Source organism: Nonomuraea sp. NPDC049158, assembly GCF_040648335.1.
Classification (GTDB): domain Bacteria; phylum Actinomycetota; class Actinomycetes; order Streptosporangiales; family Streptosporangiaceae; genus Nonomuraea.
On the sequence record NZ_JBEZDM010000045.1, the window covers coordinates 1 to 55,959 of the forward strand.

General features: G+C 70.1%; 53 protein-coding genes and 1 tRNA gene (1 of these 54 only partly in view). 26 read left to right on the forward strand and 28 right to left on the reverse strand.

Going from position 1 to position 55,959, the window contains the following annotated elements; translation table 11 throughout:
• The 3 genes from AB0B61_RS50020 to AB0B61_RS50030 form a co-directional block, all read right to left on the reverse strand.
• Positions 1-1,289, reverse strand: a 1,289-nt coding sequence (locus AB0B61_RS50020; RefSeq protein WP_358448184.1) for an ALF repeat-containing protein, incomplete at its 3' end; no start/stop codon positions are given.
• Between the two features lie 89 nt (positions 1,290-1,378).
• A complete protein-coding gene (locus AB0B61_RS50025; RefSeq protein WP_358448185.1) occupies positions 1,379-3,751 on the reverse strand; it encodes a trypsin-like serine protease in 2,373 nt (790 codons plus the stop codon).
• 117 nt (positions 3,752-3,868) lie between these two features.
• Positions 3,869-4,930 (reverse strand): DUF6461 domain-containing protein, encoded by a 1,062-nt coding sequence (locus AB0B61_RS50030; protein WP_358448186.1) that lies wholly within the window; start codon positions 4,928-4,930, stop codon positions 3,869-3,871.
• A gap of 261 nt (positions 4,931-5,191) precedes the next feature.
• Here AB0B61_RS50030 and AB0B61_RS50035 point away from each other — a divergent pair, with 261 nt between their 5' ends.
• Positions 5,192-6,445: a hypothetical protein gene (locus AB0B61_RS50035; protein ID WP_358448187.1), complete on the forward strand. Its 1,254-nt coding sequence runs from the start codon at positions 5,192-5,194 to the stop codon at positions 6,443-6,445.
• Positions 6,446-7,065: 620 nt separating this feature from the next.
• Here the strand turns inward: AB0B61_RS50035 and AB0B61_RS50040 are convergent.
• Entirely contained in the window at positions 7,066-8,601 is a 1,536-nt protein-coding gene (locus AB0B61_RS50040; protein WP_358448189.1) for an FAD-dependent monooxygenase, read from the reverse strand.
• Positions 8,602-8,702: 101 nt separating this feature from the next.
• Here AB0B61_RS50040 and AB0B61_RS50045 point away from each other — a divergent pair, with 101 nt between their 5' ends.
• Positions 8,703-9,332, forward strand: coding sequence for a TetR/AcrR family transcriptional regulator (locus AB0B61_RS50045; protein ID WP_358448191.1), 630 nt, complete (start codon positions 8,703-8,705; stop codon positions 9,330-9,332).
• A 525-nt stretch (positions 9,333-9,857) separates the two neighbouring features.
• Positions 9,858-10,112, forward strand: a complete 255-nt coding sequence (locus AB0B61_RS50050) for a hypothetical protein (protein ID WP_358448193.1) — start codon at positions 9,858-9,860, stop codon at positions 10,110-10,112.
• A 252-nt stretch (positions 10,113-10,364) separates the two neighbouring features.
• On the opposite strand, the gene AB0B61_RS50055 is transcribed toward AB0B61_RS50050, so the two are convergent.
• Both AB0B61_RS50055 and AB0B61_RS50060 read right to left on the reverse strand, forming a co-directional pair.
• Positions 10,365-11,873 carry an OmpA family protein gene (locus tag AB0B61_RS50055; protein WP_358448195.1) on the reverse strand — a complete coding sequence of 503 codons (1,509 nt, stop codon included), beginning with the start codon at positions 11,871-11,873 and terminating at the stop codon, positions 10,365-10,367.
• A 589-nt stretch (positions 11,874-12,462) separates the two neighbouring features.
• Positions 12,463-13,083, reverse strand: a complete 621-nt coding sequence (locus AB0B61_RS50060) for a hypothetical protein (RefSeq protein ID WP_358448196.1) — start codon at positions 13,081-13,083, stop codon at positions 12,463-12,465.
• 428 nt (positions 13,084-13,511) lie between these two features.
• Between AB0B61_RS50060 and AB0B61_RS50065 the strand changes: the two genes are divergently transcribed.
• Together AB0B61_RS50065 and AB0B61_RS50070 are read left to right on the forward strand one after the other, a co-directional pair.
• Positions 13,512-14,042 carry a pyridoxamine 5'-phosphate oxidase family protein gene (locus AB0B61_RS50065; protein WP_358448198.1) on the forward strand — a complete coding sequence of 177 codons (531 nt, stop codon included), beginning with the start codon at positions 13,512-13,514 and terminating at the stop codon, positions 14,040-14,042.
• A 177-nt stretch (positions 14,043-14,219) separates the two neighbouring features.
• Complete coding sequence (locus tag AB0B61_RS50070; protein ID WP_358448200.1) at positions 14,220-16,739, forward strand: excinuclease ABC subunit UvrA; 2,520 nt, start codon at positions 14,220-14,222, stop codon at positions 16,737-16,739.
• A gap of 183 nt (positions 16,740-16,922) precedes the next feature.
• Here AB0B61_RS50070 and AB0B61_RS50075 read toward each other — a convergent pair.
• Positions 16,923-16,996: transfer RNA gene (locus tag AB0B61_RS50075), tRNA-Ile, on the reverse strand.
• 106 nt (positions 16,997-17,102) lie between these two features.
• Here AB0B61_RS50075 and AB0B61_RS50080 point away from each other — a divergent pair.
• A complete protein-coding gene (locus AB0B61_RS50080; protein WP_358448201.1) occupies positions 17,103-17,630 on the forward strand; it encodes a histidine phosphatase family protein in 528 nt (175 codons plus the stop codon).
• Positions 17,631-17,789: 159 nt separating this feature from the next.
• On the opposite strand, the gene AB0B61_RS50085 is transcribed toward AB0B61_RS50080, so the two are convergent.
• Positions 17,790-18,722: a LysR family transcriptional regulator gene (locus AB0B61_RS50085; RefSeq protein WP_358448203.1), complete on the reverse strand. Its 933-nt coding sequence runs from the start codon at positions 18,720-18,722 to the stop codon at positions 17,790-17,792.
• Between the two features lie 97 nt (positions 18,723-18,819).
• On the opposite strand from AB0B61_RS50085, the gene AB0B61_RS50090 reads away from it, so the two are divergent.
• Positions 18,820-19,044, forward strand: a complete 225-nt coding sequence (locus tag AB0B61_RS50090) for a DUF6158 family protein (RefSeq protein ID WP_357959988.1) — start codon at positions 18,820-18,822, stop codon at positions 19,042-19,044.
• The gene (locus AB0B61_RS50095) at positions 19,044-19,280 is read left to right on the forward strand and encodes a hypothetical protein (RefSeq protein ID WP_358448204.1); all 237 of its coding nucleotides are present in this window, start codon (positions 19,044-19,046) and stop codon (positions 19,278-19,280) included. Before AB0B61_RS50090 ends, AB0B61_RS50095 begins: the two co-directional genes overlap by 1 nt.
• 48 nt (positions 19,281-19,328) lie before the next feature.
• On the opposite strand, the gene AB0B61_RS50100 is transcribed toward AB0B61_RS50095, so the two are convergent.
• Positions 19,329-19,490 carry a hypothetical protein gene (locus tag AB0B61_RS50100; RefSeq protein WP_357640525.1) on the reverse strand — a complete coding sequence of 54 codons (162 nt, stop codon included), beginning with the start codon at positions 19,488-19,490 and terminating at the stop codon, positions 19,329-19,331.
• Positions 19,487-21,118: a sodium:solute symporter family protein gene (locus AB0B61_RS50105; RefSeq protein ID WP_358448206.1), complete on the reverse strand. Its 1,632-nt coding sequence runs from the start codon at positions 21,116-21,118 to the stop codon at positions 19,487-19,489. The genes AB0B61_RS50100 and AB0B61_RS50105 overlap by 4 nt, the downstream gene beginning before the upstream one ends.
• Before the next feature lie 75 nt (positions 21,119-21,193).
• Here AB0B61_RS50105 and AB0B61_RS50110 point away from each other — a divergent pair, with 75 nt between their 5' ends.
• A complete protein-coding gene (locus AB0B61_RS50110; protein ID WP_358448208.1) occupies positions 21,194-21,973 on the forward strand; it encodes a putative hydro-lyase in 780 nt (259 codons plus the stop codon).
• 31 nt (positions 21,974-22,004) lie between these two features.
• On the opposite strand, the gene AB0B61_RS50115 is transcribed toward AB0B61_RS50110, so the two are convergent.
• The gene (locus tag AB0B61_RS50115; protein ID WP_358448210.1) at positions 22,005-22,586 is read right to left on the reverse strand and encodes an ATP-binding protein; all 582 of its coding nucleotides are present in this window, start codon (positions 22,584-22,586) and stop codon (positions 22,005-22,007) included.
• 88 nt (positions 22,587-22,674) lie between these two features.
• Here AB0B61_RS50115 and secY point away from each other — a divergent pair, with 88 nt between their 5' ends.
• Positions 22,675-23,964, forward strand: coding sequence for a preprotein translocase subunit SecY (secY, locus tag AB0B61_RS50120; protein WP_358448211.1), 1,290 nt, complete (start codon positions 22,675-22,677; stop codon positions 23,962-23,964).
• A gap of 19 nt (positions 23,965-23,983) precedes the next feature.
• On the opposite strand, the gene AB0B61_RS50125 is transcribed toward secY, so the two are convergent.
• The 3 genes from AB0B61_RS50125 to AB0B61_RS50135 all read right to left on the reverse strand — a co-directional run bounded on the left by AB0B61_RS50125 (position 23,984) and on the right by AB0B61_RS50135 (position 27,245).
• A complete protein-coding gene (locus tag AB0B61_RS50125; protein WP_358448213.1) occupies positions 23,984-24,691 on the reverse strand; it encodes a response regulator transcription factor in 708 nt (235 codons plus the stop codon).
• A complete protein-coding gene (locus tag AB0B61_RS50130) occupies positions 24,688-26,160 on the reverse strand; it encodes a histidine kinase (protein WP_358448214.1) in 1,473 nt (490 codons plus the stop codon). Before AB0B61_RS50130 ends, AB0B61_RS50125 begins: the two co-directional genes overlap by 4 nt.
• 188 nt (positions 26,161-26,348) lie before the next feature.
• Entirely contained in the window at positions 26,349-27,245 is an 897-nt protein-coding gene (locus tag AB0B61_RS50135; RefSeq protein ID WP_358448216.1) for an aryldialkylphosphatase, read from the reverse strand.
• Between the two features lie 175 nt (positions 27,246-27,420).
• Between AB0B61_RS50135 and AB0B61_RS50140 the strand changes: the two genes are divergently transcribed.
• Together AB0B61_RS50140 and AB0B61_RS50145 are read left to right on the forward strand one after the other, a co-directional pair.
• Positions 27,421-27,876 (forward strand): TIGR02611 family protein, encoded by a 456-nt coding sequence (locus AB0B61_RS50140; protein ID WP_358448218.1) that lies wholly within the window; start codon positions 27,421-27,423, stop codon positions 27,874-27,876.
• Positions 27,877-27,931: 55 nt separating this feature from the next.
• Positions 27,932-28,915 carry a hypothetical protein gene (locus AB0B61_RS50145; RefSeq protein WP_358448220.1) on the forward strand — a complete coding sequence of 328 codons (984 nt, stop codon included), beginning with the start codon at positions 27,932-27,934 and terminating at the stop codon, positions 28,913-28,915.
• A 3-nt stretch (positions 28,916-28,918) separates the two neighbouring features.
• Here AB0B61_RS50145 and AB0B61_RS50150 read toward each other — a convergent pair whose 3' ends face one another.
• Together AB0B61_RS50150 and AB0B61_RS50155 are read right to left on the reverse strand one after the other, a co-directional pair.
• A complete protein-coding gene (locus AB0B61_RS50150) occupies positions 28,919-29,239 on the reverse strand; it encodes a co-chaperone GroES (RefSeq protein WP_219533268.1) in 321 nt (106 codons plus the stop codon).
• A 50-nt stretch (positions 29,240-29,289) separates the two neighbouring features.
• Entirely contained in the window at positions 29,290-30,243 is a 954-nt protein-coding gene (locus AB0B61_RS50155; RefSeq protein ID WP_358448222.1) for an endonuclease/exonuclease/phosphatase family protein, read from the reverse strand.
• A 66-nt stretch (positions 30,244-30,309) separates the two neighbouring features.
• Between AB0B61_RS50155 and AB0B61_RS50160 the strand changes: the two genes are divergently transcribed.
• Entirely contained in the window at positions 30,310-31,563 is a 1,254-nt protein-coding gene (locus tag AB0B61_RS50160; RefSeq protein ID WP_358448224.1) for an ArgE/DapE family deacylase, read from the forward strand.
• Here the strand turns inward: AB0B61_RS50160 and AB0B61_RS50165 are convergent.
• On the reverse strand, positions 31,514-32,809 hold the full coding sequence (locus AB0B61_RS50165) for an FAD-dependent monooxygenase (protein ID WP_358448226.1): 1,296 nt from the start codon (positions 32,807-32,809) through the stop codon (positions 31,514-31,516). The genes AB0B61_RS50160 and AB0B61_RS50165 overlap by 50 nt on opposite strands.
• Positions 32,810-32,902: 93 nt before the next feature.
• The gene (locus AB0B61_RS50170) at positions 32,903-33,217 is read right to left on the reverse strand and encodes a rhodanese-like domain-containing protein (protein WP_358448229.1); all 315 of its coding nucleotides are present in this window, start codon (positions 33,215-33,217) and stop codon (positions 32,903-32,905) included.
• Between the two features lie 36 nt (positions 33,218-33,253).
• Here AB0B61_RS50170 and AB0B61_RS50175 point away from each other — a divergent pair, with 36 nt between their 5' ends.
• The gene (locus AB0B61_RS50175; RefSeq protein WP_358448231.1) at positions 33,254-33,886 is read left to right on the forward strand and encodes a helix-turn-helix domain-containing protein; all 633 of its coding nucleotides are present in this window, start codon (positions 33,254-33,256) and stop codon (positions 33,884-33,886) included.
• A 53-nt stretch (positions 33,887-33,939) separates the two neighbouring features.
• Here AB0B61_RS50175 and AB0B61_RS50180 read toward each other — a convergent pair whose 3' ends face one another.
• The 4 genes from AB0B61_RS50180 to AB0B61_RS50195 are packed head-to-tail and all read right to left on the reverse strand — an operon-like array spanning position 33,940 to position 37,373.
• Positions 33,940-34,413, reverse strand: a complete 474-nt coding sequence (locus AB0B61_RS50180) for a hypothetical protein (RefSeq protein WP_358448233.1) — start codon at positions 34,411-34,413, stop codon at positions 33,940-33,942.
• A gap of 45 nt (positions 34,414-34,458) precedes the next feature.
• Complete coding sequence (locus tag AB0B61_RS50185) at positions 34,459-35,277, reverse strand: ABC transporter ATP-binding protein (protein WP_358448235.1); 819 nt, start codon at positions 35,275-35,277, stop codon at positions 34,459-34,461.
• A 51-nt stretch (positions 35,278-35,328) separates the two neighbouring features.
• A complete protein-coding gene (locus AB0B61_RS50190) occupies positions 35,329-36,336 on the reverse strand; it encodes an iron chelate uptake ABC transporter family permease subunit (RefSeq protein ID WP_358448237.1) in 1,008 nt (335 codons plus the stop codon).
• Complete coding sequence (locus AB0B61_RS50195; protein ID WP_358448309.1) at positions 36,333-37,373, reverse strand: iron chelate uptake ABC transporter family permease subunit; 1,041 nt, start codon at positions 37,371-37,373, stop codon at positions 36,333-36,335. The genes AB0B61_RS50190 and AB0B61_RS50195 overlap by 4 nt, the downstream gene beginning before the upstream one ends.
• A gap of 95 nt (positions 37,374-37,468) precedes the next feature.
• Between AB0B61_RS50195 and AB0B61_RS50200 the strand changes: the two genes are divergently transcribed.
• Positions 37,469-38,467 carry an ABC transporter substrate-binding protein gene (locus AB0B61_RS50200; protein ID WP_358448239.1) on the forward strand — a complete coding sequence of 333 codons (999 nt, stop codon included), beginning with the start codon at positions 37,469-37,471 and terminating at the stop codon, positions 38,465-38,467.
• Here the strand turns inward: AB0B61_RS50200 and AB0B61_RS50205 are convergent.
• Positions 38,451-40,871, reverse strand: a complete 2,421-nt coding sequence (locus AB0B61_RS50205; RefSeq protein ID WP_358448241.1) for a helicase-associated domain-containing protein — start codon at positions 40,869-40,871, stop codon at positions 38,451-38,453. The two genes, AB0B61_RS50200 and AB0B61_RS50205, sit on opposite strands and share 17 nt — an antisense overlap.
• Before the next feature lie 79 nt (positions 40,872-40,950).
• Positions 40,951-41,457, reverse strand: a complete 507-nt coding sequence (locus tag AB0B61_RS50210; RefSeq protein ID WP_358448243.1) for an ATP-binding protein — start codon at positions 41,455-41,457, stop codon at positions 40,951-40,953.
• A gap of 221 nt (positions 41,458-41,678) precedes the next feature.
• Between AB0B61_RS50210 and AB0B61_RS50215 the strand changes: the two genes are divergently transcribed.
• The 6 genes from AB0B61_RS50215 (at position 41,679) to AB0B61_RS50240 (ending at position 45,051) form a co-directional block, all read left to right on the forward strand.
• Positions 41,679-42,500: a helix-turn-helix transcriptional regulator gene (locus AB0B61_RS50215; protein WP_225299863.1), complete on the forward strand. Its 822-nt coding sequence runs from the start codon at positions 41,679-41,681 to the stop codon at positions 42,498-42,500.
• The gene (locus tag AB0B61_RS50220) at positions 42,501-42,737 is read left to right on the forward strand and encodes a DUF397 domain-containing protein (RefSeq protein WP_225299640.1); all 237 of its coding nucleotides are present in this window, start codon (positions 42,501-42,503) and stop codon (positions 42,735-42,737) included. It begins immediately after the preceding gene.
• A gap of 87 nt (positions 42,738-42,824) precedes the next feature.
• Entirely contained in the window at positions 42,825-43,076 is a 252-nt protein-coding gene (locus tag AB0B61_RS50225; protein WP_358448245.1) for a hypothetical protein, read from the forward strand.
• A gap of 47 nt (positions 43,077-43,123) precedes the next feature.
• The gene (locus AB0B61_RS50230) at positions 43,124-43,882 is read left to right on the forward strand and encodes a hypothetical protein (protein WP_358448247.1); all 759 of its coding nucleotides are present in this window, start codon (positions 43,124-43,126) and stop codon (positions 43,880-43,882) included.
• Positions 43,883-43,903: 21 nt separating this feature from the next.
• Positions 43,904-44,785, forward strand: coding sequence for a hypothetical protein (locus AB0B61_RS50235; RefSeq protein ID WP_358448249.1), 882 nt, complete (start codon positions 43,904-43,906; stop codon positions 44,783-44,785).
• Positions 44,785-45,051 carry a sigma factor gene (locus tag AB0B61_RS50240; RefSeq protein ID WP_358448251.1) on the forward strand — a complete coding sequence of 89 codons (267 nt, stop codon included), beginning with the start codon at positions 44,785-44,787 and terminating at the stop codon, positions 45,049-45,051. The genes AB0B61_RS50235 and AB0B61_RS50240 overlap by 1 nt, the downstream gene beginning before the upstream one ends.
• Positions 45,052-45,067: 16 nt before the next feature.
• On the opposite strand, the gene AB0B61_RS50245 is transcribed toward AB0B61_RS50240, so the two are convergent.
• Positions 45,068-45,652: a histidine phosphatase family protein gene (locus tag AB0B61_RS50245; protein WP_358448253.1), complete on the reverse strand. Its 585-nt coding sequence runs from the start codon at positions 45,650-45,652 to the stop codon at positions 45,068-45,070.
• A 59-nt stretch (positions 45,653-45,711) separates the two neighbouring features.
• Between AB0B61_RS50245 and AB0B61_RS50250 the strand changes: the two genes are divergently transcribed.
• Positions 45,712-46,677 (forward strand): zinc-binding dehydrogenase, encoded by a 966-nt coding sequence (locus tag AB0B61_RS50250; protein ID WP_358448255.1) that lies wholly within the window; start codon positions 45,712-45,714, stop codon positions 46,675-46,677.
• Here AB0B61_RS50250 and AB0B61_RS50255 read toward each other — a convergent pair.
• The 3 genes from AB0B61_RS50255 to AB0B61_RS50265 all read right to left on the reverse strand — a co-directional run bounded on the left by AB0B61_RS50255 (position 46,667) and on the right by AB0B61_RS50265 (position 52,420).
• The gene (locus AB0B61_RS50255) at positions 46,667-47,578 is read right to left on the reverse strand and encodes a TIGR03621 family F420-dependent LLM class oxidoreductase (protein ID WP_358448257.1); all 912 of its coding nucleotides are present in this window, start codon (positions 47,576-47,578) and stop codon (positions 46,667-46,669) included. The two genes, AB0B61_RS50250 and AB0B61_RS50255, sit on opposite strands and share 11 nt — an antisense overlap.
• 232 nt (positions 47,579-47,810) lie before the next feature.
• Positions 47,811-47,936, reverse strand: coding sequence for a hypothetical protein (locus AB0B61_RS50260; RefSeq protein ID WP_358448259.1), 126 nt, complete (start codon positions 47,934-47,936; stop codon positions 47,811-47,813).
• A gap of 71 nt (positions 47,937-48,007) precedes the next feature.
• Positions 48,008-52,420: a cation-translocating P-type ATPase gene (locus AB0B61_RS50265; protein ID WP_358448261.1), complete on the reverse strand. Its 4,413-nt coding sequence runs from the start codon at positions 52,418-52,420 to the stop codon at positions 48,008-48,010.
• Positions 52,421-52,489: 69 nt separating this feature from the next.
• On the opposite strand from AB0B61_RS50265, the gene AB0B61_RS50270 reads away from it, so the two are divergent.
• The 4 genes from AB0B61_RS50270 to AB0B61_RS50285 form a co-directional block, all read left to right on the forward strand.
• Positions 52,490-53,218, forward strand: a complete 729-nt coding sequence (locus AB0B61_RS50270) for a hypothetical protein (RefSeq protein ID WP_358448263.1) — start codon at positions 52,490-52,492, stop codon at positions 53,216-53,218.
• 399 nt (positions 53,219-53,617) lie between these two features.
• Entirely contained in the window at positions 53,618-54,379 is a 762-nt protein-coding gene (locus AB0B61_RS50275) for a phytanoyl-CoA dioxygenase family protein (RefSeq protein WP_358448265.1), read from the forward strand.
• A gap of 30 nt (positions 54,380-54,409) precedes the next feature.
• Positions 54,410-55,366 carry a phosphotriesterase-related protein gene (locus AB0B61_RS50280; protein ID WP_358448267.1) on the forward strand — a complete coding sequence of 319 codons (957 nt, stop codon included), beginning with the start codon at positions 54,410-54,412 and terminating at the stop codon, positions 55,364-55,366.
• On the forward strand, positions 55,363-55,959 hold the 5' portion of the coding sequence (locus tag AB0B61_RS50285; protein ID WP_358448269.1) for a cytochrome P450. The gene runs 642 nt beyond the window's last position; 597 of the gene's 1,239 nt are visible here — the first part of the coding sequence; the start codon lies at positions 55,363-55,365; its stop codon lies off the right edge, out of view. Before AB0B61_RS50280 ends, AB0B61_RS50285 begins: the two co-directional genes overlap by 4 nt.

A 55,959-nucleotide genomic window follows, 5' to 3' on the forward strand; every position in this document is an offset into this window, starting at 1 on the left:
CCTGATGCGGAACAACCCCACTGCCAGGTCGGCGGCGGTTTCGAAACGAACCCGGCCGCGCGTCCGGCGGCCTCGGTGTTCGCCCGCGCCGAATCGGCGGCGGCGACCGCGGCATATGCCTGCTGCGTCACGGCGGTGATCTGGTCGATGGGCGAGATCCAGGCGGAGATCTGTGGACCGATCTGCTGCATGACGCGGTTGTGCGTCTCCGCCGCGGCGGCGGCGGTCGCGTTCATCTCCGCCGCTGACGCGGCCGCCCACGCCTCGCCGGACTTCGTATGCGCCCGCGCCGCCGCGGTCGCCGCGCGTCCGGCGGCTCCGGAGGCCGCGCGCGCGGCGTCCGCCGCCGCCCGCGCGGCTTGCACGGCGACGCTGGATGCCACCGCGGCGCGGTCGGCCGCCTCAGCCGCACGCTGGGCCTGACGCTTGGCCTCCGCCGACTCCTGTCCAGCCAGCGAGGCGAGGCGTTGCGCCTCCAGCGCGTCGTTCTTGGCCGCCAGGGACTCGGCCTTCGCGCGATCCGCCTGCGCGACCGCGGAGATCGACTCGAATGCGGCACGGCGAGTCGCCTCCGTGGCGCTCGCCCGGAGATCGCCCAAGGTCTGGTTCTCGTTGTCCCGGGCCTGGCCCACCCCCCAGTCGATCTGCACGAATCGTTCCTGCATCTCCAGGCTGCCGTCCTGGAGCGCCCGGTTCGCCGCGGCCTGCACCTCCGGGCCGCCGTCAGCCATCGCACGATTGACGATCGCCCGCAGGTCCAGCCGGTACGGCAGCCGCCATCCCGACTCGATGAACTGCCCCAAGGCCGTACGCGACCCGTTGCGCAGCACCGCGTTCGCGGCAGCCTTGACCTCCGGTCCACCGGCCGCCTTCATCTCGTTCACACTGGCGCGCAGGTCGATCTCCCGAGCGGTCTCCCAGCCGCCGTCGAGAAAGGCCACCACGGCACCGGAGTTGTCCGAGACCAGGGCGGCGTTGGCAGCGCCGGACACCTCGGGGCCTCCGTGGGCCTTGATGCGGCCGACCTGCTCACGATCGTCCTGCGTCGCGAGCCGGGGAAGCTGGGCGAGAAAGGCGCAGATCTCCGCTTCGCCTCCGAGCAGCGCGTCCTCCGCGGCCGGACGGACGTTCACACCGCCCGTGACCCAGGCATCCAGGACCACCTGGCGTTCGCATGCCGGCGCGCGAGGTGGGTCCGCCGCCGCCCGTGCTTCGGCAATCGGGCTGCTCACGAGAAGCAGCGAGAGCACGGCGCCGACGGCACCCGTCGTCGAGCGAATCGCCTTCATCGCAGTCATTCCACCTGTTCGGTCGATGCTTCCAAAGGAATGGGCTGACCGGCCGACCGGCTGTCACATGCCGGTCGGCCGTTCCGTTCTCAGCTGACGACCCGCAGTTCCAGGAGGGTCTCTCGGCAGTTGTCCGGATAGTCCGGGTGGCTCTCGTCACAGGTGGTGTCCGTACGCCCGAACTGCTCGCTCTCGTCCCGCTCCACGCGCTTGGTGCGCTCCGCGCCGGACGTCACGTTCACCACAGTCGCGTCCACGTCATGGCCGGCCCCCGGTGAGCGGCTGTCCCCCTGGACCTCATAGACGTTCGGGATCCGGAGCTTCACGTATCCCGCGGGTCCGATGACCTTGAAGCACACCGCCGTCACGCCGAGGTGTGGCTCGCCGACCTCGGTCTGGCCGTTCAACAGACCCGGGAACACCTTGATCACGCCGACCCCGTTCTCCGGCGACGCGGTGCACGAGACCCAGATGATCCCGCCGTTGCCGGAGAGCAGCTGGAAGTGCTTCGCCTCGGCCTCGTCCGTACCCCAGTCGTCCTGACCGGATGTACCTGCGAACTCGTGATGGAAGTCCACGGGATAGGCGAAGTTCTCCACGATGGAGTCAGGGCGGATGACCGGCGACACGGTTTCCAGGACCGGCACCCCAGGCGGATAGGCCCGGCTCACGAGCCACGCGATCCCGTCCATCGGCCGGTAGAGGAACAGATAGCTCTGCCCGCCCGACCCCTGGAGATCGAAGGCGATGATCCGGTCCCTCGTGCTCTTCAGGTCATAGCCACCGATGCCGGTCGAGCTGTGGAACACCGCTCTGAACGTGTTGCCCGTGCCGTGCTGGAGGACCCAGGCCGTCTGCGAGCCCGGACGGTAGAGCAGCAGATGATCCAGCTTCCCCGAATCCTCATAATCGAAGGCGATGATCTGATCCGCCGTGCCCTTCAGGTCGTAACCACCGATCCCGCCAGCGGCTGAGGAGTAGACCGGCGCGTAGGCGCCGTCCGCGCCTCGCTTGAGGATGGAGACCATCCCGGCCCCCGGCCGATACGTCACCAGATGATCGAGCTTCCCCGAGCCCTCGTAGTCGAAGGCGATGATCCGGTCCGCCGCGTTCAGCAGGTCAAAGCCGGCGATGCCGGTCGAGCTGTGGAACACCGCTCTGAACGTGTTGCCCGCGCCGTGCTCGAGGATCCAGGCCGTGTGCCCGCCCGGACGGTAGAGCAGCAGATGATCGAGTTTCCCCGAGCCCTCGTAGTCGAAGGCGATGATCTGATCCGCCGCGTCCTTCAGGTCATAACCACCGATCCCACTGTCGGCCGTGGAATAGACCGGCGTGAATGTGGCACCACTGCCGTGCTTGAGAATGTGCACGATCCCGGTCGCCGGCCGGTACAACACCAGATGATCGAGCTTCCCCGAGCCCTCGTAGTCGAAGGCGATGATCCGGTCCGCCGGGCTCTTCAGGTCATAGCCGCCGATCCCGCCGTCGGCCGAGGCGTAGACCGCCGCGTAGGTGCCGTCCGCGCCTCGCTTGAGGATGGAGACCATCCCAGCTCCCGGCCGGTACAACAGCAGGTGATCCTGCTTCCCCGAATGTGCGTAGTCGAACGCCACCACCTGGTCGCGGGCATCCTTCAGGTCATAGCCGCCGATCCCTGTCGAACTGGGGCCGTACGTCCGGAAGGTGGCGGTGGGCTCGGCCGCGACCAGGTTGATCCAGCTCGCCAGGTCGTCCACTCGCACCGCGTCGGCGCCGCGCGGCCCGTTGGCAGCCGCGCCGAGGCAGCCCCCCTGCCCCGCGCCGATGTTGAGCCCGACGAGCTCCTGACGGCTCCCGCCCGTACGGAACACCGGGGCACCCGCGTCGCCCTGACAGGCGCTCGTGTCGCCGCCACTCGCTGCGGTCCAGCCGAACGAGCCGGCGGCCACGGCCCCGGCGGTGACCGGCGCGGCACGCAGCCGGTTGGGCGCCCACTCCTCAGCGGTCCGGCCATAGCCGGCGACCTGCAGCGCATCCCCCGCGGCGGGAGCCGTGGAGCTGACCGCGACAGGTGTCACGTCGAGTACCCGCAGCGACAACCGGACCAGCACGACATCCCGGTCATGGTGCGGATGGATCCACTCCACGGGCAGCACCCGTCCGCCCGAGCCGAACAGGTCCGTCCTGCCGACCGTCACCGTCGTCGCCTCCGTCGGCGCCCCGCTCTTGACGGGCTGCCCCTCAGCGGCGAAACAACTGGTGGCCGTGATCACCCACTGCGGGCTGACCAGGGCTCCAGTGCATCCGTGTTTCTCACCGACGTTCACCTTCGCCACGAAACCCCACGTACCGTCGGCGACCGGGCTCCCGCCTCGCATCGCATGCGCCGGCGTCGCCTCCACCCAGAGCACGGCCGAGGAGATGACCATCAAGAACGAGAGGGCTGTGATGTGTAATAACCGGATCATTCGCTGGAGGTTCACGGCACGATTGTGAGAGTCACGACCTTGGCGAACCAGGGCATCTACCGGACATTTGCCCCAGCGGAGAGATCCTTTACACGGGCCGGCCCGGCCGCTCGACTCGACCATGCCCCAGGTTCAGGTAGAGACGATGTGCCTGTAGCAGATGTTCAATACTTCGAGACTCAGATGATCGTCGTTGTCCCGGCGTAGCCCGAGGGTCCGGATGAGGCTGGCCACCTGGGGGAAGGCATCCAGGGGGTCGGGGCCCAGCGCGATAGCGGCGGCCGACAGCGCGTTGCGCTTGCGGTGCAGGTCATCCACCTGTGTCTGCGTACCAGCTGTGCCAATCTGGCGGCCGTACTCCTCGGACAGGCTCCGCAGCCGCTGGGCCAGAACTTCGGCCTCCGGAGGCCGGGCGTCGATGGCGGCCAAGGCCGCCTCGGTGAGGGGAGTGCGCACATCGGCGGTGGACAGGCCGATGGTGATGAACATCCGCAGCATCCTGGGCACCTGCTCTGGTCCGGGATGGTCGACGATGTCGCGGATCTGCGGTGCCCGGGTGAGGAGTTCCCGCATGTCCGCGTACGGCAGCCGGACGGCGCCTTGACGTGCGGGACGGGACGGGCGTATCCGGATGGGCGTCCACACCGAGTCCATCCAGGTGTCGTCGGTCTCGATGCCGGTGACCACCTCGGCCAGGGTGAAGGCCGCCGCCTTCCACGAAGCGCGCCACTCCCCGTCATCGATCCCCAGAGACCTGCTCCATCGGCGGGCGTCGTCGAGGCCCTCCTGGTCGTCATGCATGCCGGCGGGGTCGAAGGTCACAGCGATCACCGAACCGGTGGCGTAGGAGAGGCTCGCGTCCGTGCCGGTGCACCAGGTCAGGTTGAGCCCCTCCCCGGAGCCGCAGGCGTCGAGCAGGACGTCGTCGCGCGCGCCGATGGTGCTGTCCGGTTCCAGCACGATGATCCATTCTCCTTGCCTGCGCAGCAGGACCACCGGGTCCGGCTCCTCGGCCAACCGGGATGCCAGTCGGCTGGCGACACTGGTGACCTGGCCTTGGGCCGCGTCGGCAGGCTCGCCGTTGAAGGCCCGCACGACGTCCTCGGGTTCGGCCCCGCGAACCCACGTGACGCAGATGTCCTCGTCCAGTAATTCCCACACGTCATCCGCGGCCACGGCGAAATCGTTGTCCATCTGACCATCTCCCGCATGTGTCGTGAGAAGGCCCGCGAGGCTCAGCCGCCCGGCCGTCCCGGCAACGCCATCAGCCTCGGCGGGCCCTTCCATTGCCCTTGCTACAACGTTGGATTCATCTCATTCACTGCGTACGATGCCGGTGCCTCCTCGGCGGTGAGGATGCTCTTGCCGGAGGCGGGCGTGTTGACGCCGTTGGTGCGGCATGTTGTGATCCACACATGCGTATTTCGTACTTATTTAGTAGGAAATGAGGTGGTTATGAGGTTACTCCAGCGTGCCGCCGCAGTTGTCATGCTCCTTGCGAGCGCGGCGGGCATCCAGGTCGTGCAGAGTGGACCGGCGCAGGCGACTCTGCCCACCGCCGCCGTCGCGCTCGGCGACAGCTTTATCAGCGGGGAGGGCGCGGGGGACTACCAGCCCGTCGTCGACGCCTCCGGTACGGCACAGGCCTTCCCCGGCTGGTCGGCGCCCAACAGCAACGCCTACTTCTGTCACCGGTCGGCGAACGCCTCGGTGTTCACGGCGTCGCTCCCGGGCATTCAGCAACGTTTCAACCTCGCGTGCTCCGGCGCCCAGCCCGCCGACATGGCCACCCCCGCAAGCGCCCGGGCCGAGGGCCGCGACGTCGCCTCGCAACTCGATCAGCTGCGCGCTCTCGCCCAGACGCACGACATCGACGTCGTCCTCGTCGGCCTCGGCTCCAACAACACCCACTTCACCTTCGGCGACGTGGCCACGCTGTGCGCCAACCGCTTCATCGCCGACGCCTGGACAGGCTGGTGGGAGTTCTGGGCCTACCTGAAGGGCGACGTGCCGCAGAAGCCCTGCAGCGCCTCGGACCTGGCCACCGACGCCGAGGTCGCCGCCGCCACCACCGAGACCACCGCGGGCCTGCGCCAGATCCTCGACACCCTCGCCGAGATCGACGCCGACGGCACCCACCAGGTGATTCTGCAGACCTACACCAACCCGCTGCCGCCCGACATCGCTCCGCAGTACTACGACGAGGACGGCCGCACCGACACCCGCGACAAGTTCCGCGCCCTCGGCGCCGAGCGCTACGCCGCCGGGTGCCCGATCCACCGTGCGAGCCTCGCCCCTGGGCACGTGTTCTCCGAGAACCTCGGCTCCCTGGTCAAGAACGCGTATGCCACGCTGGCAGCCGAACGCCCGGCGGCCGACCTGCGCGTACTGGACGTCCAGAGGGCTTTCGACGGGGCCAGGCTCTGCGAGAACCCCGACAGCCCGGCGGGTGCGCTAGCGACGCCGATCCGGGTACAGGACGGGCCGTCCGGCACGTTCATCACCAGCCTGTCCGGCTGGGACAAGATCGGCATCCAGCGGGCGGCGAACACCTGCGTCACCTACTTCCAGACCTGCCAGGAGTCGTGGCACCCCAACGCCGCGGGCCAGATGGTCCTCGGCCAATGCCTGACCGGCGCGTTCGCCGCGGCTCCCCGCGTGATCGTCACGTGCGCCCGTAACGCGAACGGCACGCTCACCATCTCCTGACGTCTCCTCAGCTTCGCGTCCGGCTCCTCTGGAGCCGGACGTGTCGCGGGGGCAAGCGATCGGCCTGGGCAGCGTGGCAGGGACGGCGCCGCCCGGGGATTCCCGTGCCGCTATGCGGCAGCTCGTGCCGCTTGCGCGGCCCGTGCTGTGGAACGGGGTGCTTGACGTTTTGCGGACCCGGGTGGGTCTCCACGCCCTGGACGACCAGCCCGGCTAGCGTGACCATCGCGCGGTTCCGCTTCGGGCCCCCATCGCGAGGCGAACGAGACTACGACGGAGAACCGCGCCACGATGCGTATCGGGCCTCAGCCGGCGCCTCCACCCCAGGCGTGAGCGCACCTTCCAGATCTACCCCGTCCGCGCCAGCCTGCTCGGCTATCAGCATGAGCCGCCTGGTGATGCGGTGCCGCGCGGCAAAACCGGCCACCAGCCCGATGGGTGGCGTTGGTACTGTACGAACTGGTGGACGGCGGCCTGGCCGACCGAGCCGCCCGCGACATCAACCGTTACCCCCTGTTGTGCCTGGGTAGCCGCACTCACGTGACAGAAAAACGACAAAGCTACCTTCCCGGCACGGGAGTATGGTGGGGCACCCGGGGCTCGAACCCGGAACCTACGGATTAATAGGCGACCAAGATTGTCCTCAGGTAGTCGACCACTGCGTCGCCTGACCGGGTTCGTACGGCCACATAACCGTCCGGCCGGACGAGGATGAGAGTGCCCCTGTTGGCGCCATAGCGCTTGCTCGGTGGGCCTGGCTCCAGCTGGTAGACGCGGATGTCGTCGCCGTGGAGTCTGTCCAGGCGCTCGGCCAGACCTGGCACGATCGCGCCGAACTGGAGCAGCGTGAAGTGGGGGCCGCGGAAAAGGTCGAACAACCGCGACTGCTCGCCGGTCACTGGGTGCAGGCACGGCGAGTCGGGCGCCCGGTCGCCGGGCCGGACCTTGCCCTTGTCGCCGACCGACAGCTCGGAGCTGCGGTAGTTCACGCTGAGCTGGGAGGTCTTGCTCACGATCGCCTTGGTCACCGCGGGGCTGCGCATCAGCGGCAGGATGATCCGGTCGCGCAGGAAGGTCATCAGAGGCTTGGTGGAGAACAGCGCGGTCATGCTGGCGCCGCTGGTCTTGAGCACGGATTCGGCCACCGGGCGGCGCTCCTGCTCATAGGTGTCGAGCAGGCTGTCGGGGACTTGGCCGCGTACCGCGAGGGCCAGCTTCCAACCGAGGTTGTAGGCGTCCTGGATGCCGGTGTTCATGCCGAGCCCGCCCGCGATCGGGTGGACGTGAGCGGCGTCTCCGGCGATGAAGACGCGGCCGGCACGGTAGCGGTCGGCGAGCCGTACCTTATAGCTGAAGTGCGACAGCCAGGTGGCGTTGTGCAGGCGCACATCCGTCCGGCCGGTGCGCTGCGCGAACAGGCGCTGGAAAAGCTCGAGTGAGGGCTCCTGGCCGGCACCCTCCTCGCCGGGGCGTACGGTGAGGCCGAACTGCCACGACTGCGTACCGGGCAGCAGTGCGAGGCCCACGGAGGACTCATTCGCTGCGTACCAGACATAGGAGCCGTCGCGGGGCAGTCCGTCCACCTCCACGTCGCCGAGCAGGTAGTGCTCGGTCTCCGACACCAGCCCGGGGAAGGTGATCCCGGCGGCCTCGCGTACGGCGCTACCGCCGCCGTCACAGCCTACGAGGTAGGAGGCGTGGATCACCTCACCCGTGGCGAGCTGCGCGACGACCTGGCTGTCGGACTGTTTGAGGTCGGCCAGTTGCAGACCGCGCTCTACGTGGCCGCCCAGCTCGGTCAGGCGGGCGCGGAGTATCTGCTCGGTGCGCCACTGCGGCAGCAGGACGAGCGTCGGGTACGGCACGTCCGGCCGAGGGTGGGCACCGGCCAGGAGGTGTAGCTCCGCGATGAACCGGCGGTCCATGTAAATCCGCGCCGGCATCTCGGCGGTCCCCGCTTCCAGGAAGTCCTGGACCACGCCGAGATCGTCGAACACCTCCAGGCTGCGTGGCTGTATGCCCTTGCCCCGCGACTGGTGGTGGAATTCGGGAGATCTGTCGATCACTCGGAAGGTGATGCCGCGCCGGGCCAGCTCGCAAGCCAGCGTCAGCCCGGTCGGTCCGCCTCCGACGATGAGCACGTCTACGTCGGTCATGTCTTCCCTCAATTCAGGACGGAACCTATCCGTTCCATTTGCAGGATAAGTGACCCCAAAGTTGGGACGCAACCGTTCCGTCTCGTGTTAATATCGCTGATATGGCCGAGATCCGCCCGCGTGGTCGCGGCGCCGCCGTGCTGCGCCAGACAGTTACCGACACCATCGTCGCGGCGGCGGTCGCCGAGCTGGCTGAGACAGGTTATGCCGGTATGTCTATGGGGGCGGTGGCCCGGCGGGCCGGTACGGGAAAGGCCGCGCTCTACCGGCGGTGGCCGTCGAAAGAGGCGATGGTGGTCGACCTCATCGACGTCGTCGCCTCCCGGGAGGTCCCGACAGACGGGGCCGGTGACCTGAGTGGCGATGTGCGAGCCTACGTCCGAGCGGTGGCGGAGGCGCTGTCGGATCCCCTGGTCATGCGCATCGTGCTCGATCTGACAGCCGAGGCCGCCCGCAACCCCGGGCTCTCCGAGGCATTCGACACCGCGATCCGGCAACCGCGCAGGACCGCATGCGAGCGGTTTCTGAGGAGCGCGGTGGAGCGTGGCCAGTTGCCCCTCGACCTTGACCTTGACCTGGCCCTCGACCTGCTGGTCGGGCTCACGCAGTGGCGTGTCCTCAACACCGGCCGGACCGTCGACGACTCCTCTGTCGAAGCGACGAGCAAGCTGATCATCCAGGCGCTTCCGCTCTGCGTGGGCGCCGGCGACAGGCGTGGTGTGCGGGGATGACGGTCCCTGTGCGTGCCAGAAACTCGGTGCCCGAAGTTCCCGCCGATGATGGAGGCCGACTCCGAGGAAGCGAACGAGACCGGTGCCGTCCTCCTGGAGCAGGTGGGGCACACGGCCATGGTCGTGGAGCCCATGGGGATCCGCTCCCAAGGGGGTGAGGCAGCCTTTCGCCGATGTGCGGCGATGTTTCGCGCGCCCGCAACGGTGCCGCGGAACCAGGCTGCTACTCGTCGATCCAGCCGAGCTCAACTGCCCACCCGTGCGTCATGGCTTCGGCCGCGGGTAGCGTGAGGAATGAAACGGCACACAGAACAACAAGGAGCCCGATCGGAACAGCCCAAGCACGAGGACGGGTTTCCGGCGGACCGGCCCCATCCTGTCCAGCGTCGGCACGGCGCTCGTGCCGGAGCCGCGTCTCCGGGAGCCGACGGTCGGCAGGCCTAAACGCCCACGACGCGATGGCGCCTTGGCTCGCTGTCCGAGGCCGAGGATGTCGTTCAAGAGACCCATGCTCGCTGGTACGCCATGGAACCTCAGACCGGCGGCATCCGCAGGCCCGTCGCCCTCGCCAGGAAGCACCGCCACCGCGCGATCCTGGCAGACGACGCGCACGCCGAGTCGCACTTCCGGAGCGCGCTAGCGGACGGCGGACTCGACCAGCACCCCTTCGACCGGGCGCGGACCGAACTTCTCTACGGGGAATGGCTGCGCCGCAACCACCGCAGGACCGAGGCCCAGCCGATACTGAGGGCCGCAGGCGAGACTGGCTCGCGGCACTGACGGATGCGGCCTGGCCGCCTTGATCTGGACCGCACGCACGCGGTCATGGTCATCGGCGCGTGGCACATCGCGTATGCGTCGGGGCCCGGAGCGGGCATCCTGAACGCCGTAGGTCGTCGTGGCAGCTTCGCCTCGCCTATCTACATCGCATCGTCAAAGATCTCTGATGCCTGGGCAGGCGCTCCCATCGTGAGGCGATCCCTTGAGATGGGCCACTCAACCTCCGCTCCGGGCTGTCATCCCCGGAGGCCGTTACTGGATGGGGACCTGGAGGTCACGGAATGGGCCGATCTTGACTTTGAGGGTGTCGGTGGTGTCGGGCAGGGCGAAGAGGTTCCAGAACGCGCGGGTCTGGCCGGGTGCGAACTTCTCGGTGCTGATGCGGACGCCGGAGACGTCGGTGCACGCGCAGTAGTAGTCCATGCCGTCGTCGGTGGGGACTTCCAGGCGGGCGGGCAGATACTGGCGGCCGGCGGTGATGTCGGTCAGCCGGACGTTGCTTGCGGCCTGGTATTTGTAAGCCTCCCAGTCCTGGGCGTGGTGAAGGTCGTTGAACCAGGTCTCGGCCGATCCCTGGTTGGTGATGTTGTAGGTGAGTAGGCCGAGGCCGCCGGGCAGTCGGCGCAGGCCGGCGATCTGCATGGTGATGGGCTGGCCGTCCGCTTTGGTGGTGGCGGTGAGGCCGGTCGCGCCGGGGGACGTCGTGGTCGCCGGTTGCTGGGCGGGGGGCTGGGGCTTGGGGAAGGTGACGGTGACGCGGCGGTTGCGACGTTTGCCTTCGTCGCTGTCGTTGTCGTACAGGGGGCGGCGTGAGCCGTAGCCCTTGGCCTGGAAGCGGACCCCGTCCTTGGAGAGCTGCGCCGTCAGGGCGCGTTGGACGGCCTGGGCGCGGCGCAGTGACAGGGGGTCGTTGATGGCGTGGTTGCCGGTGGAGTCGGCGTGGCCGGCCACGGTCACCACGGTGGCGGGGGAGGCGTCGATGAGTCTGGCGGTGCGGGTCATGATCGACTTGGCTTGGGTGGTGAGGGTGGCCTTGTCGATGGCGAACAGCACGTCTGAGGAGAGGTTGATCTGGAGGTCTTTGCCGTCGTCGGCGGTCTCCTCGGATTTGTCGAGGGATTCGGAGGGGAGGATGAGGCGGCGGGTGATCGGGGTGACGGGTTGGGCGTCGGGGTCGGGGAAGTCGCCGGTGGGGGGTTGGTCGCTGATGGGCACGTTGAGCATCGGCGGGGCCACGGGGGTGACGACGGTGGTCGAGGCGGGGTTGCCTGATGGTGCGGGCAGTATCGCGTAGAGGGTGATCGATTGGCCGGGGTCGATGAAGTGGTCGAGGCCGTCGCGTTTCTGGTCGGTGCACAGGCAGGGGGAGTCGGCGGGTTGGTAGGGCAGGATCCAGGTGCGGGTTTGCGCGTCGAGGACGCCGATGCCGGAGGCCCACGCCATCGTGCCGAGGGGGCGGGTGCGGTCGCCCATGTCGGCGGCCCAGGACACCTTTTCTGTGCCGGTGTTGGACAGGCGGATCTGGGTGATGAGGTGCTTGGCCTTGACGCGGTTGAGGCCGACGACCTCGACCTTGAGGTTCGGGGTCTCGGTGCCGCGGGTTTCGGCCAGGGCCGGTTGGGCGGCTTGACCAGACGCTGTGGCGGTGGCGGGCGGCCCGCTGGTGGTCGGGGCGTTCGACGGAGGCGTGGTGGTGGCGGGCGGGGGCGCGGCTTCCCTCATCGGCAGCACCCCGCACCCGGCCGTGGCCAGCGTGAGCATGGCGGTCAGGGCCAGGATCCGGTTAGGAATGGGGGAGAACGTATCCCGTCTGAAATGTTGGCGCTCAGGCCGCGTGAGAGCGATGCGCACACCCCGGCCTGAGGTGTCCCGCCCGTCAGTCGCGCGCATGCGACACCACTAGCTTTCTTTGCATTAGGGACTCCTTTTCGGATGGCCTTGGGTGATACGTGCAGAGTGGGGAAGGCGAGCTGCGGTCGTCCGATCGCGGTCCTTACTTACGCGATGGGCTGTCCCAGTCGCACTTGTAGTCGATGACGATTCCGGCACCCGTCTGTCGCGCCCGCGCTGCCTGCGGCCTTCGCGCGCCGCGCACTCTTCCTCTCCTGAACGCGCACAGCCGATCGCGTCACGCACCACTTTTGTCACCCATGGGCACCGGGACCGGCGCGCCGCCCATCCATTGCCTGCCGGCGTTTCGGCACCCACACGCTAAGGACAAGATCGTCCATGCCTGACCCTGACCATACTATACGGTACGGTACGGTATGGTGCATCGTGAGCAATTCATTGCCCGAAGAGAGCGTGTCAGTATTGCCCGATCCGGTTTGGCCGGTTGTCGTCCTAGCGATCATCCAGGCGGGTGACGCCCTGTGCTGCGCTCGTCCTCTACTTCATGACCGGCCATCGCGATGCACATCGCGGCCCGAGACTTTGGCCGCAACCTCTTCCTCAACGCCACCGTCATGCTGCTGATCTGCATCGCAGTCGGCGTCTTCAGCTTCATGGCATGAAACTCGCATGCGCCTCGGCGAGCGCGGACCGCTCCGTACCCGGTGGTACGTTCGCCGGATGAGCACGGCACGAGACCGGTGGCTGAACGAAGGCTTGAAGGTCCTCGCAGAATGAAGGCGCAGCAGGGATTCGAATCGATCGGATCGCCGCTCGGCTCAACCTGTCGAAAGGATCGTTCCACCATCACTTCGATGGCGCCGAAGGATACAAGAAAGCGCTTCTCGCCCATTTCGCGCGCCAATCGATCGAGATGCTCGAGAATGCAATTTCCGAGATCGGTGAATCGGCTGGTGCCCGGGTAATCCTGACGCGGCTGACGAAACTCGTCCGCCCTGGCGGCACAGGACTCTATCGTCCGGAAATCGATGTCGCAGTGCGGGCGTGGGCGACATGGGATGCGGATGTGCGTGCCGTGCAGACCCGCCTTGATGAGGCCAGATTGTCTGCACTCCAGCATGGGCCCTGGTCAGGGCCGAGAGCGTTCTCAACTGGTGGGAGACACCACGGGCTTGACGATGTTCCGCCCTGACCCCGCAGGGGCCGTAAACCCCGGTCATCCCCATCACTCCCGAGCAGGTGCCAGTGTGACCACGGCACCGTCGTCATCGGTCCTGCCCTCCGGCGCCGCTTCACGTCTCGCGCGGTGGTCGCTGCGGGGCCGACGGTCCAGCAGGGGATAGCCGCCGTGGCCAAGGCTGCCCAGCCGGGTCCGGTTACGGACGGTGCCGGGGGCCTTGAGAGAACCGCCTACCGAGCAGCCCCGGTGGGTTCGCACAGTCGATGAAAACCATGACACAAGATGTCGGGTTTTGAGGCGAGCATGGTTCGCTGGTCGGCGCCGATGGAGGACGTGGACCGAGCCCGACGGATAGACAAGGACCCGCGATGCGCGAAACACAAGAAGATCTCAAAAAGCTGCAGGCCCTGCTGGACGCTTCTCTTTCCCGCTCCACCTCGCATCTCCGCTCGCTCATCAATGCCGAGAGCACACTGACCGCAAAGGAGCTCACCGGGGTCCTCACCGGGATGTGCACCCTGGCCCTATCCACCGTGACGGCGAAGGGCGAGCCGCGGATCAGCGGCGTGGACGGGCATTTCCTGCACGGAAAGTGGCACTTCGGCACGGCGCGCGGCGCCGCCAAGGCCCGCCATCTCGCCACCCGGCCCGCCGTCAGTGCCGCGCACATGCGCGGTGAGGATCTGGGCGTGTTCACGCACGGCACGGTGGAGATCCTCAACCCCCAGCACAGCGAGCCAGCCGCGGACTGGCCGGACCTGCTCGCCTACTTCAAGGACTTCTACGGCGACGACCTCTTTGACTGGGACAACGAAGTGGTCTATTACCGGCTGCATCCGCACTGGATGAGCGTCTACGCCCCCGACATCGCCAAGCTCACTGCGGCGTCCCGTTCCTGATCCGCCTGCAGCACGTGCCGCATCGGGATCGGCCACGTGCTGGAAGACCTGGTGAAGCGGCCCCTCAGCGCCATTTGGCGATGAGCGGCCACCGCGTAGTGGCGTTATCGGTTCGTTCGGTATGGGTGGGGATCTGTCCGCCCATGTTCTGCTGTGTTGCGAGAGGGTGGACGAAGGTTGACGGAATTCGTACGGGACGTCGCGAGTATGGGTCGCGAGACCATCGAGGTGGTGGGGGCTCGTACCAACAATCTGCGGGACGTATCGGTGAGCATCCCCAAGAGGCAGCTCGTCGCCTTCACCGGAGTGAGCGGCAGCGGCAAGACCTCGCTGGCCGTCGACACCCTGCACAATGAGGCCCAGCTGCGATATCTGGAGGGGCTTTCGCCGTTCGTACGGCAGTACATCACCCAGCGCAATCGCCCGAAGGTCGACCGCATCCTGGGACTCGGCGCGACGCTCGCGGTCGACCAGCGCCGCCTGAACCGCAACCCCCGATCCACGGTCGCGACGATCACTGGCATCGACGGGCACCTGGGGCTGCTTTACTCGCGCCTTCCGGGAATCGGCGCGGACCCGGCGGCCGCGAGCGGGGACGGGCATCTGACGACCGCTCACTTCGATCGCAATACGCCGGAAGGGAGCTGTGCGGACTGCCACGGGGTGGGCGGGCGCTGGCAGGCGCAGGAGGATCTGGTCATCACCCACCCGGAGCTTCCGCTGTTCGAGGGGGCCTCGCCCTGGTACGCGAAGTGGCGGTCGGGGGAGCACGCGTTCGTACCGGCACTGGCCGAAAAGCGGGGCGTGGACCTCGGCCGGCCGTGGCAGTCGCTGCCGGAAGAGTTCCGCCACTGCGTGCTGTACGGCACGGGGGAGGAGAAGGTCGAGGCGACCGTCGACATGACCAGCAAAAAGGAGACGGTCTCGGTGACATACACCTCAAGCCAGCCGCTTCGCGGCGCGCTCGCCGAGGTGGAACGGGTGTTCGCGAACGCCCAGACCTCCAGCGCCAAGCAGCGCTACCTGCCGTACATGCGCAAGCAGCCGTGCGGCACCTGCGGCGGCAGCGGGTACGACCAAGTGGCCCGGTCCGTGCGGCTCGGCGGCCTGACCTATCCGGACCTGATCGAGGTGGACGTGCGGGAGGTGCGCAGCTGGGCGATGCGCGTGGCCGGCGACCTGGGCGCCCGGCAGCGCGAGGTGGGTGAGCCGCTGCTGCAGGACCTGGGCCGCAGGCTCGGGATCCTCGACCAGCTAGGCCTGGCACATCTCCAGCTGTCCCGGAGCGCGGCGACGCTGTCCGGGGGTGAGTTGCAGCGAACCCGGCTCGCAGCGCAGCTAAGCACCGAGCTGAGCGGCATCGTCTTCGTCCTGGACGAGCCCGGGACCGGGCTGCATCCGGCGGACAAGGCGCACCTGCTCGACATCGCCCTGGAGCTACGCAAGGCCGGCAACACGGTGCTCCTGGTCGAGCACGACCCTGAACTGATCGCCCGGGCCGACTGGGTGATCGACATGGGGCCCGGCGCGGGCCGCTTCGGCGGTGAGGTCCTGGTGTCGGGGCCTCCCGCCGACGTGGCCGCCCACCCGACGTCGCTGACCGGGCGCTATCTGGCCGGTGAGGGGCCGCGGCTGCGCCGGACCCGCTGTCCGGCCGGGGACGACACCGGCTGGGTGGAGCTGCACGGCCTGCGTGCGCACAACGTGACCGCGGACCTGGTGCGTTTCCCGGCCGGTCGGCTCACGTGCCTGACCGGGGTGAGCGGCAGCGGCAAGAGCAGCCTGCTCGGCGCGCTCGGAGCGAGCGTGGAGGCGGCCCTGAACGGGACGGCGACCGACACGGTGCGACAGGTGACCGGCCTGGAGGGGTTCGACTGGGTCGCCGTCGTCGATCAGGAACCGCTCGGGCGGACGCCGCGGTCCAACCCGGCCACTTACAGCAAGGCGTTCGACATTGTCCGCAAGCTGTTCGCCGAAACCGACATGGCGCGCGGACGTGGGGTCACTGCCTCCTGGTTCAGCTTCAACACCGCGGGTGGCGGCCGCTGCGAGAGCTGCACCGGTTATGGCCGCAAGCTGGTCGACATGCACTTTCTGCCGGATGTGTGGGTGGTCTGTGACGCGTGCGAGGGTCGGCGCTACAAGCTGGAGGCTTTGGAAATCAGGTATCAGGGATTGGCCATCGATCAGGTGCTGGAGCTGACCGTCGCCGAGGCTGTGGAGCAGTTCTCCGAACCCCGGCAACTCGCGGAAACCCTGGGAGCCTTGAACCAGGTCGGGCTTGGCTATCTCCAGCTCGGCCAGAGCGCCACAGAGTTGTCCGGCGGCGAGGCGCAGCGGCTGAAGCTGGCGTCCGCGATCCAGCGCGGTGCCGCGAGCCGCAAGGCCGGCCTTGTCGTTCTCGACGAACCCGTCTCGGGACTGCACCCGTCTGACATCCAGCGTGTGGTGGATGCGCTCGATGTGTTGCTCGACTCGGGCAACACCGTCGTCGTGGCCGAACATGACATTTCCGTCGCCGCGTCCGCGGACTGGGTGATTGACCTGGGGCCGGGAGCCGGTCCGGACGGGGGCGCGGTGATCGCGGAGGGCACCCCGGACGCCGTCGCGACCGCGGACACCCCGACCGCCGGTTTCTTCCGGCGGTACGCGGCGGGCCTGCCGCTCTTGGAAGTGCGAGAAGGCGCGCGCTGCTGAGTGTGAGTTGGATTGCTCGATGGGTCTGGTGCGTTTGATGGGGTCTGCGATCACCCCGCCCTGCCCGATCGGGAGGCCGCCACCTTCGCCGACTGGCTGCGCACGCATCCCGGCACTCAGCTGATCTGCCGGGACAGAGCCGGCGGCCACGCTCTGGGCGCCAGGCAGGGCGGTATTGAAGAGTAGGGCGGGTGGGACTTGAACCCACGACCCACGGATTATGAGTCCGATGCTCTGACCGGCTGAGCTACCGCCCCTTGCAAACATGCAGTCTTCCACACCTGAGCCGTCATGCCAGCATAGATCGTCCTCGTTCACTCAGCGCGTACGCCAGACATCCGGGTTGATGGGTAGCGTCGGGCCATGGCGGTCAGGCTGATCTACGAGACGCATTCCCTCACGGTGGACAACGAGACGGGGATCGCCACCGGCTGGTTGCCGGGGGAGTTGTCCCAGGCTGGGCGGGAGTTGGCCGTGGAGTTGGGGGTGCGGCGGCGGGATGTGGATGTGGTGTACGCCTCTGATCTGCGGCGGGCGGTGCAGACGGCGGAGATCGCGTTCGGGGATGGGCGGGAGATTCGGCTCGACTCCCGGTTGAGGGAGTGCGACTACGGGATCTACAACGGGCGGCCCGTCAGTGAGGTGGCGAGGTTGCGGCGGCGGTTCATCGATGTGCCCTGGCCCGGGGGGCAGAGCTATCGGCAGGTGGTCGCGGAGACCGCGGCGTTTCTCGAGGAGGTGATGGACAAGTGGCAGGGGCGTACGGTGCTGGTCATCGCGCACTCGGCCAATCGGTGGGCGCTGGAGAATCTGCTTGAGGGGGCGGAGTTGGCGGAGCTCGTGGATGCTCCGTTCGACTGGAAGCCGGGGTGGGAGTACACCCTGGCCTAAGCGCCTGGAGCCCCCTAGCGGGCCTGGGGAGGCGTGGCTCCCCCGGCCCTCACTTGCGAGACCTAGGTGCACCCGAATGGTCGGCCTCGGCGCGGACGTTGATGACGTATCGCGGACGTGGTTGAGGACTCGCGGACATGGTTGAGGTATCAGGGCAGGTTAGGGAGCGGTGCCGAAGCCGGTGTTCCGTACCAGCCAGTCCTGGTACACAATGCTTCGCCGTACCACCTCCGCGTGGGTTTGTTTGGCCTGTTCCGCCACCCAGGCGGCATCCGGGGCGGTGGGGTGGTGGCCGAGGAGTTGCCGCCAGCGCAGCGGCGCGCCCACGAGCGGGATCACGGCCAGGCCGGGGGCGGGCTGGTGGGTGGCCTGGCAGAGGGCCACGGCGCGGCCCACCCGGGCGAGGTGGGTGCAGGTGGCCACGTCGGTCTCATAGATCGTTCCCGGGGTGAAGCCGGCGCGGGCGCAGGCCGTGGCGAAGCAGTCGGCGAAGCAGCCGTCGCCGGGGGTGACGGCCCAGCTTTCGAGGGCGAGTTCGGACAGGTCCAGCTCCTTCTCGCCGGCCAGCGGGTGGGTCTCGGCGAGCAGGGTGAAGACCGGGTCGTAGCTGATCGTCTCCCATCGCAGCGAGCCCGTGGGGGTGCCGCCGTCGCCGCAGGCGCCGGTCAGCGCGTAGTCGAGCCGGCCGAGCTCGGTCATGGCGGTGAGTTCGTCGGCCGACCATGAGGTGTACGTGCTCACCGTCCGTTCCGCGGCGAGCCGGTCGACGAGGCCGCCGAGTATCGGCCCGTTCGTGGCGCCGATGCGGAAGCCGGGGGAGGGGGCCTGGGCGAACCGTACGGCCTCGTCCTGCAGTTCCTTGGCCGCAGGGAGGAGCACCCGGGCGCGGGCGAGCACCAGCTCGCCGAGCCGGGTGGGCCGGGCGCCGTGCCTGTCGCGCTCGAACAGGGTGCCGCCGAGTACCCGCTCGATGCGTTTGAGCTGTGCGGTGAGGGCCGGTTGCGCCAGCCCGAGCAGGGACGCGGCCTTGCTCACACTTCCCGCGTCCGCGACCGCGCGAACGATCCTGAGGTGCCTGAGCTCGAGGTCCATAACGGGAAGGTAAAGCGGTGATCTCCTCTCGACAATGCCCTTATGTCAGGAAATGTGACTCATATTGTCGGGCGCCTTCTGGGGTAGGGGCTACGTCATGACGATGATGGGAATCGATCCAGCGCAACTCCAGGACGACGACCTGCTGCGTGAGCTGCGGCAACTGCACACCACGCGGACCGACACCTTCCTGCACGGCTCGGACGACGCGCTCGCGCGCCACACCACGCGGACCAACCAACTGGAGAGCGAATACCTGCGCCGCTACCCGGAGCGCGACATCGACCCGGGCAGGCTCAGAGAGGGAGCGAGGCGGCGCTGATGGCCCGAGATCACGATGTGCAGGCACTGTCCGACGTCGACATCCACGTGTACGAGGCGGTCGCCTCGCAGGCGGTCGAGTCCGGCGGCGCGGAGCTCGGCGCGCTGATCCGCGCGACCGGTCTGGAGGAGGAAGAGGTACGGCGGAGCGTGGCCACGCTGATCGAGCAGGGGCACGTGGTGCCGCGGGGGAACGGGTTCGGCCTGGGCGCTCATACGTTCGGGCTCGACTACTGAAAACCTCGACAGGGGGCGGCGGGCCGATGGGCCGGCCGCCCCCCGGCGTCAGATGCGCTTGACGCGGGCCCAGATCACGAAGGCGCCGCCGAAGACCGCCATGGCCAGCCCGGTCCACAGGTTGACCGCCGCCCCCACCACCCCGGCGATGATCAGGATCACCCCGTAGATCAGGAACAGCCCGCCGATCACCATTCTGATGTCGCTCACAGGATCACCCCGTACATCGCGGCGGCCAGGACGATCGCGCCCGTCCCGAGGATCACGGGCGAGCGGTACCACTTCTTGTCACCGGCCAGCGCGTCGTCCGCCAGGTCGACGGCGCTGAGCCCGTACACCAGCCCGCGCAGCTCCTCCACCGGCTTGGGCGTGGTCACCAGCGTGACCACCACCGAGACGAGCAGGTCGACGACGAAGGCCACGCCCGCGCCCCAGAAGCTGGCGTTCAGCTCGGTGCCGAAGTCCAGCATCCCGGCCTTGTAGGCGATGTAGGAGGCGAAGGCGGACGCGGTCCCGGCCAGCAGGCCCCAGAAGCCGGCCCACGGCGTCATCCGCTTCCAGAACAGCCCGAGGATGAAGGTGGCGAACAGCGGCGCGTTGAAGAAGGAGAACAGCGCCTGCAGGTAGTTCATGATGTTGGAGTAGCCGGCCGCGATGAACGCGGTGCCGACGCCCAGCGCGACGCCCGCGACGGTGGCGATCCTGCCGACCCGCAGGTAGTGGCCGTCGTCGCGGTCCTTGGCCAGGTGCGCCTGCCAGATGTCGTTGGTGAACACCGTGTTGAACCCGCTGATGTTGGCCGCCATCCCGGCCATGAACGAGGCCAGCAGCCCGGTCACCGCCACGCCGAGCACGCCGTTGGGCAGCAGGTCCTGCATGAGCAGCGGGATCGCGTTGTTGTAGGCCTGGCCCTTGCCCAGGTCCTTGAACAGGACGAGGGCGATCAACCCCGGCAGTACGGTCACCAGCGGGATGAACAGCTTCGGGTAGGCCGCGATGATCGGGGTGAGCCGGGCGGCGTTGGTGTTGCGGGCGGATAATGCCCGCTGCACCTCGGCGAAGTTCGTGGTCCAGTAGCCGAAGGACAGCACGAAGCCCAGGCCGAACACGATGCCGAGCCAGTGCGCCTCCATCGGGTTCTTGCCCGCGCTGTCGGCCCACGTGTGCAGGCCGGCCTCGCCGAGCGCGCTCTGCCGTACCTTGTCGAACAGCCCGGAGACGCCGCCCACCTTGGCCAGCCCGAGGATGGTCAGCGGGATCAGCCCGGCCAGGATCACGAAGAACTGCAGGACCTCGTTGTAGATCGCCGACGACAGCCCGCCGAGCGTGATGTACGACAGCACGATCACCGCCGCCACCACCACCGACACCGGCAGCGGCCAGCCCAGCAGGGCCTCCATGACCAGCGCGAGCGCGTAGAGATTGACCCCGGCGATGAGGATCTGGGCCACGGCGAAGGAGAGCGCGTTCAGGAGCTGGGTGGCGCCGTTGAAGCGGCGGCCCAGGAACTCCGGGACGCTGCGTACCTTCGAGCGGTAGTAGAACGGCATCATCACGATGCCGAGGAACACCATCGCGGGCACCGCGCCGATCCAGTAATAGTGCACGGTCATGGCGCCGTACTGGGCGCCGTTGGCCGCCATCCCGAGGATCTCGATCGCGCCGAGGTTGGCTGAGACGAAGGCCAGCCCGGTGATCCACGGGGGTAATCCACGGCCGGCCAGGAAGAAGTCGAGGCTCGAGCTGATCCGCCGCTTGGCGGCGAACCCGATGCCGAGCACGGTCGCGAAGTAGATCGCGATGAGCGCGTAGTCGAGGAGGTTCACATCAAGGCGCACGGCGTGCGCTACTACCCCGGAAAGCCAGAGTATGTCGTCGATTGCGGGCCCAGTTACGGGGCGTAGTGTCAAGGTGTGGATGTCGCAGACCTGACCCCGGCGCAGGCGCGGGCGCGCTTCCGCGCGGGCGAGCGGGTGCCGACCGCCGGCTGGTGCTCCGGCTGGACGCAGGCCAATCTGATCGCCGTGCCCAGGAAGCTGGGCTACGAGCTGCTGCTGTTCGCACAACTGAACGCGCAGGCGTGCCCGGTGCTGGACGTGGGGGAGCCGGGGGCGTGGTCCACCGCGCTGTTCCCCGGCGACCTGCGTACCGATCTGCCGGGATACCGCCTCTATCGCGACGGGCGGCCGGTCGCCGACCTCGACGACGTGGTCGCCGAGTGGCGGGACGACCTCGTGGCCTTCCTCATTGGCTGCAGCTTCACCTTCGAGCAGGCGCTGCTGCGGGCCGGGGTGCCGATCAGGCACCTCGAGCTGGGGACGAACGTGCCGATGTACCGGACGAACGTGCCCTGCCATCCGGTCGGCCCGCTGTCGGGCCCGCTGGTCGTGTCGATGCGGCCGGTACCGGCGGCGCTCGTGGACGTCGCGATCGAGGTCAGCGGCCACTACCCGCAGGTGCACGGGGCGCCCGTGCAGGTGGGCGACCCGGCCGCGATCGGGATCGCCGATCTCGGCCGGCCCGACTTCGGCGATCCGGTGGAGGTACGGCCCGGCGAGGTGCCGCTGTTCTGGGCCTGTGGCGTGACGCCGCAGGCGGTGATCATGGCCAGCGGCGTGGACTTCGCGATCGGCCACCTGCCGGGCCACATGGCGATCATCGACGCGCGCGACGACGAGTATCGAGTGCCTTAACGCGATATTTCGCCCATCGGGCGAAATATCGTTAACGCGTTCCGTGCGGGCGCGGTGGGATGCCCGCTCTCGTGAGCTGCTCGCCGACCGGCGCCGCGCCAGGACGGTTGTCGATCTCCAGATGCGGTACGGCCGGCGGCTCCGCCACCTGGATCGCCGCCAGGTACGCCTCAAATGCCGCCAGCTTGCCCGCGTCCTTCTCCAGCCCCCTGGCCACCAGGCGCTCGCGCAGGGTCGGCCCGTCCGAGCGGACCCAGATGAGCCTGACCGGATCACCACCCAGCTCGCCGACCCAGCGCTCCCACAGCCGCGCCGAGTGCACCTGGGCGGTGAACGGGCCGTCGAGCAGCACCGGGCAGCCGTGCTCGCGGATCTGCCTGGCCGTCCTGGTCATGCCCGCGTACTCGTGCACCTTGATGTGCTCGTCGTACCACGGGCCCTCGCGTTCGCCGTGGTGCCTGCCGTACCCCCGGAGGATCTCGGCGGCGAAGTCGCCGTACAGGGTGTCCTTGTCGAGCAGGGCGGCCGGCGGGTCGAGGCGGGCGAGCAGCGCCGCCGCGACGGTGGACTTGCCCGCGCCCGGCGGGCCGCTGATCACCCATAGCGTGCTCATGGAGTCAGTGTCGCGTACGCGGATCTGCGTACGCGGGTGACGCGGCTCGGCGGACGACCGGAAGCGGGGGCGCCGACAGACTCGGCTCATGCTGACCGTGCTGTTCAGGGCGTTCCGGGTGCCGGATCTCCGTAAGAAGTTACTGTTCACGCTGGCCGTCATCGGGCTGTTCCGGCTGGGGCAGATCCTGCCGGCGCCGGGGGTGGACGTCGTGGCGGTCCAGCAGTGCCTGGGTACGGCGCGCGGCGGGCTGTTCGACATGGTGCAGATGCTCAGCGGGGGCGCGATGCTGAAGCTGTCGGTCTTCGCGCTGGGGGTCATGCCGTACATCACCGCGAGCATCGTCATGCAACTGCTGACCGTCGTCGTGCCACGGCTCGAGACGCTCAGGAAGGAAGGGCAGTCGGGGCAGGCGAAGATCACCCAGTACACGCGTTACCTGACCATCGGGCTGGCCGTGCTCAACGCCACCACGGTGGTCGCGCTGGCGCGCGGCGGGCAGCTGCTGCCCGGGTGCGCCAAGCCGCTGCTGCGCGACGAGAGCCTGCTGGGCGTCGCGGTGGTGGTGGTCACCCTGGTGGCGGGGACCAGCATGGTGATGTGGCTGGGCGAGCTGGTGACCGACCGGGGGATCGGGAACGGGATGTCGATCCTGATGTTCACGCAGGTCGTGGCCTTCTTCCCGTCGTACATGTCGACCATCTTCGTGATCAGCCCGTTCGCCTTCGGCATGCTGCTGGTGACCGGGGTGTTCCTGGTGGCGGCCGTGGTGTTCATCGAGCAGGCGCAGCGGCGCATCCCCGTGCAGTACGCCAAGCGGGCGGTGGGGCGGCGGATGTACGGCGGGAGCAGCACCTACATCCCCCTGAAGGTCAACCAGGCGGGGATCGTGCCGGTCATCTTCGCCACGTCGCTGTTGTACCTGCCGACGCTGGCCGCTCCGCTGCTCGGTGACGAGGTCGGCGGCTGGCTGTCGCGGAACGTCACCGCCGGCACGCACCCGCTCTACATGATCGTATTTTTCCTGCTGATCGTGGGATTCGCGTACTTCTACGTGTCGATCACCTTCAATCCCGTCGAGGTGGCCGACAACATGCGGCGCTACAGCGGGTTCGTGCCGGGCATCCGCCCTGGCGCGCCGACGGCGCGGTATCTGGCGTACGTGCTGTCGCGGCTGACCGCGCCCGGGGCCGTCTACCTGGGAGTGCTGGCGCTGCTGCCGCTGCTCGCGTTCACGATCCTGCGGGATCCGAGCACCCAGCAGAACTTTCCGTTCGGGGGGACCAGCATTCTGATCATGGTGGGGGTTGGGCTCGAGACGGTGAAACAGATCGAGGCGCAGCTTCAGCAGCGCAACTACGAGGGCTTCCTCAGATAGCTGCTTTCGTACGGTCTGGCTACGTCGGTATGGCCAGGCCGGCGCGCATCGCGAACACGACCAGCTGGGCGCGGTCGCGGGCGTGCAGCTTGACCATGGCCCGGCTGACGTGCGTGCGGACGGTGTCGGGGCTGATCACCAACTCCTTGGCGATCTCCTCGTTGGACCGGCCGGTGGCCACCCAGGCCACCAGTTCGCGCTCGCGTGGCGTGAGGGTGTCGAGCCCCTCTACCGGCTCAGTGCCGTGGCGGCCGAACAGGCCGATGACCTTCCTGGTGATCGCGGGCGACAGCAGCGCCTCGCCTGCGGCCACCACCCGGACCGCACCGGCCAGCTCGTCGGGGGCGCTGTCCTTGAGCAGGAACCCGCTGGCGCCGGCCTGGAGCGCGGCGAAGATGTACTCGTCCACGGCGAACGTGGTCACCACCACGATCCTGGTGCCGCTCAGCTCGCGGTCACCGGCGATGGCCCGCAAGGTTGCCAGGCCGTCCATGCCGGGCATGCGGATGTCGAGCAGGAGCACGTCGGGACGGGTGCGGCGGATGAGCTGGAGCGCCGCCGCGCCGTCGGCCGCCTCGCCGACGCACTCCAGGCCCGGCTCCCGATCCAGTAACGCCCTGAGCCCCATCCGCACGACGGCCTGATCGTCGGCGACGGCCACCCGGATCACCGGCTCCTGCTCGGCTTCCTTGGCTTCCTCTGGTACGTCGGCCGAGGTGGGGGTCACGTGAGGTCTGCCGGGGAGTCGGCGGTGTCGTGGTGAGCTGGGCCGGCCTGGAATGCGGCTTGCCGGATGTGGTGTGGGCCGTTCTGGAGTTCGGGTTGCCAGTTGTGATGGGCTGGGCTGTTTTGGATTGCGGGTTGCTGCGGGAATGTGGCGAGGACTTGGAAGCCGCCGCCGTCCCGTGGGCCGGCCGTGAAGTGTCCGCCTGCGGCGACCACCCTGGCCCGCATACCGGCCAGTCCCCGGCCCTCGGTCATGCCTGCCCAGCCGCGCTCCTCGAACGTCCCTGCTCGCCCGCGCTTCTCGGCCGCTCCTGGCTGGTCGGCGTCACGGCCACGCTCCTCGGTCGCTGCTGGCCGGTCGGCACCTCGGCCCCGCTCCTGAGCCGCTCCCGGCAGGGCAGCGCCTCGGTCGGTGCCCCGGTCGGCGATTTCCAGGACGAGCAGCCCGGCCGGGTCGCCGGACAGACGGACGAGCGCTTGCGTCGGGCCGGCGTGGCGCAGGACGTTGGTGAGTGACTCGCGTACCACCCCGTAGACGGTCGCGCTGAGGTGGGCGGGTACGGCGGGCTCGGCGGGCTCCACGTTCACCGCTAGCCCTGCGGCCCGTACCCCGTCGATAAGGCTCGGCAGGTCGTAAGCGCCGTCCCGCGCGTCATTGGCGCTGTTGTCCGGATCATGGGTGCTGTCGCGCGGGTCGAGCCGGTCGAGTGCGGCGCGTAGCTGGGTGAGCGCCGTCGTGCTGGTCTCCTTGATCGCCAGCAGCGAGGCGCGCGCCTGCTCGGGGTCGTCGTCGAGAGTGACGAGCGCGAGCCCGGCCTGCAGGGCGATGGCCGCCAGCCCGTGCCCGGCGGCGTCATGCACCTCCCCGGCGATGCGCGCCCGCTCGGCGGCGAGCACGTCCTCCCGGGGCCCACCACCCGATGCGGCGTCACCCACTGCGCCGTCACAGGGAACGTCGTCACGGAGGGCGCCGTCACAGGGGGCGTCGTCACGGAGGGCGCGGACCGTGCGGTGTGCCGGGGTGAGGCTGTGGGCCGCCGGGATGCCCCAGGCCCTGGCGGGCGTCGCGGTCGCCAGCGAGCCGGTTCTTACGGCCTCGGCGGTGGTGCCGGCTCGCGCGGCATCGGAGGACAAGCCCGTTCGTACGGCGTCGGAGGACAAGCCCGTTCGTACGGCGTCGGCGGGCAGGCCGGTTCGTACGGCGTCGGCGGGCGAGCCAGCTCGTACGGCATCCGCCGAGGTGCCGGCTCCGGCCGTGCCCGTGGAGATGACGGGCGGCGGCTCGGCCTCCGCGGCGGCTGCGGCAGCGGCGGCGCGTGCCTGGGCCAGGCCGCTGAAGGACCACGGGACGGCCAGCCAGCCGGCCCAGGCCAGCATGATCACGACCGGGACGTCACCCAGCCGGGCCATGCGGGACAGAGCCTTGAACGGCCCGCGCGGGCCGTCACCGCTGTGCGTGTGCTCGGTCACCGTCCCCCCACCTGGCCAGGCTCGCTCAGCCCATAATCCTAGCCAGTTTCCGGCCCTCCGGTTGGCGGCCGGACCGCCAGGACCTTCCCACGACGATCTTGTGGTGGCCGGTCAGCCGCGAATCTGGAGCGCGGGCAGCAACCAGGGGCGCAGTCGGAAATCCCCGACCACCTGGAGCGCCGTCCAGGTCAGGCGGCGCCGCTGGTGAGCCAGCGCAGTGGGTTGTCCCGGGTGACGAGGCGGATCGTGTCCTCGGTGACCCCGGACTCGCGCAGGCGCGGCAGCAGCGTGTGGAACAGGTGCGCGTAGCCGGGCCCGCCGTACCGGTTGACCTGCGCGATCCTGCTCACCCCGGTGCTGAGCAGGAGGCGGTCGGCGTGGCCGTCCTCGATGAGGCCGAGCGCGATCCTGGCCGACTGGTCCGTGCCGAGGCTGAGTGAGCCCAGGCTGACGTACGCGCCGGCCTCGGCGATCTTGCGGGCGACGGCCGGGTCGCTGCCCGCGTAGCCCACGCTCACCCTGTCGCCGGTCAGGCCCTGGGCGAGGAGGATCTCCAGCATGGCCAGCCCGTTGTGCCCGTACGTGGCCACGGGCAGGCGGGAGGCCAGCGCGGCGCGGGCGGCGGCGATCAGGCTGCGTTCCTCGGCCGGAGTGGGCTCCTTGCCGCAGCAGCCGGCCTGGCCGATCACGCCGGGGAACACGCCGATGTCGTCGAGGCCGTCGGAGATCTCGCTCATCAGCCGCTTGGTGAGCGTCTCGACGTCCGCGTCGCGGGGACCGCTGAACGGTCCGGCGAACAGGCCGGTCGAGGCGATCACCGGAACCCGGCTGCCCATCGCGATCCGGGCCAGGGCGGCGGCGTCGCGGCCCATGCCCAGACAGGTAAGATCGATGATCAAGCCGAGGTGGTCGGACTGGCGCACCTCGCGGAGTTCGGTGGTGACGGTCTGGTCCTCGTCGAGCCACCGATAGGGGTCGGAGTCGATGCCGGTCGCCCAGCGCATGTCGGTGCGCAGGTGCTCGCGGGGAAGGACGGCGCCGTCGATGGCGGTCGCGGGTACGGGACCGGTGACGGTACGAAGCATGGCCTCGGGCATAGGAGACGGTAACCGATTTTTGCCCGAAGTCGCCTATAAAAGCATGAAATTTTACGTTTCGTGCGGTTTGTCGTTTTGGCGGGTTGCCGGGTTGGTAAGGCAGCCTATTTCAGGGTCGCCGGGCCGTATCCTGGGGGGCACATCGACCGTGCGGGGGAGTACGTTGCCGATCCAGGACTCCGAGACCGGAGACGCCGACGCGATCAAGGGTGAGTCGGCCGACCGTTCCAGCATGCCCGAGCGCCGGACGGGCATCCACGGCTGGCTGGACGGCATCCGATCCACCCGCGCGGGCGCGCTCACGCTGAAGATCGTCATCGGCGCCATCGGCGCCATCATGGTGGTGGGCGGCCTGATCATGGTGCCGTTCCCCGGTCCGGGCTGGCTGGTCGTGTTCGCGGGGCTGGCCGTGCTGGCCACCGAGTTCCACTGGGCGCGCCGGGCGCTGGAGTTCGGCAAGCGGGTGCTGCACGACTGGACCGAATGGTACAAACGGCAGGGCTGGACGGTCCGCGTCATCGTGCTCATCGTGACCGTGGCCGTCGCGGCCGTGATCGTCTACTTCGGACTCAGGACGCTCGGCATCGATGTGATCCAGCTGGCCCAGCGCATTATCTAGACCGGGTCGTTATCGCTGCCGGAAATCAGGCCATCCGGTGCCTATTCTGCGGGGCGTGATCGCCCACATCGCCGTCGCCCTGACGCTCGCCCTGCTCGCTCCGGCCTCGCCCGCCGACGCCGCCCGCGCCGCCAGCACTGCCGCCGCCGCTGGCACCGCCGGGCTCCTGACCGCCCAGGCGGACACACTGCCCCTTCCCGGCGTCAGCGTGAAATATCAGGAAAAGGTGGGTGATCCCGTACGGCTCAGCAGCTACGGCCTGGGCACCAAGAGCACCTACCTCAGGGCCAAGACCGGCAACACGTTCATCAATCAGCCGACCCTGTCGGAGGCGGCGGTCTCGCCCGACGCCGCCACGGTGGCCGGCGTCCCGAAGTCCTACCGGGCGGGCTACGACTCGCTCCTGCTCACCGACCGCGCCAGCGGCCAGACCAGGCGGGTCCGTACGGTCAAGAAGCCCCTGGCCGCCTCGTACATCTCATGGTCGCGGGACGGCAAGCGGGTGGCGCTCACCGTGGAGCAGAAGGTCGGCGGGAAGTGGCGGACCGTCGGCTTCACCGTCGTCGACGTGGTGGCGGGCACCGCGCGCACGGTCCGCCCGGCCGGCCTCGACGGGAGCGCGGACTTCTGGTGGAGCCCCGGCGGGGATCTGGTCGCCAGGTTCGGCGACGGCCTGCGGACCTACCGGGCCAGTGACGGCGCGGCTCTGCGCACGTTCGCGGGCATCGGGCTGCCGACCGGGCCGGAGGACGCCTTCTCGCCGTCGGGCAGCCGCCTGACCACGTGGTGCCCCACCCGCTTCAAGGAGCAGCTCTGCCTGGTGAACCCGGCCACAGGCAAGATCGCGAGCCGGGTGGCCGTCAGCCCCGAGATGCTCTGGGGCTGGTGGGACGAGAGCCATGTCATCGCGGTCACGGTCCACCAGGGTGCCTACCGCCTGTCGGTGATCGACCTGACGGGCAAGGTCACGCGGGTGCTGGCCGGCATCCCGTCCCAGACGTGGAAGGCGCGCTTCTGGATGACCTTTAATCGCCGGTGAGACCTACAGGTAGAGGCCGGTGCCGTGGTCGGTCTCCTGCGTGGCGACGGCGTGCAGGTCGCGCTCGCGCATGACGAGGTAGACCTGCGCGTGCAGCTCCACCTCGAACTGGTCCTCCGGGTTGAGCAGCACCTTGTCGCCCACCTTGACCGCGCGCACGTTCGAGCCGACCCCGCAGACCTCGCCCCAGGCCAGCCGGTTGGCCATCTTGACCGTCGCGGGGATGACGATCCCGGAGCCGCTGCGCCGCTCCTCGGTCTCTTGCTCAAGCCGGATCATCACCCGGTCGTTGAGCATCTGGATCTCGAACTTGGGTGCTACCACGCGCTCAGTTTACGGTCATCCGGACTCCCGCGAACCGGCAATGGCTGACGTCAGGGCAGTGTGAGCTCGGCGAAGACGGGCCGATGGTCGGTCTTCGCCAGCGACTCGACCGAGAACGCGCGTACCCCCATCCCGGCGGAGGCCAGCACATGGTCGATCACCACGCCGGGGGCCCGCCCGCCGCTGGGCCAGTACGTCGCGGTGAAGCCCCGTCCGGTGACGTCCGCCGCGTCGCGGTAGCCGGCGGCCAGCAGGTCGCGCATGGGCACGTGGTCGAGCGTGGCGTTGAAGTCGCCGGCGAGCACCCGCGCGGCCCCGCCTCCGCGAGGCAGCGCGACCAGCCCCTGCTGCCAGCAGGGCGTCCGTCCCTCGTACTTGGGCGCGCACGGATGCACCGACACCACCTCGATCTTCGTGCCGCCCGGCTCCGTGAGCACCGCCCTGGCCTGCCCGAACGCGCCGAACTGGATGGCCGGCCCCGCCGTGAGCGGATGACGCGAGTAGACGCCGGAGCCGCCCACGCCGGGCAGCGCCCGGACCACGGCCTGCGGCAACGCCTTGCGCAGACCCGCCCGGTCCAGGGCCGCCGCGGCCTTGGGGGTGAGCTCCTGCAGCGTCAGTACGTCCGGCCGGAGCCTGGCGACCAGGTCCATCAGCCCCGCCGTGTCGGCCGAGCCCACCATCAGGTTGGCCGCCAGCACCCGCAACGTCCGCCCGCCCGCGACCGACCCGCCGCCCGCCACCGCCTCGCCGTCGGCGAACCAGCGAGGCAGTACGGCCAGCGCCAGGGCCGCCACGGTGACGAGCGCGACCGCCCCGGCGACCCACCGCCGCAGCGCCCCGGCCAGGACGAGGCCGAGCACGGAGGCCGCCGCCGCGTACGGCGTGAACGCCACGATCGGCACCCATGGCCACAACCCGTCGTACGGGCTCACCCGCAGCGCCGCCCACACCGCGAACGGAGCCACTACCAGCCACACCAGAACACTCACCAAAGTTCGCACCCGCACCTCCTCCCATGTATTGCCACAAATCAACACATAGGTTCACGCCATGAGATGATGGGCCCCATGCGCGACGCGGAAGCCAGGGTCCTCCAGGCCATCGACGACACCGACACCGTGAACCTGCTGGCCGAGACCGTCCGAGTGCCCAGCGTGACGGGCACCGACGCGGAGTCCGACCTCCAGCACCGCGTCGCCCGCGTGCTCATCGAGGCCGATCTGGACGTGGACGTCTGGAAGCTGGACCTCGACGACCTCGGCCGCCGCGCGGGCTTCCCCGGCACCGAGGCGCCCAGGGCCGAGGGCTACGGCGTGGTGGCCGTGACCGGCGGCGAAGGCACACCGGCACTGGCGCTGCAGGGCCACGTCGACGTCGTGCCCATCGGCGACCCGGCGCGGTGGGAGGGGAACGACCCGTTCGCCGCCAGGATCACCGGCGACACCCTGCACGGCCGCGGCGCCTGCGACATGAAGGCCGGGCTGGCCGCCAACCTCGCCGTCGTCCGCGCGCTCAAGAAGGCCGGGGTACGGCTGGCCCGGCCGCTCGCCGTGCACTGCGTGGTCAGCGAGGAGGACGGCGGCCTCGGCGCGTTCGCCACGCTGGCCAGGGGCCACACGGCGGAGGCGGCGGTCATCACCGAGCCCACCAGCGGTGCCGTCATCACGGCCAACGCGGGCGCGCTGACGTTCCGGCTGGAGGTGGTGGGCCGGGCCGCGCACGGGGCCACCCGGTACGAGGGGGTCAACGCGGTCGAGGTGTTCTGGCCGGTGTTCGAGGCGATCCGGCGCCTGGAGGCCGAGCGCAATCGTGACGTGCCGGCCGTGTTCGCCGGGAACGTGATGCCGTACCCGATCGAGGTGGGCACCGTGCGGGCGGGCGACTGGGCCAGCAGCGTGCCCGACCTGCTCGTCGCGGAGGGCCGGATGGGCGTTCAACTGGACGAGGACCCGGCGGCGGCGCGGGCCGCGTTCGAGGAGGCGGTGCTGACGGTCGCACACCCGTGGCTGCGCGACCACCCGCCGGCGATCACCTGGCCGGGCGGCCAGTTCGCCAGCGGGCGGCTGCCCGAGGCGCACCCGCTGCTGGCGGAGCTGGCCGGGGCGGTCGCCGACACGACGGGCGCGCGGCCGATGGAGAAGGCCGCGCCGTACGGGAGCGACCTGCGGCTCTACGCGGCGGGCGGGATCCCGGCGCTGCACTACGGCCCCGGCGACGTGCGGTACGCGCACGCCCCCAGGGAGCAGGTCGAGCTGCGGGAGCTGCGAGAGGTCACACGAGCGCTGGCAACGCTCGTGGTGCGCCGTTGCGGAACACTTTGAGCAGCGCCCCCGGACTCATCAGCGACGGCGGGGCGTCCATCAGATTCGACACGCGGAGGAAGCGCCGGGCCAGGTCCGCGTCGTGCGCCGCCGCCGCGTGGAACCGGCCCAGATAGGCGTTGATCATCCGGATCTTCGGCGTGAGCTCCCCTTCCACGCCGGGCAGCCGCAGGTCACCGCCGACCACGATGTCCCATGGCGCGTCGAGCACCTTGGTGATCCGCCTGAAGAACGGCAGCGGCCGCAGATCCGGGTCGAGCAGGGCCTTGGCCTCCAGCGCCGCGACCGACATGCCCTGGCCGTAGAACGGGTTGAACGCGCAGACGGCGTCCCCGACGACCAGCAGGCCCTCGGGGAAGCGCGAGAGCCGCTCGTAGCGATACCTGACGCTGGCCGGGGTGTGGTACGAGCGCGGCTCGCCGATCGGCTCCGCGACGGTGATCAGCTGGGCCAGGTCGGGGGCGGGCAGCGTCTCGGCGAACGCGGCGAATCGCTGGAGTGGGAGCTCCGGCCCCTTGCCGGCGTACCCGGCCATGGTGACGATCCAGCGGTCGCCCTCCAGCGCCAGCGCCACCCCACCGCGCGGGATCTCGGCCGTGGGCGCCACCACGAGGACAAGGTCGCCGTCGAGCTCGTGCGGCCGGCGGCGGAACTCGCGGGTGCCGTACCTCAGGTCGATCGTCACCCGCTCCTCGGCGGGCCGCTCGTATCCGAGCTCGGCCAGCCAGTACGGCGTGCGCGAGCCGCGCCCCGAGGCGTCGACGACCAGGTCGGCGGGCATCGGGTCCCCGCCCGCCAGCCGCACGCCGCCGACCCGGCCCTGGTCGGCGAGCAGGCTGGTGACGGCGCGGTCGGCCAGCACGCGCACCCCGGGTAAGGCGGTGACGCGGCGGCGGATCTGCCCTTCGAGCAGTGCGCGGCTGACCGACAGCCCGATCAGTCCGCTCTCCGCGCGGGCGTGTGTCTGCCCGTCGTGGATCCAGCGGGCCCGGCTCTGCAGGTCGCCCATGAGCGCGCCCTGCGCGACGAGCTCGGCGGTGAGCCCCGGCAGCAGCTCGTCCATGACCTCACGGCCCCTGGCGAGCAGGCCGTGCGCGTGGCGGCTCTGGCCGACGCCCCGGCGATGAGCGTCGGCCGCGGGCAGTGTGTCGCGGTCGATCACGGTGACTCTGGCGTACCTGCGGTGCAGAGCGGCGGCGGACAGCAGGCCCGCGATGCTCGCGCCGATCACGATGGCGTGATCCATGATGGTTCCCCCCTGAGAAAGGTGTCGCTTCCAGAGAGTCACCTGGCCTGCCGTCCGCTTCCACGTCCTTTGGCACGCTCCAAGAATGACGTTCTACGAGGACTCCACCGGCAGGCCCGCCGTCACCCAGTCCTCGATCCCCTCGACGTACCTGCGCACGTTCGTGTAGCCGAGGGCGGTCAGGCGGCGGGCGACGGCCTTGCTGTTGTTGCAGGCCGGGTTCGTGCAGTAGGTGACGATCGGCGCGTCCTTGTCGGGCAGCAGCGCGGGCGCCCGCTCGGCGACCTCGCTCTCGACCAGCGCGATGGCACCCGGCAGGTGCTGCTGGTCGTAGTAAGCACCGCCGAGTGTGTCGAGTAGGGTGACCGTGCCGAGTGTCGCTCGGAGCTCGTCGCGGGTGATGGTCATTGTGGCCTCCGGGCCAAATGGACTACAGTCCGCTTTGTGGATGGCTCGAAAGCTAACGGACCGCAGTCCGGTTCGTCAAGACAGAGACTGGAACTGCTTCGCGGGGGCCCGGTCAACGAACGTGCGGACGCGGCGCGCAACAGGGAGAAGGTCCTTGCCGCCGCGGCCAGACTGTTCGCTGAGAAGGGTGTCGAAGCGGTCTCCATGGATGCGATAGCGGCGGAGGCCGGGGTGGGGAAGGGCACGTTGTTCCGCAGATTCGGGGATAAATCGGGGCTGGCGGTGGCGCTGCTCGACGAGCGCGAGCGGGTGCTGCAGGAACGCATCCTGTCCGGCCCGCCGCCGCTGGGTCCCGGCGCGCCCGCCCGCGACCGGCTCACCGCCTTCGTCGACGCCTATCTTGACTACTTGTTCGCCCACCTCGACCTGGTACGCATGTCCGAGACGGCCAGTCCGGGCGCCCGCTACCGGATCGGGGCCTATCGCTTCTGGCACCGCCACGCGGCCATTCTGCTGGCGGCCTCGCGTCCGGGTTCCGACGCGGACGTACTGTCCCACGCACTGCTGGCGGCCACCGCCGCGGAGGTGGCGGGCGTGCTCAGGGAGGAGTACGGCGAGGCCCGCGCCCGCGACGCGATCACCGCCCTGGTCGGGGCCCTGGTGGGCTGAGCGGGGGGGTTTCCCCGGAATGCCGGGGAACCCGCTTAATTGAGGACCTGGCGCTAGCCCGTGATGAAAGGGGCGTATCCGGTCGGGACCTCGCTCACCTGCAGCTCCGAAAAGAGCAGGGTGAGATGATGTGCGTTGGTTTCGAGGCGTACCTCGTGGAAGTCGATCCCGACGGCTTGGGCCCAACGGCGGGTCGCTTGCGACTCAGGGAGAACCGTCGCGCCTGGGTACAAGTCGTGCGACTTCACCCCCCAGACGTATCCGTCAAGGTCGACACCGGTCTCGAAGTCGATGAGCCGGTCGTCGAGAGAGCGACGCCAGATCTCGGGCGCCAGCGAGGACTCGCACCGGGCCTCGACGCAGTACCTGAAGAGATACCGAAGGTAGGCCGGCTCGACCCCGGTGCGGGGATCTGCCGTCACGTAGACGATGACCTCGTAGTCGCGCATGTAGTCGGTGTATCCGTGGTGCACGACGGCGTGATCGAAGGTCTCGTCCAGCATCTGCGCGAGTACTGCGGCGTCCATGCCACCGTTCTACCTCACGTGATCAGCCCTCCAGGGAGAGATGGATCAGGCCGTCGTTCTCGCCTGGCGGCGCGCCTCCGGGATGATGAGCGGGGTGCCCGACTGTGGGTCTTCGATGATCTCGCAGCGTAGGTCGAAGACCTGGGCCACCAGGCCGGGCGTGACGATCCCGGCTGGTTCGCCCTCGGCCACGATGGCGCCGTCGCGCATGACGATGAGGTGGGTCGCGTAGCGGCACGCCTGGTTGAGGTCGTGCAGGACCGCCACCATCGTGCGTCCGGCCTCGTGCAGGTCGGCGCAGAGGTCCAGCACCTCGATCTGGTGGGAGATGTCGAGGAACGTCGTCGGCTCGTCGAGCAGCAGGATCGGCGTCTCCTGGGCCAGCGCCATGGCCAGCCACACGCGCTGCCGCTGGCCGCCGGACAGCTCGTCCACGATCCGGTCGGCCAGTTCGGACACGTCGGTGGCGCGCATCGCCTCGGTCACCGCGGCCTCGTCCGCGCGTGACCACTGCCGCATCAGCTTCTGGTGCGGGTAGCGGCCGCGGGCCACCAGGTCCGTCACGGTGATGCCGTCGGGCACGATCGAGCTCTGCGGCAGCAGGCCGAGCCGCCTGGCCACCTCCTTCGACGGCAGCGAGGTGATCACGCTGCCGTCGAGGTGGACCGCGCCCTTCCTGGGCTTGAGCATTCTGGCCAGGGCGCGCAGGAGGGTGGACTTGCCGCAGGCGTTCGGCCCGATGATCACGGTGAACGACTCGTCGGGGATCGTCACGTCCAGCTCGGCCGCCACGACGCGCTGGTCGTAGGCGAGGGTGAGGTCGCTGCCCGACAGCCGGGCGGACTCGGACTGGGGGAGTGCCATCAGTGGCGGTCCTTTCGCGCGAGCATCAGTGGCGGGCTTTTCGGAGGAGCATCAGTGGCGGTCCTTTCGGAGGAGCAGGGCGAGGTAGGCGCCGCCGATCGCGGCCGTGAGCACGCCGACGGGCAGCTGCGTGGGGGCGAGTACGCGCTGGGCCGCCAGATCGGCGCCGGTCAGCAGGACGGCGCCCATGAGCGCCGAGGCGCCCATCGTCACGCCTGGTGACCGGGTCAGCCGCCTGGCCAGCTGCGGAGCCGCCAGGGCGACGAAGATGACCGGCCCGGCGGCGGCCGTGGCGACCGCGCACAGCAGTACGCCCACGGTGATGGCCGTGGCCCGTACGGCCTCGACCCTGATGCCCATGGCCCGCGCCGAGTCGTCGCCCATCTCCAGCATCCGCATCGGCCGCGACACCGAGGCGCAGACCGGGAGCAGCACCGCGAGCGCCACCGCCACCGGGATCGCGTGGTCCCAGCCGCGCCCGCTGAGGCTGCCCGTGAGCCACGCGCCCGCGGTCGCGGCGTCGTTGATGTTGGCCCTGGTCAGCAGGTAGGAGTTGGCGGACAGGAGCAGCGCGTTCGCGCCGATCCCGACGAGGACCAGCCGGTAGCCCTGCACGCCCCCGCGATGGGCCAGCGCGTACACCAGCACGGCGGTCCCGACGCAGCCCGCCAGCGCGCCGCCCGCGATCTGCAGCGCCGTGCCGCCCGCGATCACGCCGAGGATGCCGCCTGTGGAGGCGCCGGCGGTGAAGCCGATGAAGTCGGGGCTGCCGAGCGGGTTCCTGGTCAGGCTCTGGAAGATCGCGCCGCTCAGGCCGAACGCCGCGCCCACCAGCAGCCCGGTGACCACCCGGGGCGCGCGCAGCTTGCTCACGATCAGCTCGGCGACGGGCGTGCCCTGGCCGAACAGCGCGCTCAGCACATCGGGTACGGACACGGTGAACTCGCCGGTCGAGATCGCCGCCACGGTCACGGCGAACGCGAGGAGGACGAGGACCAGGGCGACGAGGAGGGCCCGCGGCGCCAGCCGTACGGACCAGGGACCGAAACGGATGCTCATAGCGCGGCCAGCCTCCTGCGCCTGGCCATCAGGATGAAGATCGGCGCGCCGACCACCGCGCACATGATGCCCACCTGCACCTCGCCGGGCCGGGCGATGAGCCGGCCGGCCACGTCCGCCGCCAGCAGCAGCGCCGGCGCGGCCAGCACCGTGTACGGCAGCACCCACCGCTGGTCCTGACCCACCACCGCGCGTACGGCGTGCGGCACGGCCAGCCCGACGAACCACAGCGGCCCGGCCGCGGCCGTGGCGGAGCCGCACAGCAGCGTGACCGACACGGCCGTGAGGACCCGGGTACGGGTGACGGCCACGCCGAGGGCCTTGCCGGCGTCGTCGCCCAGCGCCAGCATGTTCAGCGGTCTGGCCAGGGCCAACCCCACCACCACGCCGACGACCATGAAGGGTGCGATCCGCAGCAGCACGTCGGAGGTCTGCCCGGCCAGCGAGCCGGTGAGCCAGAACCGCATCCGGTCGAACGTCTGCGGGTCCATGCGCAGGATGGCCGAGGCCACCGCCGTGAACACCATGCCGACGGCGATGCCGGCCAGCGCCAGGCGTACCGGACCGGCGCCTGAACGGCCGGCCGAGCCCAGCGCGTAGACGACGACGGAGGCCACGGCGGCGCCGCCGAACGCGAACCACACGTAGACGGCCGGGTCCGAGAGCCCGAACAGGCCGAGCGCGAGGGTGACTCCCAGCGCGGCGCCCTCGTTGATGCCGAGCAGGCCCGGGTCGGCCAGCGGGTTGCGGGTCAGGCTCTGCATCAGCGCCCCCGCCAGCCCGAGCGCGGCACCCACGCCGATGCCCAGGAGGGTCCGCGGGACGCGTAACTCGCGGATGACCGTGTGGTCGCCGGACCCGTTGGGGGCGGTCAGCGCGTCCAGCACCGTGGACAGCGGCACCGACCGCGCGCCCAGCGCCACGCTGGCCATCGCCACCAGGACCAGCACGCCGAACACGACCACCAGCCCACCGGCCAGCGCCGCCGGACGCCCCCGGGACGCCACCGGCTCGACCTCGGCCGGGCGCTCTTTCACCGCGGGCAACCCGCACCCCTTTCGTCACGGTCACGTTTAGGCGAGGCTAAGGTAAAGCCCCACAACCAAGGCAAGCCTAACCTTAGGAGATGGACATGTCGGGACCGGTACTGCCTCGCAGGGGCTTTTTCGCGGCCACGGCGGGCGTCGCGGCGGCCCTGACCCTGGCGGCCTGCGGTGGCGAGGGCGCCGCCACCCAGGCGGCCCCGAGCGGCGCGGCGGGCGCGTGGACGTTCACCGACGACCGTGACAAGAAGCTCAGCCTGCCCAAGCGCCCCACCCGGGTGGTCGCCCAGGTCGGCGCGGCAGCGGCGCTGTGGGACTTCGGTGTGCGCCCGGTCGGCGTCTTCGGCCCGCACAAGCTCAAGGACGGCGCCAGGGACCCCCAGGTGGGCAACGTCGACATCACCAAGGTCACGGGGCTGGGCAACGTCTGGGACGAGTTCAACGTGGAGCAGTACATCGGGCTCCAGCCGGACCTGCTGGTCAGCAGCATGTACATCAAGGGCACGCTCTGGTACGTACCGGAGAAGTCGAAGGCCACGATCGAGCAGGTCGCCCCGACGGCCGGCATCATGCTCACCGGCCGCAGCGCCATGGAGGTGATCGGCAAGTATGAGGAGCTGGCCACGTCGCTGGGCGCGGACCTACAGGGGGTGCCGGAGGCCAAGGACCGGCTGGCGGCGGCCAGCAAGGAGCTGGCGGCGTTCAAGGACCTCAAGATCCTCATGGTCTCGGCGGGCTCCGACGCCATGTGGGTGGTGAACCCGCCGGAATATCCGGACATCGTGCACCTCACCCAGAACGGCCTGACCGTCGTCACGCCGACCAAGGTCGACGAGGGCGGCTTCTTCCAGACGCTGAGCTGGGAGAACGCCGACACCTACGACGCCGACGTCATCCTCTACGACACCCGTACCCAGTCGCTCAAGCCCGCCGAGATGATGAAGAAGCCCACCTTCGCCAAGCTGCCCGCCGTCAAGGCCGGGCAGCTCTACCCGTGGAGCGCCGAGGCCCCCTACAGCTATCAGGGCTACGCCGACTTCGTGGAGGGCCTCGTGGCCAACCTGAAGAAGGCTAATAAGCTCCCGTGACCTCGACGATCTCGGCCAGCGGGAACTCCAGGTAGTCGCCGGCCTCCTCGCACCAGGCGTCGAGGGCGCCGCCCTTGAGCTCGCCGTGGCTGATCGTCGCGGTCAGGCCGTCGGTCAGCGTGATGCCGGCCCGCACGCCCCGGTCCACGACGAAGCCCAGCAGTGACTGCTGCGCCGTGGGCAGCCTGGTCGCCATCCGGCCGATGACGGCCCAGGTGCGCCCGGCGCGCTCGTTCGCCGCCCGGCTGGCGGTGATCAGGCGGGCGGCGTGCTCGTGCGGGTCGGGGATCGGCTCGGCGATGATGTGCGGGATCGCCTCGGCGCCGCCGATCGCCGCCAGCTCCGACAGCTCGGCCACCTGGCCGCCGGGCAGCAGGATGAGCTTGCCGTTCTGGGGCTCCTCGACGCGGGTGCGGCGGATCGTGATCTCGCCGCCGTCGGCGACGGGGACGGGCGAGTAGCCGTGCTCGCGCAGCGCGGCGAGTGTCCGCTCGGCGCCCGCGGAGCTCACCAGTACGGTGGGTGCGAGCAGCCGCAGGCCGAGCCGGCCCAGCCGCCGGTGACCGGCGATCTCGGCGAGCAGGGTCGGGTCGGAGGCCTGCACCACGCAGCCCACCGTGGTCACCGTCACCTCGCCGTGCCTGCGGGCGACGTCGCGTACGAGGTATTCGAGCGGCTGCGGGATGGTGCCGACGCCGGACAGCTCCTCCAGCAGCTCATCGGCCTCGTAGCCGTGGTCCAGCGCGCGGCGCACGCTCTCGGTGGTGAACCGCCACACCGAGGCCGCGCCCCGCGACTCCCGCTCGGCCACCCGGTCGAGCAGCGCGGCCAGCTCGGCGGCCGGCGGTCCCGTCACCACCGCGGTCAGGTCGGGGCCGAACAGCGCGCTCCTGCGTACGCTGGCCAGCGCCCTGGTCGACGCCTCCGCGAGCATCGGGTCGTGCTCGACCAGCGGCACCGCGTCGTCGCTCTCCTCACCCGCCTTGGCGGCCAGCCCGGCCAGCGCCCTGCCCAGGTCGGTCAGCGAGTCGTTGGCCAGCAGCCCGAGCAGTTGCGCCTCGACGAGCACCGCTGACGCGCACTCGGCCAGCAGCTCTTGGTCGAGCATCGGGGAGTGCCAGTGGACGTTGCGCACCAGGCCGGCGCGATCGGCGAAGGCCGTGCCGGCCGGCAGGTGGGACAGGACCGACAGCACCGCCCGGCGCACGCGCGCCACGGCGGCGCCCGACTGGTCGTCGCCCAGCACGGTGCCGTACTTGCCGTCGATCTTGCGCAGCGACGAGCGCTCCATGCGCCACCAGGCCGACAGCAGCACCCGCAGCCGGGCCGAGCCCTCGTCGAGCCGCCAGCGGTCGAACCGCTCGGTGGGGATCATGCCGCCGGACGGCTCGTCCCAGGCCAGCAGCCTGGCCACGGTGCAGATCTCCAGCAGCAGCCGGGTCTCGTCCTCGTCGCAGCCGGTCTCCTTGGCCACCCTGCGTACCTCGCGCACGCCCACGCCACCGGTCTTGAGCAGCGGCAGCGGCGCCTTGGAGGCGTTGTCGAGCAGCGCCGCGCACCGCTCCACCACGTGCGGAGCGGCCAGCGTCATCAGGTGATCGACCTCTTCCGGGTCGATCGGGATGGTGGCCACCTCGGGCGGTTCGGGGGTGAACGGCGGGTGGTAGTCGGGGCCGCGCAGGCCGAGCGCCACCTCGCGCGGCATCTCGGCCACGTGCCAGCTCGGCCGGTAGAGGATGCCGTGGTCGGCGGACCACTTCTCCGGCGTGCCGGGCATGACGAACCGGCCGCCGTCGACGTCGCGTACGGGGCCCTCCCAGGCGAAGGCCTCCAGCAGCCGGACCGTGCCCTCGGGAGCGTCGCGCAGCAGCGCGTCGAGCCGCGCCCGGTCGCCGAGCACCTCGCTGGCCCGGCTGACCGTGCGGCGCTTGTTGCCGTCGGGTGGGAGCCCCAGGTTGCGGGCGAGCGAGCGCAGCGTGTCGTTGCTGATCGTCCAGGAGTTGAGGTAGTGGTCGAGCGGCTCGCCCAGGCCGAGGGGCGCGGTCCACCACCGCGACACGGCCTCGGCCAGGCGGATGACGCCCTCGCCGTCGGGCCAGGCCAGCGCGTGGTCATGCAGCAGGTCGAGCCAGGGGGTCAGCTCCTCGGCCGGCGCGCCGAGGAAGGCCGCCAGCCGCTCGGGAGTGGCGTGCCGCACGACCAGGCACGCCTGAGCCAGCTCAAGGCAGGGAAGGGGCAGGCCGCGCAGGGCCTCCATCACGGCGAATCCGTTGCCGAGCCGCTGGGCAAGGGTGTCGAGCCGCCGCGGCCAGGGGGCCGCGATGGCGTCGGGCCGGGTCGCCAGGATGCGGCCCAGCCTGTCTTCGTCAAGTGTTCGTAGCCAGCCGAGCAGGTGATCTTCCATCTGTCAGCACTCTCATGGGGTCGCACGCAGGGACTCACCGTGAGCCATGAGCATCCACGGTAATGCAGATCACCCCCGGTCAGGAGAGGACTGCCCAGACGATCTTCCCGTGGGGCGCGAGTGCGGACCAGCCCCATCGGTGGCTGAGCGATTCGACGATGTGGAGTCCGAGGCCGCCGGTGTCGAGAGGGCCAGGGTATCTCAGCACGGGCACCGATGAGCCTGGATCGGTGAAGGCGCTGGTAACCAGTGAGCCGCGGCGCACCAGGGACATGTGGACCGGGCGCTGGCAATGCGGCTCGGCCAGGTGTAATCCGTGCCGCAGCGCGTTGGTGGCCAGCTCGGAGACCACCAGCTCCATGTTCTCGATCAGCTCGCCGAGCCCCCATGCCGTCAGGGTGCCGTTGGTGAAGCTGCGGACGGAGTGGATCGAGGACGGCGTGGGCGGGAGGACGAACGTGGCGCTCGAGGCCGGGCCTGGGACCAGCAGGTCACGCGCGGCTTCGGGCCACCACCCGAGCGGCGGCCACCAGTCGAACGTGGTCCAGGTGCCCTGCGTCGCCGTGGTGGATTGCACGTTGATCATTCTGGGGCAAACTCTCGTGCAGGTGCAAGAGCGAATGCACGTGCAGACACCGTGTGCAAGCGCTACCGTTGCCCCAAAAGGTCAATCAGTGGGAAAGGGGATCTTGTCCGCGGCATATGATCTTTCGGCCGTGGAGTGACAGACTGTGTGCTAAGGAAACGACCAAGGAGCAGCACGTGTCCCTCGATCCGCCCGGTTCAGGTTCGACCGTTCGGCGCATCATGCTTGGCGCCAGTTTGCGGCGGCTGCGTGAAGCCAGCGAGCTCACCCGCGACCAGGCCGGATTCCACATCCGGGCGTCCGAGTCGAAGATCAGCCGTATGGAACTCGGTCGCGTCGGATTCAAGACACGCGATGTGGAGGACCTGCTCACCCTGTACGGCGTCGTCGACGACGCCGAGCGCCGTGCCCTGCTGGAGATGGTCCGCGAAGCCAACACCCCCGGGTGGTGGCACAAGTATTCAGCCGTTCTGCCCGCGTGGTTCACCACGTACGTGGGGCTAGAGGAAGCAGCCAGCGTGATCCGTACCTATGAGGTGCAGTTCGTGCCCGGTCTGTTGCAGACGGCCGCATACGCACGCGCGGTATACCAACTCGGCAACCCCGATGAGACCCCTGGGCAGATCGAGCGCCGCGTGCATCTGCGCATGCAGCGACAAGAGCGCTTCACGCAGAAGGACGGCCCGCGACTGTGGGCGGTCATCGACGAAGCGACCCTCAAGAGGACCATCGGCGGGCGGGAGGTCATGTCCGAGCAGCTTCAGCATTTGCTGGAAGTCGCTGCCCTTCCCAATATCACCATTCAGGTGATGCCCTTCAGATATGGCATGCACGCCGCTGAAGGTGGCGCGTTCAGCATCTTGCGATTTCCCGAGTCCGACTTGTCGGACGTTGTCTATGTCGAGCAGCTCTGGGGTGCCCTGTACCTGGACAAGCGTGAGGACATCGATCCATATCTCACGGCTATGGAGCAGTTATGCGTGGAGAGCACCACGCCAGGGGGCACCGTCGAGCTCATCGGCGGTCTTCTCAGAAAGATGTAGATGAAGCAGACCTACAACGGCATGCCCGCGACCGACCTGCAGCAGGTCGCCTGGCGCAAGAGCCACTACAGCAACTCACAGGGGAACTGCGTCGAACTCGCGAAGCTCCCCGACGGCGGGGTCGCCGTGCGCAATTCACGCTTCCCCGATGGCCCGGCCCTGATCTACACCCGCGACGAGATCCGAGCCCTCGTGCTCGGAGTGAAGGATGGGGAGTTCGACGGTCTCCTGGTGTAACCGGCTGTTAACCTCCGGCGGGTCCCCTTAACGGGGGCGCGCCGGAGGCGTAACCGCCCCGCCTCCTGCGGACTCCATGATCAGCACATGCTCGACCAGATGACCCTTTATCCGATCGCCGACGACGTGCTCTTCGCACCCGGCGGCAAGGTCGTGATCCGTACCTACGGCGTGGCGCCCTCCGGCGCTCCCGTCTCCTATCGCACGTGGGTCACGGGTCTCCGTGACCAGCCGCGTTACTGGCACTGGGGACACTTCGAGGACGCCGCCTCCGGGCACCGCAGGGTGCTGGAGTGGCTGACGGGGAGGGGACCGCAGCCTACCCAAGCGGGCGCTTGATCGGCTAGGGTTGAGGCCGAGCAATCGCTTGGTCAAAGGAGCCCTGGATGCGGCGTGGGATCTACCTTCTCGAAGAGGTCGACTTCCGGCCGATGAACTCCCGGCGCCCGATGGAGTACCTCACCTGGCTGACCCGCTACAAGCGCGAGGACGAGGCCCGCCAGGCGCCCACGCTGACCTCCGGCATGTCCATCAGGTCCCGCGAGATCGACCTGGCCGGCGCCTTCTACGCCGTGGGCATCACCGGGCACCCGCAGTTCAAGGCGGTCACGTTGTGGGACTGCCACGGCGGGTGGGACGGTGGCTGGCGCCAGATGATGGAGATCTACCGAGGGGTGGACGACCGTCTGTTCCTGTCCGACATCGACGACCTGCGCTTCTCCGCCTTCTCCCGCCCGCTCGGCGCCGTGCCGGGCTGTCCGGACCTGAGCGAGGTGGCCACCGCCGAGTTCTACGTGTTCGAGAGCGCCCGCGTACGACCCGGCGCCGCCCTCGACTACCTGGAGGCGGTCCGCACCGAACGCGCGCCGCTGCTGGCCGAGCACGGGCATCACCTGGTCGGCCTGTACGAGGTGCTGTTCTGCGACACCGAGGCCGTCACGGTCTGGGGCGTGTCGCTCGACGACCACCTGCGCACGCAGCGGGCCCGGGACGCCGCCCTCGGGCTGGACGACGAGGTGCCGCCGGACCCGCGCCTGCTCGACTGGGCCAAGCGGGCCCGGGACTTCCTCGACGGGCCGTGGCGCGAGACCCTCCTGTCGCCCTTCCCCGGCAGTCGTCTGGCGCCCGGAGGCACATCGGGTTAGCGTCGGGCTGCGGAGGTAGCCATGACGGACTCGTACCTCTATAACGGGCAGGGCTCCCAGGACCACGTCGCCTCGTGCCCGGACTGCGGCGCGGCCATCGCACTCCTGGACGCCCCAGGGGAGGCGGTCTCTCCGCCGCCCGGGCTGCGGGAGGCGATGCTGGCCAAGGCGCGGATGCGGCGCAGCCCCGCCGAGACGGCGGTCGCGGCCGTGGCCGTTCCCTATGCCCAGCAGGTCGCGCTCATGGACGAACTGCTGGGCGAGCTCAGCGTGGCGCAATGGGAGGCGCCGCTGGCCAAGCACGGCACCGTGCGCGGCATGGTCGAGCACCTGGCCGCCAACGACGCCAGGGTCGCGGGTTTCATGGGCGTACCGGCGGTCGGCGACCTGCCGGCTCACCGCCGCTGGCGCGAGCAGGCCGGATCCCTGCTCGAACGCGTCTCCGGCAGCACCGGCGTGCTGCTCGGCGTCGAAGTGGAGCTGGCCGGGACCAGCCCGGCGCGCGGGCCGCTGCGGCACGCGATGGTCCAGCGGACGTTCGAGACCTGGACGCACGCCGACGACATCAGGACCGCCACCGCCAGGTCCTCGGCGCCCCCGGCCGCCGAGCACGTGCGGATGATCGCCGAGTTCGGGCTGGCCATGCTGCCCAGGGCCGTCAAGGGGCCGCGCCGCGACGTGGCCGCCACGGTCGTGCTGACCGGGCCCGGCGGCGGCACGTGGACGGTGCCGCTCTCGTCGACGCCCGACCGTGTCGCCGTGCTGGTGTCGGCGGACGCCGTCCACTTCTGCAAGCTGCTGGCGGGCCGGTGGCCGCCCGACTCCTTCCCGTACGCGGCCGAGGGCGATCCCGCGCTCGCCCGCGAGCTGATCCGGGCCGCCTCCACGCTGGGATGTGACTGATGGGCCCCGACGTGGACCTGCACGCCCGGCTGGTCGCGGGCGACCTCGACGCGCTGGCCGCCGCCTATGACGAGCACAGTCCCTTCGTGTACGGGGTGGCGATCAAGATCACGGGGAACCGGGTGTCCGCCGAGGAGATCACCCAGGACGTGTTCGTCGGGCTGTGGGAACGGCCGCTGTCGTACGAGCCCCGACACGGCTCACTGCGGGGCTGGCTGGTGAGCAAGGCGCTGCACGCGTCGGCGGTACGGGCTGAGGTCGGCTGACCCGCGCGCGCCGGGGTCAGGTGACCGGTGCGTTCCAGGCCGTCACCACGGGTTCGGCGTGTTCGTAGCCCAGCCGTGAGTACGTGCCGGTGTCGAGCTTGAACAGGCGGCCGTCGGTGGGCGGCAGGCCCAGCCAGCGGGCCGTCAGCACGCGCAGGAAGTGCCCGTGCGCCACCAGTGCCACCCGCCCTTCTGCCGCCTTCGCCCTGGCGATCACCCGGTCCGCACGCGCGCCGACGTCGGTCGCGCTCTCCCCGGGATGCTCGGCGTCGCCGGGGGTCACGCCGTCACGCCACAGGTACCAGCCCGGCCGGGTCTCCCGGATCTCGGGCGTGGTGATGCCCTCGTAGCCGCCGTAGTCCCACTCCCACAGATCCGCGTCCACCTCGTACGCCTCCAGCCCGGCCAACTCCGCCGTCCGGCGGGCCCGCTGGGCGGGGGACACCAGCACCAGGTCGAACGTCATCTCCTTGACCAGCGGCGCCAGCGCCCGCGCCTGCTCCTCGCCCTCGGGCAGCAACGGCACATCGGTGCGGCCCGTGTGCTTGCCCGCCTTGCTCCACTCTGTCGCGCCGTGCCTGAGCAACACCATCTCGTCCATGACTTCCATCATCCGGCACGGTTGACCTCAACCGTGGTTCAGGTAGCAGGCTGGGCGGCATGCACGCGATAAGGCTCTATTCCTACGGCCCTGCCGAGAACCTCCGCTATGAATCCGTCCCTGATCCCCTGCCGGGCCCCGGCGAGGTCCGCATCGCCGTACACGCCGTCGGTGTCCACTTCATCGAGACGCTGTTCAGGCGGGGCATCCCCATCGGCCCGCACCCCGCGCCCGACCTGCCCGCGACGTTCGGCCACGAGGTGGCGGGGGTGGTGGAGTCGGTCGGTGAGGGCGTCGGCCCCGGCCTGCTGGGCAGTCGCGTGGTGACCAGCGAGGTGACCTCGGGCGGCTACGCGTCGCTCGCCGTCGCGCCCGCCGCCGGTCTGACGGTGCTTCCCGACGGGCTGGAGTACGGCGCCGCGGTCGCCATGCTCTCGACCGGCGCCACCACGCTGGGACTGCTGGAGGTCGCGCCGGTGACGGCCTCGGACGTGGTGCTGATCATGGCCGCCGCCGGGGGGATCGGCACGCTGCTCGTCCAGCACGCCCGCCGGGTGGGCGCGACGGTCGTCGGAGCGGCGGGCGGCCCCGCGAAGGCGGCCCGGGTCCGCTCGCTGGGCGCCGACCTGGCGGTCGACTACAGCACGCCCGGCTGGACGGACGTCGTACGGGAGTCGGTCGGCGACGTCACGATCGTCTTCGACGGGGTCGGCGGCGAACTCGGCAGAACCGCCTTCGAACTCCTTGAAGGTGGGCGGCAGGTCGTGTTCGGGCAGGCGTCGGGGGAGTGGTTCCATCCTGAGGAGGCCGAGTTGAAGGCCCGTGGCGTGACCTCGTACGACGCCCTCGCCTACCTGCTCGGCCGCCAGGGCGGCATGGACGACCTGCAGGAGCGGGCGCTGGAGGCGGCGGCGAACGGCGAGCTCACGCCCGCCGTCCAGTCCTTCCCGCTGGAGCAGGCCGCGGCCGCCCATGCGGCACTGGAGAGCAGGAACACCATGGGCAAGGTGATCCTCACCCCGTAGCGAGCTCCTCGACGATCGGGGTGAAGGCGTCGAGGTCGCGCTCGTGATGCACCACGAAATACGAAATATCGTGCTCATCCCGCCAGTAGCGGAGCTTGTCGACTATGTCGTGGTGGGTGCCGAGGAGTACCTGTGGCGTCTCGTCCAGCTGTGAGGTGTCGGCGGCGCTCCAGGTCTCCTCCGGCTTGCGTACGCCCACCTGCACCACGCTCGTGCCCAGCTCCAGCCGGTCGTAGCGGTCGCCGGCGGCCGCGCGTACCGTCCGCAGCTTGTCCATGAACGCCTGCCGCCCGCCGTCGCTCCCGTCGGGCCCGGTGCCGTCGGCGCGTACCCGCATCCCCAGGTTCACCACGTCGGCCTCCCGGGCGGCCAGCCGCAGCATCCGCGGCCCCCCGCCGCCCAGCAGCAGTCGCGGATGCGGCCGCTGCACGGGCTTGGGCTGCTGGTCGAGTGCCTGGATCTGGTAATGCGCCCCGTCGTAGGTGTACGGCCCGTCGCCCCACAGCCCCTTCAGCACGGCCACGGCCTCAGCCAGCCGGTCCACCCGCACCCCGGGCGGCTCGAACGGCAGGCCGGCCCGCTGGTAGTCGTCGGCCATCCAGCCGGTCCCGAGCCCCACGTCGAGCCGCCCGTCGGACAGCACGTCGAGGGTCGCCGTCTCCTTGGCCAGCACGGCCGGATGCCGGAAGTCGTTCGCGAACACGAGAGTCCCCACCCGAAGCCGCGTCGTCGCGCCGGCGGCGGCGGCCAGCGCCGCCACGGGGGCGAACCGCGGACCGACCAGGTGATCGGGCACGAGCAGCACGTCGAACCCGGCACTCTCCAGCCGCCTGGCCTTGTCCGCCCACGCCTTACCCGATTCCGCCTGCCGCACCACCGCCCCAAACCTGAACCGCCGCACGGCATCTCCTTCGCTTGAGCAAGCGCTTGTGTAGGTACGCTTGTCAGCTTAGGGGCGATCACCCCGCGAAACCACGGAGATGGTCAACTGCGCGCACGTAACGGCGCCCGGCCATGTGCGGGTTCAGCGGCCGTTTTCCTGGAGGCCCTCAGCCATGTGCGGCGGGTGGCGGGTGGGGCGGCTGTGCCGTACAGGAAACAAAGGCCCTGACCGGCGGGCACGCGCGGCGAGATCAGGCCAGGCGGAAGGCGGCGCGGCCCGCGAGGGACGTGACCAGCGCGTGGACGATCCGCGCGATCAGCATTTCCAACAGCATCATGCCCGCCTTCGCGAGCAGAGAGGCCAGAAATTCAGACACCGAGTACCTCACCTCAGTAAACCTATCAATATGAGGATAATCGGCCACAAAAGTTGCGATAAGGCCACAATTCAGGTGTCTATATGGTGAACCGCTGATGACTGCTCCGCGCTCACCCGCTCCATCAGCACCGCCACCAGCGCCGCCGCCCCCGCGCAGCCCAGCCCGATGGCCCAGCCGAACGGGCCGACCGGACGGCAGCCGAACACCTGGCTCAACCCCGGGACGGAGATGATCACCATGAGGGCCGCCAGCGACGACACCGACGCGAGGAACACCAGCCGATCCCCGTCCCCCACCGACAGCGTCTGCAGCAGTTGCGCTCCCACCAGGCCGATGAGCCCGACGGTGGACGCGCGGCCCGGCGTCCCGGTCATCCGGCCGAGCAGCCACGCCGCGGTCGCCGCCGCCGCGGTGGTGATCGCGCGTACGTAGATGTCCCGGGTCAGGGCGGTGCCGAGCGAGACCTCCGGCCCCTCGGCGAGCAGTTTCTCCGGGCTCTCGGCGTTCGGGGGGCGAACGGCCACGGCCATGGCGGGCAGCATGTCGGTGAGCAGGTTGACCAGGAGCAACTGGCGGGCGTTCAGCGCGCTGCGCCTGGACAGCAGGCTGGATCCGACGGTGAAGACGATCTCGCCGACGTTCCCGCCGAGCAGGATGCCGAGCGAGTCGCGGACCGAGCCCCACATCGCCCGGCCCTCGGAGATCGCGTCGATGATCGTCTCGATGCGATCGTCGATCACCACGATGTCGGCGGCGGCCCTGGCGGCCGGGACGGCACGCGGTCCGAGGGCGATGCCGATGTCGGCGAGCCGGATCGCCGGGACGTCGTTGGCGCCATCACCGGTGACGGCCACCACCTTGCCGGCCCGCCGCAGGCAGGAGACGATGCGGGCCTTGTGCTCGGGCGTGGTCCGCGCGAACACCGCCACCTCGGGCAGCGCCTTGGTCAGGGCGTCGTCGTCCAGCCGTTCGAGCTCGGGTCCCGTCATCACCCGCTGGCCGTTCAGAACGTGGATCTCGGCGGCGATGGCCTCGGCCGTGCTCGGATGGTCACCAGTGATCATGATGACCCGCACGCCGGCGCGCATCAGGCCGTCGACGCTCCGCTTGGCCGTGGGCCGTACGGGATCGGCCAGGCAGAGGAAGCCCAGGAAGCACAGGCGCTGGATGCGGGACTCGTCGAGATCGGCGCGGCTGGACGCCTCGCGCTCGGCCACGGCGAGCACGCGGAAGCCCTGCAAGGCCTGCCTTTCCACCTCCTTCTCCAGCTCACGCCTGGTCCTCGCGCCCATGGGTACCTGCTCGCCGCCGCGGATCAGGTGGGTGCAGCGCTCGAGGACGACCTCGGGGGCTCCCTTGACGCTCAGCAGGTGACCCGACTCGGACAGGCCGAGCACCGCGTGGTAACCGCGCGCGGGCTCGAACGGCAGCTCGTCCACCCGATGCCACTCCCGAAGGCCGTCCTTGGGCGCCACGTGGAGCTTGGCGGCACCCTCCACGACGGCGCGGTCGGTCGGATGGGGGATGCCCCGCCCGCCCTCGAAGCGGGGGCCCGCCCGGAGCGCCGCGCCGACGATCACCCTCAGCTCCGGCGTCAACGTCTCCAGCGGCCGGGCGCGGCTTCCGTCCGAGACCTGGCGCAGGCTGATGTGGCCTTCGGTCAGCGTCCCGGTCTTGTCGAAGCAGAGCACGTCGACCCGGCCCAGGGCCTCGATGGTCGACGGGTTGCGGACCAGCGTGTTGCGCTGGGAGAGCCGTTTGCTGGAGGCGAGCTCGGCCACGGTGGCGATGAAGGGCAGCCCTTCGGGGACCGCGGCGACGGCCAGGCTCACCGCGGGGGCGAGCGCCGCGGACAGGGGAGAGCCGCGCAGCAGGTTGGTCACCATCAGGACCAGGCCAGACCCGATCGCGGCGGGCAGGATACGGCGGCTCAGTTTGCGCAGCCGCAGCTCCACACCGCTCACCGGCGGCCCCTCGGCGGCCAGTCCGGCGGTCCGGCCCGCCTCGGTCTCCTCCCCGGTCGCCACGATCACGGCCAGGCCGTGGCCGGCCGCGACGGTGGTGCCCTCGTACACCATGGACCGGCGATCCGCGATGGCGGCGGCGACGGTGGGCGCCGCGGTCTTGGACACGAGCTGCGACTCGCCGGTCAGGGTGGACTCGTCGATCTCCAGGCTGACCGCCTGGATCAGCCTGCCGTCGGCCGGTACGGCGTCACCGGCGCGCAGCTCGATCACGTCCCCCTTCACCAGGTCGTCGGCGACACCGGAGACGCCGCCGCCGGGCCTGCGCAGCCGGACCCGTACGGCGGTGACCTCGGTGAGCCGGTGCACCTCCCGGTCGGCGCCGCGCCGCTGCGCCCCGCCGATGACGGCGTCGACCACCATCACGCCGCCGATCAGTACGGCGTCCAGGACCGAACCGACCGAGGCCGACAGCCCCGCGCCCGCCGCCAGGACCGGCGTCAACGGGTTGGCCAGCTCCTCCAGGGACGCCATGACCAGGGAGGTGGGCCCGGCGGAATCCGGCCGCGCCGGTTTCGTCCTGCGGCGCTCGGCCTCCTTCTGGTTCAGCCCGTGCGGCGAGGTGCGCAGCAGGGCGAGGACGTCGGCCACCGCCATCGCGTGCCACGGCGTGCGGTCGGCGGGCACCGGCGGCGCCGTCCGCCTGACGTTCCGTCCCACCCACTCCCCGGTGACCAGGGCGGCCACCGAGGTGCAGTCGCGTACCAGGTGCGCCCGCGCCACCGCCGTCGGGGCCGGGCCGAGCACGGCCAGGCCCGCGCCGACGACCCCCGCCGCGGCGGCCACCCGCACGCTGCGCCTGCTGGCCTTCTTCGCGTACGGGACGCAGCGCAGCAGCAGGTGGATCCCGTCGAGGTCGCTGATCACGTCGGCGTCCCACGGCACCCGCCCCGCCCCCCTGAGCACGCCGATGCCCAGATCCGCCTGGCGCAGGCCGCGCCTCGACGTGCGGGACACCACCGCCACGACGTGCCCTTCGGACTGCAGCGACCGCAGCGCGGCGACCAGCCGGGCGCCGCCGTCGACGACCTGTTCCACACCGAGTCGCGGGCCGAGGTACGCCTCCCCACCGGCCAGCACCACGTCACCCGCGCCCTTCGCGGCGGCCACCACGGCTTCGGCCAGCGGGTGGAGCTCCGGCGCCACCCCGACCAGGGCAACCGGGACCCCCTGCCGTGAGATCCTGATCGGCCGGATCCCCTGGCGGCGCCACCGCCGCACCTCCACGGGCTCGCGCGTCGCCGAATACGGCTCCGCCGACCAGCCGTCCCGCTCACGCTGGGCCGCCGGATCGGTGAGGTCGAGCAGCGTGTAGATCCGCGCGTGCAGCTCGTCCAGGCTTTTGTCCACGCCGTGGTCAGTGCCGAGGTTCGCGCCGATGTTCGCGCGGTGGTCCGCGCCGTGGTCCGTGCCAAGGTTCTCGCCGAGCGGGACGATCCCGTCGATCGTCCACCCGCCCGTGGTCAGCGCGGCGGCGTCGAGGAGGACCGTGTCGACGCGATCCAGGCGGCCCAGCGCGCGGCGGTGGAGCACCATGCCGCCACGGTTGGCCAGGGCGCGCGCGAGGACACTGGTGAAGGCGTCCCTGCCGAAGTGCGCGGCCTTCGGGATCCCCGTGATGAGCACGGAGAGCCCCCGCTCGTGGCCGCCGCCCACCACGGTGGTGACCGCCTGCGTCACCACCGTGGCGGTGCTCGCGGCATTGGCGTACAGCTCGACGGGCCCGTGCGGCAGCGGAACCGGCCGGGGCCGCTCCGCGACCTTGATGTGCCGGTACGCCCCGTCGGCATCGGCGAACTCCTCCTCGCGCAGCTCCCAGGCCCGCCGCCCGGCGCACGTGTCGACGAAGCGGATGGCCGCCGCGACGGAGTCGATGAGCATCGACAAGGGCCGCACCGCCAGCGTCTGCGAGACGAGGCGAGTCGAGGCGACCACCGCGTCCGTGGTGGGAATGCTCATGTACCGCTCCAGCTCACGCCGGATCCGCGGGGTGTGCTCGGCCAGCGACAGGACGGCGGGTACGGCCGGCGACACGCTCGGCAGGCGGGCGACCCGGCCGGCCAGCGCGAGCCCGGTGCCCAGGACGTGCAGGCCGAGGCTCATCGCGGCGCGGGCCTGCTGCTGCACGCCGTCGAGCGCCACCGGGCCACCTTCGCGGGCGCCGTCCAGGTCGAGTTCGTCGACGATGGCTGTGAGTTTGTCCAGATCGGCCGTGGCCGCGTCGCAGCCCGCGAACACGCAGCCGAGCGCGCCGTTGACCTCGGCCCGGTCCACCCCGGCCGAGCGCAGCCGGTCTTCGAGTACGCGCGCGGCCGACTCCGTGCCCGGGCCGCCGACGTGCCGCAGCTCGATGCGTACGCCACCCGCGCACTTCTGTATCCGGCGCGGACGGGGGAGCATGCTCCGTACCGGCTCGGGGAGCACGCTCAGGACCGTGTCAGCGGAGAACGGCCACATGTCGTCCCCTCGGCGGAACCCTCCGGACGGCGCGCAGGCTGCTCAGAACGCGCAGGCTGCTCAGAACACGTGGCAACCCGATCTCACCGGCCCGACCGCGTACGCCCGGCGGTGCTCGCCCGAGCACCTCGTGACGTGGTGGCGGAGGCGGACTTGCGCTGGGCGGAGGCTCTCTTCGAGGCGCCGGTGGTCGAGGCGGTGCCCGTCGAGGAGGCGCCGCGCCTGCTTGCGGCGGTACGCCTACCCGAGGTGGCGGTCTCCCCCGAGGTGGTGCCGGTGCTCCTGGACGAGCGGGTGCTCTTCGGTACGGCGGTGCTCCTGGAGGTGGTGGTGCTCTTGGGTGTGGCGGCGCTTCTGGACGTGGTGGTGGTGCTCTTCGGTGCGGCGGTGCTCCTGGAGGTGGTGGTGCTCTTGGGTGTGGCCGAGCTCCTGGACCTGGTGGCGGTCTTCGGTTCGGTGTCGCTCTTCGGCGTGGCGGTCGTGGCGGTCGCGGTGCGGCCTCGCGCGGCGGAGGTCGCCGCCCGGCTGCGAGTGGTGGCGGTCGCCGCCCGGCTGCGGGTGGTGGCGGACGCGGTGCGGGTGGCGGTGGTCGTGGCGCGCCCGCGTGTGGTGGCGGTCGTGGCGCGCCCGCGGGTGGCGGCGGGCGCCTCCGTGGCGCGGGCGGGAGTCCCGTTCGCCCTTTCCTGTCGGCGCCGGCCTTCCTGGCCGCGCCGTGCGATCAGCGCACCGGCGCCGATGGCGGCGGCCACCGGCCAGTCGAGCACGCCGAACGCCGCGAGCGCGCCGAGCGCGCCGTAGTACGCGAGCCGCTCGGGCGGCGGTAGGAACGTCCGCGCCACGTCCACGGCGTGACCGAGCTCCCGCCGGGAAAGGCGCGGCATCCCCAGACGTGGCATTCCCAGACGCGGCATCTCGACGTGCGGCATCCGCAACTCCGGGGGACGGACCTGGACACTCATCATCGGCAGGTCAATCGCCAGTTCTTTGGACGAACGCGCTCGAGACTGGGCAACGGCCATGATTCCTCCCCCATATCGAGAACGTCGGACGCCTCCCCTGCGCGCGACGAACAAGAGTTCCGTGCCCACTTTTATGGCCGTGTATCCGGTTTGTGGTTCCCCTTCCGTATTCGAGGGCTTGAGTTGACGGAAGGAAAGAGTACTTACCAAGCGCTTGCTCAGGTGCAAGACTGTGGGCATGGAGATCCCCGTGCGCGCCGCGTCGGACGACGAGGCGGGCTTCTTTCACGAGCACGGATGGGTGCGGCTGCCCGCCCTCGTGCCCCCCGACGCCGTGGCCGAGCTGAGGCAGCGGGCGGCCGGCTACCTCGCGGCCCGCGCGAAGCAGCGGCGGACGCTGGTGGACCAGGCGTTCGGGCAGTCGCGCGACATCGCCGAGAGCGACGAGGCGTTCCGGACGCTGGCCCTGAGCCCGGCCATGGGCCAGAACGCGACCCGGCTGCTGCACGGTGTGGAGGCCGTACGCGTGCAGGTCACGAACCTGCTCGTCAAGGAGCCGGGGGAGCACGCGGCGACCGAGTTCCACCAGGACTTCCCGTGGATGCCGATGGACCGCTCGGCGATGCTGACGGTCTGGCTGGCGCTGGTGGACGTACCGGCGGACATGGGGTCGCTGCGCTTCTTCAGCGGTTCGCACCGGTACGGGCTGCTCGGGCGGAGCTTCACCCGGGCGGGGGACGACCAGCTCAGCCAGCACCCCTGGCTCAAGCAGCTGGAACTGTCGCCGCCCCTCGACCTCGCGGCGGGCGACGCGACCGTGCATCACGCACTCACCGTGCACGGAGCGCCCGCCAATAACCGCGACCAGCCGCGCCTGTCGTTCACCGTCACGTACTTCGACGCCAACGCCCTCTACACCGGCACGCCGTACCAGCAGACGGACGGGCTCGACCTAGAGGTGAACCGGCCCTTCGACCACCCGAGGTTCCCGTGCGTGTGAGCGCCCCAGACGTACAGGTGAGAGACGCCCATGCCTGAGACCGTGAGAGGGCCGGTGGGCGAGCTGGGCGCCACGCTCATGCATGAGCACGTGTTCGGGCTCAGTCCGGAGATTCTCTGGAACTGGCCGGACATCCCGGAAGGATGGGACCTCGAGCGGCGGGCGAGGGAGGCGGCGGCCAAACTGGACGACCTCCGGGCCGAGGGCATCGACACGATCGTGGACCTGACCGTCATCGGGCTCGGCAGGTACGTCCCCGCCGTCCAACGGGTGGCCGAGCTGACCAGCGTGAACATCGTCGCCGCCACCGGCCTCTACACCTACGACGCCCTCCCCCCGTACTTCGGCAACCGGGGTCCCGGCTCGCTGTTCGGGGGGCCCGATCGGCTGGCGGAGTTCTTCGTACGGGACATCGTTCAGGGCATCGGCCGGACCGGGGTCAAGGCGGGCATGCTCAAATGCGCCACCGACCATCTCGGCATGACCAAGGGGACCGAACGGGTGTTCCGGGCGGTCGCCGAGGCGCACCTGGAGACGGGCGTGCCCATCACCACCCACTCTCACAGCGCCTCCAAAGGCGGCCTGGAGCAACAGCGGCTGCTCGGCGAGCTCGGCGTCGACCTCACCAGGGTCGTCATCGGCCACGCGGGCGACTCGACCGACGTCGCCTACCTGGAGGAGCTGGCCGCGAACGGCTCCTACCTCGGCATGGACCGCTTCGGCATCGAGACGCTCTCGCCGTTCGAGGACCGGGTGTCGATCGTGGCGACGATGTGCGCGCGCGGCCACGCCGACCAAATGGTGCTAAGTCACGACTCGTACTGCTTCAACGATCGGTTCGACGCCGAGGTCGTACGGCAGCGCCACCCGAACTACCACCTCCTGCACATCTCCCGCGACGTCCTGCCCGAGCTGCGCAAGCGGGGCGTCACCGAGGACCAGATCCACCAGATGCTCGTCGACAACCCCCGGAGGATCTTCGCATGATCGAGGGCACGACGGACGGCACGACCGAGGACGTAACCGCTGGCACGATCGAGGACTTCGACGTCGGCTCGGACTGGCACGTCGCCTCGCCGTACGCGTTCCTCGGCAGGCTGCGGCGGGAGCTGCCGGTGTTCCGCAGTGAGCACCTCGGTGCCTACGTGCTGACCCGGCACGCCGACGTGCGCGGGGCGTACGGCGATCCGAGGCGGTTCTCCTCGGAGGGCTCGCTGACCATCTCCCGCAGCCTCACCCGCGAGACACGCGACAAGCTGGGCGAGCACGGATCCTTCCTGTCCAGCTTCGTGGCGAACGTCGATCCGCCCGACCACACCAGGCTGCGGCGTTCGGTGTCGAAGGCGTTCACGCCACGGGCGGTCTCGGCCATGGAGCAGCACTTCCGGCGGCTCAACGAGGACCTGCTCGACCGCGTGGCGCCCAGAGGCGAGGCCGACTTCGTGTCCGAGATCGGGCACGAGCCGTCGATCAAGCTGACCGCCCGGTTCATCGGGGTGCCCGAGTCGGACGAGGGCTTCGTACAGGCGCATGTGAAGGACTGGTTCCAGCTCTTCCTGTCGCCGCAGCCGCCCGACCGC

Coding starts and splice junctions, on each gene's coding strand:
- AB0B61_RS50090 (WP_357959988.1), top strand. CDS start 18,820: ATGACGATGATGGGAATCGATCCAGCGCAACTCCAGGACGACGACCTG.
- AB0B61_RS50200 (WP_358448239.1), top strand. CDS start 37,469: ATGTCGGGACCGGTACTGCCTCGCAGGGGCTTTTTCGCGGCCACGGCG.
- AB0B61_RS50205 (WP_358448241.1), bottom strand. CDS start 40,871: ATGGAAGATCACCTGCTCGGCTGGCTACGAACACTTGACGAAGACAGG.
- AB0B61_RS50095 (WP_358448204.1), top strand. CDS start 19,044: ATGGCCCGAGATCACGATGTGCAGGCACTGTCCGACGTCGACATCCAC.
- AB0B61_RS50030 (WP_358448186.1), bottom strand. CDS start 4,930: ATGGACAACGATTTCGCCGTGGCCGCGGATGACGTGTGGGAATTACTG.
- AB0B61_RS50050 (WP_358448193.1), top strand. CDS start 9,858: ATGGAACCTCAGACCGGCGGCATCCGCAGGCCCGTCGCCCTCGCCAGG.
- AB0B61_RS50165 (WP_358448226.1), bottom strand. CDS start 32,809: ATGGATCACGCCATCGTGATCGGCGCGAGCATCGCGGGCCTGCTGTCC.
- AB0B61_RS50040 (WP_358448189.1), bottom strand. CDS start 8,601: ATGACCGACGTAGACGTGCTCATCGTCGGAGGCGGACCGACCGGGCTG.
- AB0B61_RS50185 (WP_358448235.1), bottom strand. CDS start 35,277: ATGGCACTCCCCCAGTCCGAGTCCGCCCGGCTGTCGGGCAGCGACCTC.
- AB0B61_RS50230 (WP_358448247.1), top strand. CDS start 43,124: ATGCGGCGTGGGATCTACCTTCTCGAAGAGGTCGACTTCCGGCCGATG.
- AB0B61_RS50060 (WP_358448196.1), bottom strand. CDS start 13,083: ATGCTGGAGTGCAGACAATCTGGCCTCATCAAGGCGGGTCTGCACGGC.
- AB0B61_RS50265 (WP_358448261.1), bottom strand. CDS start 52,420: ATGTGGCCGTTCTCCGCTGACACGGTCCTGAGCGTGCTCCCCGAGCCG.
- AB0B61_RS50250 (WP_358448255.1), top strand. CDS start 45,712: ATGCACGCGATAAGGCTCTATTCCTACGGCCCTGCCGAGAACCTCCGC.
- AB0B61_RS50180 (WP_358448233.1), bottom strand. CDS start 34,413: ATGGACGCCGCAGTACTCGCGCAGATGCTGGACGAGACCTTCGATCAC.
- AB0B61_RS50240 (WP_358448251.1), top strand. CDS start 44,785: ATGGGCCCCGACGTGGACCTGCACGCCCGGCTGGTCGCGGGCGACCTC.
- AB0B61_RS50210 (WP_358448243.1), bottom strand. CDS start 41,457: ATGATCAACGTGCAATCCACCACGGCGACGCAGGGCACCTGGACCACG.
- AB0B61_RS50170 (WP_358448229.1), bottom strand. CDS start 33,217: ATGACCATCACCCGCGACGAGCTCCGAGCGACACTCGGCACGGTCACC.
- AB0B61_RS50080 (WP_358448201.1), top strand. CDS start 17,103: ATGGCGGTCAGGCTGATCTACGAGACGCATTCCCTCACGGTGGACAAC.
- AB0B61_RS50245 (WP_358448253.1), bottom strand. CDS start 45,652: ATGGACGAGATGGTGTTGCTCAGGCACGGCGCGACAGAGTGGAGCAAG.
- AB0B61_RS50280 (WP_358448267.1), top strand. CDS start 54,410: ATGCCTGAGACCGTGAGAGGGCCGGTGGGCGAGCTGGGCGCCACGCTC.
- AB0B61_RS50220 (WP_225299640.1), top strand. CDS start 42,501: ATGAAGCAGACCTACAACGGCATGCCCGCGACCGACCTGCAGCAGGTC.
- AB0B61_RS50235 (WP_358448249.1), top strand. CDS start 43,904: ATGACGGACTCGTACCTCTATAACGGGCAGGGCTCCCAGGACCACGTC.
- secY (WP_358448211.1), top strand. CDS start 22,675: ATGCTGACCGTGCTGTTCAGGGCGTTCCGGGTGCCGGATCTCCGTAAG.
- AB0B61_RS50065 (WP_358448198.1), top strand. CDS start 13,512: ATGCGCGAAACACAAGAAGATCTCAAAAAGCTGCAGGCCCTGCTGGAC.
- AB0B61_RS50135 (WP_358448216.1), bottom strand. CDS start 27,245: ATGCTTCGTACCGTCACCGGTCCCGTACCCGCGACCGCCATCGACGGC.
- AB0B61_RS50055 (WP_358448195.1), bottom strand. CDS start 11,873: ATGCTCACGCTGGCCACGGCCGGGTGCGGGGTGCTGCCGATGAGGGAA.
- AB0B61_RS50160 (WP_358448224.1), top strand. CDS start 30,310: ATGCGCGACGCGGAAGCCAGGGTCCTCCAGGCCATCGACGACACCGAC.
- AB0B61_RS50035 (WP_358448187.1), top strand. CDS start 5,192: ATGAGGTTACTCCAGCGTGCCGCCGCAGTTGTCATGCTCCTTGCGAGC.
- AB0B61_RS50190 (WP_358448237.1), bottom strand. CDS start 36,336: ATGAGCATCCGTTTCGGTCCCTGGTCCGTACGGCTGGCGCCGCGGGCC.
- AB0B61_RS50215 (WP_225299863.1), top strand. CDS start 41,679: ATGCTTGGCGCCAGTTTGCGGCGGCTGCGTGAAGCCAGCGAGCTCACC.
- AB0B61_RS50085 (WP_358448203.1), bottom strand. CDS start 18,722: ATGGACCTCGAGCTCAGGCACCTCAGGATCGTTCGCGCGGTCGCGGAC.
- AB0B61_RS50275 (WP_358448265.1), top strand. CDS start 53,618: ATGGAGATCCCCGTGCGCGCCGCGTCGGACGACGAGGCGGGCTTCTTT.
- AB0B61_RS50115 (WP_358448210.1), bottom strand. CDS start 22,586: ATGAGCACGCTATGGGTGATCAGCGGCCCGCCGGGCGCGGGCAAGTCC.
- AB0B61_RS50045 (WP_358448191.1), top strand. CDS start 8,703: ATGGCCGAGATCCGCCCGCGTGGTCGCGGCGCCGCCGTGCTGCGCCAG.
- AB0B61_RS50225 (WP_358448245.1), top strand. CDS start 42,825: ATGCTCGACCAGATGACCCTTTATCCGATCGCCGACGACGTGCTCTTC.